Below are 57,671 nucleotides of genomic sequence, written 5' to 3'. Positions count from 1 at the left end.
GGCAATCAGCTCATCCATGCGGCCGATATGGCCCCGCAGCCGCTCGTGCGCGCGCTCGCACGCGTCTTCGCTGTCTTGCGCGGCGGCCTGTGCATCCGCCACGGCTTGCTGTGCGACAGCGATCTCCGCTTCGACACGACGGCGCTGGCGCGTTTTGGCTTCGATCAGCGTGTGCCATACCGCGGAGCGCTTGCGCTTCATGTCTGGCCCACCTCGGTCAGCAGCCGATACGTCTCATCCGGGCTGCACCACTCGTCGGTGCGCTGGCGCAGGAAGTCTTCCATCCAGCCGTTCCATTGCACGGCGGTGTCGGCCACGGCATCGCTGCCTTCCTTGTACTCGCCCATCTGCAGCAGGGTCTCGACCTCGTTGTACTTGGCAAGCAATTGACGCATGCGGCCGGCAGCGGCGCAGTGGTCGGCCGGCGCGACCTGCGTCATCACACGGCTCAGGCTGTTCAGGATGTCGATGGCCGGATAGCGATTGCGCGCGGCAATGTCGCGCGACAGGATCAGGTGGCCATCCAGAATGCCCCGTACTTCTTCGGCTACGGGGTCGTTGCCGGATTCGTCTTCGGCCAGCACGGTGTACAGCGCGGTGATGGAGCCCGTGGCGCTCATGCCGGCCCGCTCGAGCAGGCGCGGCAACTCGGCAAACACCGACGGCGGAAAGCCGCGCCGCGTGGGTGGCTCGCCCGCGGCAAGGCCGATCTCGCGCTGTGCGCGGGCAAAGCGCGTGAGCGAGTCCATCATCAGCAGCACACGCAGGCCCTGGTCACGGAAATACTCGGCGATGGCGGTGCCGACGTGCGCGGCCTTGGCGCGCTCCACGGACGATCGATCGGACGTTGCACACACCAGCACGGAGCGGCGCATGCCTTCCTCGCCCAGGATCTGCTCGATGAATTCGCGCACCTCGCGGCCGCGCTCGCCAATCAGCACGATCACGTTGACGTCGCATTCCGTGCCGCGCGCCAGCATGCCGAGCAGCGTGCTCTTACCCACACCGGCCGGCGCGAAGATGCCCATGCGCTGCCCTTCCGCCAAGGTGGCCAATCCGTCGATCACGCGCACACCAGTGGCCAGCGGCTGCTCCACCAAGCGGCGCGACATCGGGTCAGGCGCCTGCGCGAACACCGGCACGTAGTCATACACATCCAGCGGCGGTCCGCCATCGGCGGGCCTGCCCAGGCCATCGAGCACGCGGCCGAGCAAGCCGGGCCCGATCCCGACCGAAAGCGTGCGCCCGCTCGGCACCACGCGGGTCGAGCGCGATAAGCCCACCACGCCGCCAAATGGCGCCAGCAATGCAAAGTGCTCGCTAAAGCCGACCACCTCGCCTTGCTGAAGCTCCGTTCCATCCGGTGTGGTCAAGGTGCACAGCTCGCCAAGCTTGACGTCCACGCCACCCACACGCAGCAGGGTGCCCGTCACTTCCACGACCTTGCCCAGCCGCTGGACGGGCGCCACGCTACGGATCGCCTCGTCCATGGCGTCGATCAGCGCGGCCTTGGTCATGCCGCATCCTCGTCAAAGCCGCCATCGTCATCTGCAAAGCCTTCGTGCGGATCGGCATGTTCAAGAGGCTTGCGCCTGCGCGCTGAAAGCGCCTGACGCAGCGCCGCCAATTGCACACGCAGGCTCGCGTCTGCCACGCCGTGGTCCCATTCGCATTGGCAATGTCCGGGCTCTGCGCGGTCGTCGGCCAGCACCTCGAAGGCGGCATTGAGCGAGCCCGTCTGCACGGCCTTGGCGAAGGCGGCACGGGCTGGTTCGATCTCGTCTGCGCACACGCGCACCGTCAGGCGCGCCTGACTTTGCAGCACGCGACCGAGCGTGGCGGCCACGCGCGCGAACAACGCCTGGCGATCGGATTCCAGCACCACGTGCTCGACCGCCTGCATGACCGTGGCGATCAGGCGGTCTTCCTCGCGGCGCGTGGCTTCGTCATCGTCGTACGCGCGCGCGGCCATGGACGCGTGAAAGTCCTCCAACGCACGTCGCTGACCAGCGGCATAGCCAAGCTTGGCGCTGCGCTGCGCGCGCTGCTCGGCTTGCCTGAGCAACTCATCTGCATTGGCCTGGGCTTGCGCCACGATGGCTTCAGCCTGGGCGTGAGCCTGCGCCAATGCAGCCTCGCGCGCTTCTTCCACGGCCTGCCATGCGGCATCCAGCTCCACCACGTGCCGGTAATCTTCGGCACGGATCACGTCCGAGCCAATGCCCAGCGGAGCATCGCGCCTCAACCAAATAACCATGACAACTCCGGAAAGAGAACAGGCAACGCAGCCATGAAGGATTCGGCTTGCGTTTCAGCGGTTGGCGTACCTGCGCACGGCGGCACGGCAGCCTGCATGCCGATCGTCAGGCGCATCAGTTGCGCGAGCGACGGATCCGACACCGTACCGTCGGCAATCAGGGCATGCAGGCCGGCCTCGGCAAGCTGCGCCAAGTCGAGTGCGGGCAACGGCCCACCGGGATCTGGCGCCCAGTGCTCGCGTTGCGTCAATGCCGTGAGGGCTGCCTCCCCCAACAGACCGGCAACGCCGGCGAGATAAGCGCCGTCAATGCATCGCGCCAGCGCGGCGCGCCTGCCGATCAGCATGCGGGCGGCCAGCACGCGCTGGAGATCGTCCTTATCGAGCACCGCCAGGCGATGCGCATGCGAAAGCAATGTCGGCAAGCCCACCTGGCCCACACCAAGCGCGATACACACCTGCCGCCAGTCTTTGGCTGCGCCCGCCGGCACATCGGTTGCCTGTGCGGCCAGCCCCGATGCATCGCGCACGTGCGCAAGCCCATGCAGCCGCTCTTGATACGCGTGCAACATGCGCAGGATCATGGCGGCGGCCGGATCAGGGGCGGCGCTGGTGTGGTTCATGCTGTCGCGCGCTTCTTCCAGCGTGCCGGCAACTTGTCTTCCAGGCGCGCGCGCGCTGCGTCAAGCCGGGTCCGTACAGCGGACAGCCGGGTTGCGGCGCGCCACAGCAATACGATCACGCCCAGCGCACCCACCACGGCCGCGAGCGTGGCCCACGACACGCCGGCAGGCGTGCGGCTCGCGGCATCGGCGGTGGGCGCATCTACGCTGCCGGGCACCAGCGTGACGCTGACGTTCTCGTAGGTGAGCCCCTCCACGCTATGCACGACCAGGTTCTTGATGCTGGGGACCAGCGAAGACACGTTGGCGCTCGGGCGGTATTTGATGAACACCGATGCGCTGGATGGCTTGACCACGGTGGCCAGCGGATCGTTGTTGGGCAGCACGATCTGCACATTGGCCACGGCCACGCCATCAATGCGCGAGAGCGTTTGCGAAAGCTGCTGCGATACGCCGTAGATGAAACGCACCCGCTCTTCCGTGGGTGTAGAGATGAGCCCGTCTTTCTTGAAGATGTCGCCCAGGCTCGCGTACTTTTCATGCGGCAGGCCGTGGCTGTGCAGGACTTCCATCGCGCGGGCAAAGGCATCCTGGTCGACCATCACTGTCCAGGTCTTGCCGTCGTCTGGCGAATTCTTCTGCGCGTCGATGCCGGCCTGCAGCAGCACGGTCAGCATGTCGTTGGCGTCAGCCTCGCTCAGCTGCGCAAAGAGCTGCTTGTTGCAGCCCGCCAGCAGCGCGGTCAGCACAAACAGCAGTGCCAGCGCGCCGCGCCGCATGCGGCAGGATGGAAGCGCGGTCCGCATCATTGGTTCCGCATCAAGGTCTGCACGGCGTTCTTGCCGGAATGCGCAATGGTGCTGCCAAGATGGATCTTCGTCATGGTGGCTGCGCACTCCATTTGCACGCGCACGCCTTCGGCCACCACTTCCTGCACCGACATGCCGCGTTCGGCCTCGGTCATGGCCTCCACACGCGCCATCGACGCCTGCACGGCGGCATCTTCCTTCTTGACCAGTTCGCCAACGGCCGAAGGCGCCTTGCTGTGGTGCTGACCGTGCTTGGCGTTCTGCAGCATGGATTCGAAACGAGCGACAAGCTCGGGCGCTGGCGTGGCGGCTTCAGCCGGTGCGATGCCGGTACCCGGCGTGCCGGCGGTCACCGGCGGAATAGCGGTCGGACCTTGGATCATGATGGGCTCCGGGAGGATGGTTAGGCGCGGGTGAAGTAATGCGCGCTGTGGTACGCGCTCAAATCCACACTCTCTGCGGCGGGCGCCGCGGTGGGGGTGCCGAACGTGCCGGCATCCATTTCTTCCTGCACACCGATCAGCGTGCGCACCAGCGCGACGGAATCGGGGTCTTCGTCGCGCGCGAGCACCTCGTTGGCATACACGTGCCATTCCTGATCGCCCAGGGCGTTCAGGCACAGGGCCATCATGGCCGAGGCAAACGGCACCACGCTCTCGGCACGCTCGCCGTTGTGCAGTTCACGCAGGATGCGTGCGGCGTCGGCGTATTGATGCCGGCCTACCAGCAGCCAGCCTTCCACCAGGTCGAGTTCGCGAAAATTCGGGCGCAGCGTGCGCAGTGCAGTCAGCAGCGCTTGCGCGTTGTCGAACTGCCCGCTGCGCGTTGCGTACATCAGGACTTCGAGCAGCCCGCCCAGCAGGCGGTTGCTACATTGAATCGGTTCCATATCGCAGGGTTCTCCGTGTCGGGTCATGTCGATGCCGGCATTGGTGGACCGGCCGACCTCGGGTGGAACCATAGACGCCCGCATGCCGCGCGCCGGCCAGCCGCCCCGAAAAAGAGCGCCCGGCCCCGAAGTCGGCAAGGCCCTGTGCGCCAGTACGCACAAGGCAAAGCCGCCCGCTCTCGCCTCGCCCTCGTCCTTGCCCTTGTCCTTTGTTCCCGCGGTTTCGGAACGGCGCATCCGCCTTCGCCCAGGCGCCAAGCGCGTAGCGTCCGCGTCAGCACAATGCGTCGCATCGCTACGGCACCGCACGCCGCGGCCTCCTCCGTCGACACCCCAGGGCACCGCCATGTCGGACGAAAAAACCGAAGAGCCCACAGACAAGAAACTCAGAGACGCGCACAGAGATGGCGAAACCGCCAAGAGTGCCGACCTGATCGCCGCCGTCGTGCTGCTGGCGGGCTGCCTGCTGCTTGCCATGACGGCATCGCTGCTGGGCGACCGCTGGCGGGCGCTGGTCGACCTTGCGCTGGATGTGAACAACAGCCGGCATCCAGCCATGACGCTCAAGCAGACACTCGGCCACGTCGCGCTTCAGCTGGCGCTGATGACGCTGCCGCTGAGCTTGGTGTTTGCACTCGTCGCATGGATTGCCACGTGGGGCCAGACGGGCATCGTGCTATCGACCAAGCCGCTCGAACTGAAGATGAGCGCCATCAACCCCGCGTCGGGTCTGAAGCGCATCTTCTCCATGCGCTCGATGATTGACCTGCTCAAGATGCTGGTGAAAGCGCTCGCCGTGGGGGCTGCGCTGTGGAAGCTGGTCCTGATGCTGCTGCCGACCATTGTGGGCACGCCGTATCAACCGGTCATGGATATCGCGCAGATCGGCATGTCGATGCTGGTGAAGCTGCTGGGTGCGGGCGGACTGCTGTTCCTGCTGCTCGGCGCCGTGGACTTTGGCATCCAGCGCTGGCTCTTCATCCGCGACCACCGCATGAGCAAGGACGAAGTCAAGCGCGAGCACAAGAACAGCGAAGGCGATCCGCACATCAAGGGCCAGCGCAAGCAGCTCGCGCGCCAGATGGTGGACGAGGCAAAGCCCAAACAGAGCGTAGCCGGCGCGCAGGCCGTGATCGTCAACCCCACGCATTACGCCGTGGCGATTCGCTACGCGCCCGAAGAATGCGGCTTGCCGTGCATCACCGCCAAGGGCGTCGACGACGAAGCCCTGAGGTTGCGCGAAGAAGCGCAGGCGCTGGGCATTCCGATCATCGGCAACCCGCCGCTGGCACGCGCGCTGTACCTCGTGAAGCTGAATGATCCCGTGCCCGAAGCGCTGTTTGAAACCGTGGCCGAAGTCCTCGCCTGGGTGGGCGAGATCGGCGCGAAAGACACCGGCGCCAGACACACCGGCGCAAGCCCTTCCATCTTGAACTGAGGCATCCGATATGGCCAAGAAGACCGCCGTCTCTGAATTCAGCGGCGAAATCGGCATCGCCGCGTTGGTGGTTGCCGTCATCGCGTTGATGGTGCTGCCGCTGCCCACCGTCCTGATCGATTCACTGCTGGGGCTGAACATCACGCTATCGGTCGTGCTGCTGATGGTGACGATGTACATCCCCGCGGCGACATCGCTGTCGGCATTTCCATCGTTGCTTTTATTCACCACACTGCTGCGGCTCTCGCTGAACATCGCGTCGACCAAATCGATCCTGCTGCACGCAGACGCCGGCCACATCATCGAGAGCTTCGGCAAGCTCGTGGTGGGCGGCAACCTGGTGGTGGGTATGGTGGTATTCCTGATCATCACCACTGTGCAATTCATCGTGATTGCCAAGGGCTCCGAGCGTGTGGCCGAGGTCGGTGCACGCTTCACGCTCGATGCCATGCCCGGCAAGCAGATGAGCATTGACGCCGATCTGCGCGCCGGCCACCTGAGCGCAGACGAGGCCCGCAAGCGCCGCGCGCTGCTTGCCATGGAAAGCCAGTTGCACGGCGGCATGGACGGCGCCATGAAGTTCGTCAAGGGCGATGCGATTGCCGGTCTGGTCATCACGCTGGTCAACATCCTGGCCGGCATCGTGATCGGGATCACGTATCACGGCATGACGGCCGGCGAAGCCGCCAACCGCTTCGCCGTGCTGTCGATCGGCGACGCCATGGTGTCGCAGATTCCTTCGCTGCTGATCTCGGTCGCGGCCGGCGTGATGATCACGCGCGTGTCTGACGATGACCACGGCGCCAAGCCAAGCTCGCTCGGCAAGGAGATCGTGCGGCAGCTTTCAACCAGTGCACGGGCCATGTTCACCGCCAGTGCGTTGCTGGCAGGCTTTGCGTTGGTGCCGGGGTTTCCGTCGTTTCTGTTTATCGCGCTGGCAGGTGCGGTCTTCGCCTTTGGCTATACGTTGCGCAAGCGCCTGAACACGGGCAGCACGGCCGACACCGATACCCTGCCCGCGCTGCTGCGCGAAGGGTCCAAAGACAAGGCACCGACCATCGCCGACAAGGCCCCGTCGTTCACGGCACCCCTGGGGGTTCGTCTGGGCACGCGGCTGGCAGAGGGACTCGACATTCCCAAACTCGATGCTGCATTCCAAAGCGGGCGGCACGCATTGGCTGAAGAGCTAGGCCTGCCCTTCCCCGGCATTGCCGTATGGAAGAGCGCCGCGCAACCCGAAGACGCCTATGAAGTGCTGGTGCACGACATCCCGGGCCAGCCGGTGGCGGTGTCCGACGGCAAGGTATCGGTATCCGACCTGCCGGAACCAATGCGCGCACAACTGGAGGCGGCCCCGGATACCGCGCCTCACGCTGAACAGGTGATTGCAGACCACGTCGTGCACGTGCTGCGCAAGCACGCGCATCTGTTCATCGGCCTGCAGGAAACGCAGTGGATCATGGAACGTGTGACCACCGAATACCCCGGTCTGGTCACCGAGGCGCAGAAGGCCGTGCCGGCACAGCGCATGGCCGACGTGCTGCGCCGCCTGCTGGAAGAGCAGGTGCCCATCCGCAACATGCGCGCCATCCTCGAAAGCCTTGTCATCTGGGGTCCGAAAGAAAAAGACACGTTGATGCTGGTGGAGTATGTGCGCGGCGATCTGGGGCGGCAGATCGCACACCAGGCCACGTGCGGCTCACGCAAGATGCCCGCCATTCTGCTGGACCAATCGGTGGAGCAGACGGTGCGCCAGGCGATCAAACCCACGCCGGCAGGCAACTTCCTGACGCTCGATCCACAGCAGGTCGACACCATCGTCACGCGGCTGGAACACATGAGCCGCACCGCACCGCAATCGGGAGCAGCGCCGGCGGGGGCGCTTGCCATTGTCACGTCCATGGACATCCGCCGCTATGTCCGCCGCATGATCGAGCCGCGATTGCAGGCGCTGAACGTGTATTCGTTCCAGGAACTGGGCGCATACGTTGATCTGCAGCCCGTGGGCAAGCTCACGCTGTAAGCCGCCATGACCACACCCGTACGCCTGTGGCGAGCCCCGCCCATCGTCCATCCGACCACACCCGTCCGGCGCCCCGTAGCGCAACGCAGCGCAGACGGGCGAACCGGCATGCAGACCGAGTCCTGCGCGGGTGAAAGTACCGCCTGGATCCCGCTCGATGCGTACAGCGACGCCGCATGCGAAGACACCCCGGAGCACGAACCGCCCACGCACGATCACGCCGACGCCGACACGCAGCCCGATGATGCCCCGCCCGAGGCCCCGCCGCTTCACACCTCGGCCATGGCCAGCCGCCTGGTGCGCACGTGCTCGGAGATCAGCGTGGGGAGCACCGTGACGGAGCATCTCGCGCAGTTGCTTTCCAGGTTCTGCGGCTCCCGCGTTGTAAAGGCTAACAGCGAATGCTGGGAGGTCACGCTGGACCTCGACCCGCGCGTGCTGCCCGACACCCGCCTCACCCTGCGCCTTTCGCCCCACACGCTATGGCTTCGCTTCCTGGCGGCACACCCGCGGGCGCGCGACTTACTCTCCGAGCATGGCGATGCACTGCGCCAACGCATTCACGTTTTGCTGGAGCAGCGCATCGATATCGAACTCGAAGTGTGGTGACCGCTGCCACACCCCACCCGACACCTCCCGCCGACTCGCTATGAACACCGGGCTCACGCCATCCCCGCTCGATGCGCATCTGCGTGCCTTCACGCCGGCCCAGGCCGCGTTGACACGGCTGATCGGCACGCCGTTCCCGGATGACGATGACCGCCACTGGCAACTGCGCGCCGTAGACCACGCCGCGCCCATGCAGGCGCCCGTGCGACTGGGCATCCGTTCATCGCTGTGTGCGGTCGACGTTGTTGTTGAGGGCGCCAACCACCCCGCGCTCCACGCCATCGCGCACGAAGCTGATGCGCAACGCCGCACGGCGCTTGCCGGGCTTTGGTTGACGCCGATGCTCGATACGCTGTCTGCCGCCGGGTTGGGAGATGCCGCCCTGGCAACGTTCGCGCCCGAACGCAACGATGCGCAACGCAGCGGTCAGCAGGAACTGCCGATGCGGCTCGATGGGCCACACGGTGAAACGCCATGCCGCATCGCCGCGCTCGATTGGCTTGCCGCGCCGCCTGCACCGCCCGTAGCCGATCGCAACGCTGTGCTTGCACAACTCGGCGTAGTGGGCCTGCCGGTGGGCGTGCGTATCGCCAGCCGGCGGTGCGCAACAGACACCCTCTCTTCGCTTGCACCCGGCGACGTTCTGCTCGGCTGGGGCCAGCACGCCTATTGCCCCGACACCGATGCAGGCGCCGTACGCCTGACATGCGGCGACAGCCGGCGCGCCCACTTCACTGCCCATGCTCACTACAAGGAAGGCACCGTGACGATCCTCGATGTTCCTACGCTCACTGACGACGACACGATCGCGGCACGCGACACCACACACGACAGCACAGACGGCATCGCAGTGGAAGCACTGGAGGTACCGGTACACCTTGAGGTGGCCGTGATGAGCCTGCCGCTGGCCGAGCTGGCTGCGCTGGCTCCAAGCCATGTCTTGCAGTTGCCCGTCTTGCTGCGCGATGCCACGGTACGTCTGGTCTGCCACGGCCAGACGCTGGGCCACGGCCAGCTCGTAGCCGTGGGCGAGCATCTGGGCTTGCAGATCTCCGCCATGAGCGCGCGCCATGCAGAACATTGAATTTGCCTCGCTCATCATTGCGGCGGTTGCCATTGCGCTGTTGCCGTTTGCCGCCATGGTGGTCACGTCGTACACCAAGATCGTCGTCGTGCTCGGCCTGCTGCGCAACGCGCTGGGCGTGCAACAGGTGCCGCCCAGCATGGTGCTCAACGGCATTGCGATGATCGTGTCGTGCTTCGTGATGGCCCCCGTTGGCATGGAGGCCATGCAGCGCGCACACATGCAGCTCAATGATTCCAGCGCGAACGTCAGTCAGGTCATGCCGCTGCTCGATGCCGCGCGCGAGCCGTTCCGGCAGTTCCTGGACAAGCACACCAACGCACGCGAGAAAGCGTTCTTCATGCGCTCTGCGCAGCAACTCTGGCCGCCGGCCAAAGCCGCACAGCTCAAGGAAGACGAACTCATCATCCTCGCGCCAGCCTTCACGCTGACGGAGCTGACGGCGGCATTCCGCATCGGCTTCCTGCTGTATCTGGTCTTCATCGTGATCGACCTCGTGATCGCCAACCTGCTGATGGCGCTGGGGCTGTCGCAAGTGACGCCCAGCAACGTCGCCATTCCGTTCAAGCTGCTGCTCTTCGTGGTGATGGACGGCTGGTCAGTGCTGATTCACGGCCTGGTCAACACGTATCGTTAAAGGGGCCACCATGGACTACGACAACATCACGCGCCTGACCAGCACGGCGCTCATGCTGTGCCTGCTGGTGTCTTTGCCCGCTGTGGCGGTGTCGGCCATTGCCGGGCTGCTGATCTCATTCGTGCAAGCCGTGACCTCGCTGCAGGACAGCAGCATCTCGCACGGGCTGAAACTCATCATCGTGTCCGTGGTGATTGTGGTGGCTGCACCCTGGGGAGCCGCGTCGATCCTCCAGTTCGGCAACACGATCCTGCAATCGCTCTTCCAGTAGGACGGTGTCATGACACGCATCTCCGCCTCGACGCCCAACGTTCTCTCGTTGCCCGATCCGGTACAGGCACCGCAGAACACGGCTGCGCCGCACCATCGCAAGCATCATCGACATGGCGCGCATGGACACGACCATTGGGCCGAGCAGCTGGTAGAAGATCAACTGCATCATCACAAGCACGTCGCACAGGTTGCAAAACGCGTGCGCCGGCCGCGCACGGGCAAACGCACTGGTGCGGGCTCGCCCGAAGAGCCGATCACCGACAGCACGTTCGAGGAATTGCTCCTCATGCTGGAGGAGCATGCGCGCAAGGTCGAGCCCATGGTGATTGGGTTGCCGTCCCGGCAAGACCAACGCGACGGCGATGACGAACAGTCGCGAGACCACCGCAGCGCCCAGGGCCGCCGTGCCCTGTTGCTGCAGTACTTGCAGGAACAAGCCGCCGAGACCGCCGCCGCCGCACCGCAGAAAGCCGCAGGCGCCGGGACCACCGCGTTGCCGGCCGACACGCTGCTGCCCGAGCTGGAGTCGCCCAGCTACCAGCGGCTTGAACAGGAGTTGCTTGCCGTGCGGCACGCCATGCAGACGGGGCACCCCATGCCGTTGCGCATGGCGTTCGACATCCTGCGCAGCTATCTGAAACAGGCGCCTATTGAAGGCATGCCAGGCACGCTGGCCGCTGTGAAAGACCGGCTGCTGGCAAACACCACGCTACAACACGCTGCCGCCCACGCACTGACCGATCGCGAAAAGACATTCAACCTGCTGTTTCCGCTCTTGCTGCTGAGTCCATCGCGGCCGCGCATTGGCCGCGAGCGCGCCGAAAGCATCGCACGCAGCAGCGCCGTCGCGCGCCGCTGGACAACCGAACTCTGGTCTTACCGGGCGGGGCTGGGTCTGGCCCTGCCTCCGCTTCCTGATCCTTCCCCGCAATCACCATGAATAAGCACATTCGCGTGTTGGCAGGCGCGCATGCCGGCGCATGCCTCGACCTGACTCCAGGCCGCTGGACGGTAGGCCCCGACGCACAAGCCAGCATCCGCATCTCCGATTGGGCGGGCGATCCGCTCGCGCTGCTTGTCGATACAGAACACGGCGTCCTGATCGAATCCGACGACGGCGGCAGCACCTGGGACGACCTGACCCCCCGCCGCTTTGGAGAGATCATTCTGTGCGTCGGCCCGGCCGGGGAGGCATGGCCATCCGACCTTGCACTCCTGGAGCGCGTGCTATCGCCCGCAGCCGCAGAGCCTGGCATCCACAGCGTTGCCGCCGCGCAAGCTCCTGCCGCCGACACCCCCACGCCCACCCGGCCCCGCGCACGCAAAGGCTGGATGGGCGTGACGGCAGTCGCGCTGCTGACACCGTGCGCACTGCTGCTGGCATCGACGCGCGAAACATCCTCCGCCGCGCATTCCGCAGCCACGGCACCGATACCGCTGTTGGAACGTGTGCGCACATGCCTGGCGCTGCACCGTATCGACGGCTTGCAGATCGAGCAGCACGATAACGAGATCGTCGTGCACGGCATCGTGACTTCAGCCGCCGAAGAGCTCGCCACGCTGCGCGATCTGCGCGCGGTGTCAGCGTCCGTCCATACCGATCTTTCAATCGCGCAGGAGGTCATTGAAAACCTGCGTGAATCGCTGCAGGAACCGGGGCTGCGCATCAGCTACCTGGGCAGCAACCGGTTCTCCATCACCGGGCCAGCCATGCACCCGGAACGTGTTCGTGCAACGGCGGACCATGTGCGTAGCGACCTGGGCGGCAACATCAAAGACATTGCCTTGGACATCACGCAAGCACGCGTGCGCGACCCTAAAGCCGATGCCACGTCCGCACTTTCGGTGGACGAACTGAGCTACATCGAAAGCTCAGACGGCACAAAAGATTTTCTCGCAGCGCGGCGTTAAGGCGCCTGTACGTTCTTGCCATTCCCTCTTCTGGAGACCCACATGTTTGACCACTTCTCGCTCGACATCATCGAAACGTTTGACGGCATCCAGGCGTTTGCCAAACAGGAAGGCCCGAAGGACTTCGGCCCGCTGAACAAGGCCATTGAAGCGCTCAAGCACACCGCCATGGACATGGAACAGCGCGCCATTCGTGCGGTGGACGTCAACCAGCGCGAGCAGCTTCGCGTGCTGTCGCATGGTTTTTCCAGCGCGGCACAAGTGTGCTCGGGGTTGATCCCGGCATAACACGCGCAGCGCGCAGACGGGCTTCGCGAGACGACATCACATTTCGCCTCTTCGCCAGTCCAGCGCAGAGAAATCCACGATGATGACTTCACGGCGAACACAACAGCAGCACGTTCGCTAAACCGAATCAGCGACATCCCATACCGGGGTGTTGTTGAAAAACCCGGCTCTCACCCGAGACCATTCATCCACTGCAAAGGAGTTTTCCATGACCATTCAAACCACTGCCGCTGGCCTGGGCGACGCCGCTAGCCGTCTGTCGTTCAACGCTCAAAACGAAGCCGTCACCAAGGAAGGCGAGCAAGACATGCTGAACGCAGCCAAGCTGCAAAACGAACTGAACCGCGTCAACATGTTCGCCAAGCTGATGGAAGCGGGCCCGAAGGCCGCCAAGGACCTGATCTCGTAATGATCGGTTCCGGACGGCACACCGTGTGCCGCCAACGTTCGGGAACGGGGCCGCGCCGTTCCCGAGCGGTTTTTCAACGCACCGCCCGCGCGCTTCTGCTGTTCTCTGCACTCGGCCCATCGCGCCGCCGCCCGATTCACTGAATCCGACCCGCCACCGCGATCCCGACATGACACCGATCCACCGCAACGTTTCCGCAGTTCCGGCACCCCCTGCACCGGGCCAATCCGCGTCGCACCCCACCCACGCCCACGCCCACGCAGGTGCGCGCGCATCCGGCACGCTGCAAGCCGTGGTATCCGCCGGCACGCAAGACATGCTGAACGCAGCCCATCTGGAAGATGAACTGAACCGCACGCAAGCATTCTCCAAGCTGATGGAAGCCGGCCCGAAAGCGGCCAAAGACCTGCTGGTGTAAAGCATGAGCATGGAACGGCGCGACAGCCTCATCCGCGACATGTGCATGCATCTGCAGATTCCGGATGCCGATGCCATCATCGCCGCCGGCAGGCTCACGGTGGAGGGGTTCGAAGTCATCATCGATGCGGTCGAGGAAGACCTCGATGCGTTCTACCTGAACTTCGACTACGGCATCGTCACAGGCGGCCGCACGCTGCGCGTGTTCCGCCTCATGCTCGAAGCCAACGTCACCATCTATGCGCAAGACCATGCCCAGCTCGGGCTGGATGGCGATACAGGCGGCATCATCCTGATCGTGCGCGTGGCGTACGACCCCGACATCGACGGCGAACAGCTAGCCGAACTGCTGGGCCACTATGCCGAGCACGGCCGGTACTGGCGCGACAACATCCTGCAGACAACCGACGACATGTTCGAGAACCTCTCGAACGGTACTTACGTGTGGATTCGCGCGTAACGCGCAATGCGTGAGGCCAACGACAACGCTTCCACCCGAGCGGCTTCGCAGCATCCGTGATGATTTCGTGAACGCGAACGTCCGCTGTCATATAACGCCGTACGCTCGCGGCATTACATGCGAAGGTGCTCGTTGAAGCTGACGTGTCGGCTGCTGGGGCATCGCCAATCCACGTTCATGTCCGCCTCACGCACACCGTATCTTCCGACCCTAGACGTCCCGCTTCTGCGCGCCGATGAGTTCTTCCCGTTCGCGGCGCACCCCATCCACATCGGTACATATCAGCTCTGGTTCACCTGTGATGCCGACGCCGACCCTGAGTCGGTCACGGTTTGTATCGACCTCGGCAAGCCGCTCGAGATCAACGTTGACGAAGCACTGCACGTGATCCTCGGGCTCTGCCTCGGCCTGCCTGCTTCGTCGCGGGGCGTGGTGGCGCAGCAGGCGCACACCGGTACGCTGGTCTATCGCTTTGCTTACATGCTGCACGAAGACCCCACCGGCGCTCTGCTGGTTGACGCAATGTCCGGGCTTGCAGCATCAGCCATATCGGTCTCGAAGTGGTCGGTGCACTGACGGATTGCGCGTGGGCCGGTGGCATGCAACTTCGCCACCGTCACACCCCGTTCGCATTGCACGCGCGTTTGTCATTCGTCCGCATCAAAGTGGTATGCCGATTGACCACGCCAGTGCCTGAGCATTCCGAGCCATGCCACCTTCACGCCTGTTGCCCGTCAACGTGCCGACATCGCCGTCGGAGTACGAGACACTCCACGACTTCGCTGCGCGCACACCATCGCCCCCGCCCGAGGGCAGCGCTGCTCCGCAGCCTCGCAAGAAAGGTGGCTGGCTCGGCAACCTGAAATCGCGCGTGCGCGAAAAGCTGCCCAAGAGCGACGAGACAGAACTGGCCACACTGTTAAGCGACCGCAAGCGCTCCGGCGCGTCGTTCAATACGGTGGACAACTACAAGGCGCCCACGCGCGGCACGTTGACGACCACGCCCGAGACAACCCCGCAGGCCGCCGAAGGCACACCGCATCCTGCCACACCGCAGGTTCAGGAACATCACGAGACGCGCCGCGCGGCACGTTCCCAGCGCAAGACTTCAACCATGATGCAGCGCGCCGAACAGGGTGCGCAGCGCCTGCGCCAACGCGGAAAACCGCCGACGCCCCAAGCGGCAACATCGACCGCTGCGTTGACGGTTCCAGCGACGGCCGAAGCGTTCCGCCAGAGCGTTGCGCAGTTGTTCCGCACGGCGGGCAGCACAAGCGAACGAGAGCTGCTGGCCGATCGGCTCGGCGTCTTGGCGGCTCCAGCGCAGGGCACCTCGTCCGCAGCAGGCAACTACATCGGGCCGATGTTGGCAGCACGCGCGCTGGCGGCCACCAGCGGCGGCAATGCAGCCGATGCGCTGCGGGTGCTGCAGCACGTTTCGCATGCGGTGCACTTCGACGCTGCCGCCTTTGCCACGCCTGTACCGACGCCGAGCCATGACGGCTCAACACATTCCACGGGCAGCTCTTCGATGGGCATGGGCCGCCTGTTTGGTGAGACGGCATCGGCAGCAGTGTCGCATCGCTCCAGCGCGTCTGACCTGGGCTTGTCGCATCTGTTCGGTGCGGACGAAACGTCGTCACATGGTGCCCAAGCCAGCGGTAGCGGGACGGTTGATCAGGAAAGCCCGCGTTCGCTCTCCCGGCAATCCAGCCTGTCGGCCCAGTACGGCTCAAGCGGCTCCGGTGGCTCTTCACGCAGCCTGACGGTCCCGCCAATGCCGCAAGGCATGAGCGATGCGGGCGTGGCAAGCGCGGCGTGGCGCACGGCGCAGTTGCTCTCGCGCAGCCATCACGGCTTTGAAGCGCTGACCCGTCTGATGCAAGCTCCGCCCACCCCGGAGCAGGCGCACACCGCACGCGCCTTCTTGCAAGCGGCCGACCATGTTCATACGGCTGCCACTACGGCGGCCGACCCCACCGCCCTGTTGCACGCCCACCCGGCTGGCAGCGGCACCCAGGCCGAGTCACTCGCCGTCAACGTCATGCATGCCGCTGCGCTCAAGCTGCGCGGGGAGCCCGTCGGCGCGCAACAGACCGGTGTCCTTTTTGCGTGGCACCAAGGCTTTCGTGAAGACGGTCCGGGCTCGGATCTGGCCAGCACCAAGGCACGCCTGGCGAAGTTTGTCGGGCGCACCATTCCGCGGGTGGAAAAGCAAACCACGGGCAGCCATTTCTGGCAGATGATCGGCAAGAAGAAATCGCCGCTGTCATCGGCTGCGCTTGGCATGCACGGCGCACAGCGGCCTGGGCTCGTCAAGGAAATGGACACCTATACGGCGGCGCTGCGGACGATGATCGACACGCTCGCGCAGGCTGGCAATGCGCCTTCGCTGCACACCATCGCCCACCCAGGCGATCTTTGGCGCGGCGCGATCCTCGAGCACTGGGCCCGGCTGGCAGCCGCCAACGCGCCGTTGAGCGACTACGCGCTCACGGCAGAGAAGCTGCGTGCGCTGCAACCCGAAGTCGGCGCAGCAGTCAGCCGCATGCAGCGCGAGAACGCCGAGCCAACCGCTGTCGCCCGCACGCCGGGCAGCTCGCCGGCCCACCAGGAATTCGCGCAATTCGTGGCCCTGACCGGACTGACCGACGATGCAGACAGCCGAGCCTGGGCGCAAACCCGGCTGAATACGCTGACCCTGCCGCAGGTCAACGCCGCGCAGGCCCACGTGGCGCAGCTCATCGACCACGCCGGCCTGGTGGGCGAACCGCCGGAATACCTGGTGGGGCTGCAACCATCGGCCACGCTGTTGCGCTACTGGAGTACCCACGCGGGCGAGGCCGCCGAAGCCCCCGCATTCCGAAGCGCACTTGAGCGTGCCGACAAGCTCGAGCACCCGGAAGACCTCAAGATGCAGGCGCCCACCATTGAAGACGCCCGCAAGACCATCGAGACGCTGCTCACGTCCATGGAATCGGGCAACAAGGTGCGCCTGTCCAACGGCGGCTGGATCGGGGGTAGCACGGCCGGCGTATCGACAGGCTTGTCGCACGTCGGCAAGGCGCTGCCGGTGCCCGTGTCCGTACAACTGGATGCCAATTACGGCAGGGGCCGCCAGGCCGTGGTGGAAATCGGGCGCAGTGCACACGGGCGCGACGTGTTCGTCGGCACCGATCGCACGATGCGCGCCTCGGTCGGCGTGGGTGCCTCTGTTGGCTACGACCTCAAAACGTGGGGCAAGCGCTTGCGCGCCAACCTGCTCGCCGTCAAGGTCACGCCATTCGATCTGGAGACCGGTGAGCCGCGCGGCGTGGTCATCCGTGCCACGCGGCCCACGCAGCGCCCCGTAGAAGGCCACGACGACTGGGAGCCCATCAAGTACGACGACAAAGCCGCGGCGGATGCCATCGTCAAGGCCACCAACCTGCTGTTCGAGCACGCGTCCGCCGCGCCCGAGCACCGGCCCGATGCCGACACGCTGTGGAATACGCTGGCGCAGCACTGCGGCGAAAGCGGTGGCAGCGGCGGCATTTCGATCAGTTGGGTCGACCAGACCAAGAAGCGCTGGCGCGCGTCGATGGACGCGAGCGTTGGCATGAACGTACGCGTGAGCAGCCCGCACACGCCGGTGCGGATCGGCCCATCCGCACGGCTGCGCGGCGAGAAGACGCTCAGCAACACGGCCACCCTGCAGGAGAAGACCGGCACGATGCGCATGGAGCAGTTCAGCGTCGCCACGGGGCACAAGGTGACGGCGCGCGCCGGCCTGGCGTTCTCGGTGGGCCGCACCTTCTACACGGCAGCCCCCGACGACAATGCATCGGCCAAGGCCGGCGAGAGCGGCAAGTTCACACAGTCGTTTACCGGCGGCATGCCGCTGGGGTTCAACTGGAAGCTGTCGGAAGGCGGCCACACGACGAAGGTGAAGATCGCTTATCAGAACGGCAAGATTGCCGATCGCGTCAGCTACTTCGACACCGAATACCGCAGCGTGCGCGAATACCTGGCTGTCGTGCGCAGCGACCGCGATGCGTGGATCAACATGCTTGCCCACAAGCCCGGCGGTACGCCGGAAAAAGCCGCACGCGAGTTCGAAGCCTACTGCGAGACCGTCGAAAAGCACGCCCGTCCCAACCAGCGCTACCTGCACCGGCATCGGCTTCGGCCGTCTGCCGCTCGCGAGATCGAGGGCCACCTGGCCTTGGCGGACCTGCACCGAAGCATCGACCCGAATTCTGCCGACGCACAAGCCTCCGAAGCGCTGGCGCAGGCGCTGCTGGAAGCGCCCACGTCGCGCCTGCCGGAAAAGCTCGCTATCGTCGAACAGGTGTCCACCAGCCGCAGCCGTGGCTTGACCAGCGCGCTACAGCTACGGGCCAGCAAGGAAGCGGAAGGCACGCGCGAACTCGCCGCCATCAAGTTCGGTTGAAGATCAATTCATCAGGTTGTCAGATAAGCCGGCGAATTAACGGTTTCGCCGGTTTTTTTATGTGCATATGCGCATAGTCGTTCACACAGAATGCGGCATTCGCATGCTCAAATGACGATTTCCAACTCAACAAAAAAAACTCAATCAGATCTAAACGCGATTTCACTCTTTATAGGGATGTGTGAGCAAATTGTGAACGTTATGCTTGGCCCCAGTTTGAAGCGTCATCTGCAAAGATTCCTCTGCGCGATGGCTTGAAATGGGGAAGCGCTATGAAGTTCGCCGTACTGACCTCCAACCCGTCCAGCTTTGCCTACGTGGCAAGCTGCCTATCCACGCAAGAGGCGGAGTGCATCCGCTTTGACGACGCCCTGTCGCTGCTGCGTGCGCGCCGCACGGAAACGTTTGATCTGTTGATGATTGACGCTCAGCACTTCCGTACGGCAGGGCAACTCGTGCTGTCGTGGCGGGAGTGCAATGCCGACATGTGCTGGCCCACCTTGGTGTTCGGGCAGTTTGTCGACCGGGGGGACATGGCGTCGGCCTTCGATGCCGGCGTGGACGACGTGCTGACCGGTCACTTCAGCGCTGAAGAACTGCAAGCCCGCGTGCAACGGGCGCTGCGCCGTGCCGAGCCAGTGCGCCAGAATGCCGGTATCCACGTCGTGGTGGGGCCGTACCGGCTTTGCCGCCTGACCCGCACCGCTACGGTCAACAGCGTCCCCATTCGCATGACCGCACGGGAATTTGCGACGGCATGGCTGCTGTTCTCTTCGCCCGGCTCGTTCCTCTCGCGCCAGCAGATTGCATCGGCCGTGTGGGGCGCAGACGCCAGCATCGTCGAGCGCTCGATCGAGCAGCACATCTACAAGCTGCGCAAGAAGCTCCAGTTCGGCCCCGAGACCGGCGTGGAACTCAAGACCGTCTATGCACGCGGCTATCAGCTCGCCGTGCAAGCCGCCAGCAACGAGCCGGCAGGCCCCCAGGCGCGCACCGTCCTGGCCGCTTAGGCCGCTTAAGCGGCCTTTTTTGCGCAAACGATTGCGCGCCGCAGGGCCACTGCGCCCACAGCAAATTGTTTTAGCGTTTCTTAATAAAAACCTTCAAGGCATATAATTTCAGTGCCGGCTTAAAAAACTCAGCGCCGGTTTAAAAAACATTGCCTTGTTAATGGTTATCGCGTTAATGATTCTCGTGCGAGCGGATTTCACCCGCACATTGCTGATATAGCGCTGCCAATTCGGTCCGATTGCGTGCTTGTAAACGCATCAGGATTTGGCGCACGTGCGATTTCACGGTTTCTACGCCGATATGCAGTGTCTGCGCGATTTCCACATTGGATTTTCCCGAGGCCGCCTCACGCAGGATGTCGCGCTGGCGTGGCGTCAGCGCGGAGAGCAAAGCCCCCTTGCTGGACGAACGGGCAGGCGCCTTCCGCCTGGATTCCAACATCCGCCCGAGCATCGCGTGCGCCTGCTCCAGCGTGACCGGCTGGGCCGGCGGGTCTTCGCCGGCGGCCTGGGCCAGTTCGGTCAAGTCGACCAGGATCCCAGTGTTCGGGGCGCGCGAGACCTGCCGAACCGTGATCGTAAGAGGCACCACCGCCTGCGCCCGCCAATCGGCTGCCGCAGGGAGAGGGGAGAAATACCGGCATTCTGCCGTGCTGTCGGCTGCGTGTAGCAGCACGTCGTTCTGGGCCCGGGCGTTCATGTCGTCCTTCGCTCTTGTGGAAGCTATTGCATCTGGATGCAGTGGCGTGCGCGGATGGGTATCGCGGCAGCCTCTTACTCTCTCTGTGCAACGAGGGAGAAAAACCGGAACCCCGATCGGAAAAAAATTTCGCGGCCGACGAACGCTCAGCGTGGGCCGATGCGCACCCACACGCCGGCAAGCTCCTTCACCTGGATGGGCAGCGTTTCGGCCAGCATCTGCAGGGCGCGGCAGCCGCCGAGGGGGAACCGCCCCGTCACGCGCAGGCCGGCCACCTCAGGATGCAGCTCGATCAGGCTACGGTGGTAGGGGCGCAATGCGTCGATCACATCGGCCAGCGGCTGGTGTTCGACCTCGACCATGCCGCGCGTCCAGGCGGCTACGTTGCGCGCCATGAGCGTGAGTTTTTCGATGCCGCCGTCGCCAAGACGCCGTACCTCGCCGGCATGCGCCGTGGACACCGCACCTGCCGGCGTCGACAACGCCGCGCTGCCTTCAAGCACGGCAACCTTCATTGCGCCGCCGGGCTCCAGCGTTGCGCAGATCATGCCGCCCGTGCATTCCACCGCGCCCGCGGCAGACCACAACCGCAACTGACCCGACGGCGACCCAGCGACGGCCAGCACGCTGCCGCTGCGCAGACGCACGTCGTAACCGCGCGCAAGCGCAGAGGCATCCACCGCGCTGCGCGCGTTCAGGCGTAATTGATAGCCGCCGGCCAGCGCGAAATCGCGGCGCTCCGAGGTGACCGTGCGCATGTCGGCAACCAGGTCGGCCAGCGGAATCTCTCTGTCAACGAGGGCGGCAACGCCCAGACCCAGCCCGCTGAAGATGAGCGCGCGGCGCACATGCCGTGTTGGCGAAGAGGGCGCATCAAGAAGCCGCCGCGCAGCGCGCCGATGCGGGTCTGCCACGGGGGGCAGTGCCACCGAACCCAACGCGCCTTGCAAACGCTGCACGGCAGCAGCATGCGCGGGGTCGGCTTCCTGCCAGGCGGCAAAGCGCTGGCGCTCCGTCTCGGAAGCTGTGCCCGAGCGGAGTACGACGAGCCACTGGATCGCCTGCTCGGCGATCCGATCGTCCAGCGCGTGCTTCACGACGATTCAGCCAGATAGCAAAGGCGCATGGCCTGCGTCATGTACTTCTGCACCATGCGAACGGATACCTGCAGGCGCTCGGCAATCTCAGGGTACGTGAGGCCATCGAGCTGGCTATAGAGAAAAGCGGCGCGCGCCTTGGCGGAAAGCCCATCGAGCATACGATCGATGGAGGTGAGGGTCTCGAGGATCAACGCACGGTCTTCGGGGGACGGCAGCGTTGCTTGCGGTTGCGTGGCGGCCCACGCCATGTAGGCCTCTTCCAGATCACGACGACGCCAGATGTCGTAGAGCACGCGCTGCGCAATCGTTGTCAGCAAGGCGCGCGGCTCGCGGGTGTCTTGCCACCCTGGCCTTTGCAGCAATTGCACAAACGCTTCCGCCGCGATGTCTTCGGCGCCAAAGCGGCAGCCCGTCTTGCAGCCCATACGACGGGCGAGCCACGCATAGTGTTGTCGGAACCAGTCAGAGGCCAGTTCGGTAACTGGCTGGCAGGTTTGCGTCACGGTACCCTCCGCGAAAATCTGTGCTGGCCGTTCCCCGGCAAACGACCCGACCCGGTATCGAGAAAACCCCACCCAGGTGTCGAGATTTTAACCACCGCTGATATTTCAGGTGGGCATTTTTTCGGCTTTTATCGCAGTTTTTCGGCACACCCGCCACATCCGGAAGCCCGTGCTGGCATCGTTCTGCGGTGCAACCCGGTTGCTGCAATGCGTTGCAGCGACAACCGCCACGGCGCCCGCCCATGCCCCCCGAAGACTTGCCCCACCCCCCGTTCGACGACGACGCATTGCCCGCGCATGCCCTGCGCATCGGCACCCGCAACGTCTGGTTGGCTTACGACAGCTACGCCGATCCCGACATGCTGACCGCGTACGTCGAACTTGGGCCCCGCGACACGTTGGACGTCGCGCTCACGCTCAATCTGCTGCTCGGCCTCTGCCTGGAAGTGGACGGTGCTGCACGCGGCAGCGTTGTGCAACACCCGCAAACCGGCCAGATGATCTATCGCTTCCGCTACGCGTTGGACGACGACCCGGAAGCGACCGATCTGCTCGATGCCATCGCCGCGCTCACGGCAGAGCTGGACAACGGCGCCGCGCCCGCACGGTACTGAGCCGCCGCGGGCGGTCGCTTCGGATGCCGACGCAGCACTTCGGTGCCAGTGACGTTCGTCGGCAGTGGCTGGCTACGCTTGCAAGGTTCAACTGTGCTCGGGCGAGTCCGCATTGCCCCGGCATGCCAACCTCGGAGCCCTCGCCCATCATGAAGATATTCTCCCGACACTCCAGCGCGACGCCTCCGGCGCAGACGTCGTCCAGCGCACCGGCCTCGCAATCCGCGCAGCCATCGATGCCAAGCGTGCGCAAGACTTCGCAGTTGCCCGGCGGCCTGCGCGATCTTGCCGACATGGTGACGGCGAACCGCCAGAAGAAAAGCGCTGCGTCCCTGACGAACGAGCAGCTCAAGGTTGCGCTGTCGAGCACCACGTTGAGCGGACGCGGAACGCGCGCCGCGCACCGGGAGGCCCAGAAGCGTATTCGCAACGGCAAGCTGCAGTGGCCGCCTCAACAGTCCGCACAGCCGCAAACCGCTGCGCCGCAGGCACAGGGGCACGCAAGCAGCACAACCGCAACGCCGCTTCACACCCCACACGCGCAAGCGAACCCGAACCCGACGCCCACGCCGACGGAGCAGCCCCACGCCGAATCGTCTGGTACTGCCCACACAGAACACACAGAACACGCCGAACACGCCGAACACGCCGAACACACCGAACACACCGAACACACCGAACACACCGAACACACCGAGCACACCGAACACACCGAACACACCGAACACGCCGAGCATGGCACCCAGCAAGACCTTGCCATCGTGCTGCGGCCGCCGTCGCCCTCGTCGTTGTCTCCCTCATCCAGCGCGCACGCGCAGGGCCGCCACACGCCGCCGGATGCGCCCGTGTTCGATCCCGATACCGGCGCGCTGAACAAGCCCCAGTTGCGCCAGATGGCGCTTGCGCTCAAGGATGCGCTACCCACGGTGCCGGTAGCACTCACGCGCTCGCACCCGCACAGTGACGGGCTGCGCGCCAAGCTTCAGCATCAGTTGGGCACTATCCAGACGATTGCCGCAGACAACACCCGCAAGGCTCCGCACGAAGTCGGCATGGCCGTGCGTGATGCCTTTGCGTCGGCGGCCAAGACCGCGCGCCAGCTTGCCAAATCACTGGGTAACCATGATCCGGCCGACGCCTACAAGGGGATCGCGGCGCTGCTCACCGAGCTCAAGCGCACGCACCTGAGCGGCAGCGCGCACGAGGTCATGAGCCACTACGCCGAGAAGGAAACCGCCAACCTTGAAGCCAAAGCCCCCGGTATCAGCACGGCAAAGCCCGGCTCCAACGTGAGCACAGGCACGTCGGGCAGCGTGTCGATCTCGGCCTTCCCAACCAACCGCTATGCCGGTGCCCACTTATCGGTGGAAGCGGGTGGCGGCAAGGGCCGGCTGTACTTTGCCGATGATGACGGCGACGTCGACTACTGGCCCTCGGCACAGGCCTTCGCCAAAGTTGCGCTCGGCGGCAAGCTGGGCGAGTGGGCCGCCAAGCTGGCGGGCCGGCTGGACCTGTCCGGCGGCAATGTCTACCTCGAACACGATGACTTGCGCCAACTCGTCAAGCTCGTTGCCAACCACGATGCCAACCACGCCTGGGTCAAGTCTGCCGGCCCACATGCGCGCCAGGCGATGCAGCAACTGGAATCGTTGGCCAATCTCGTGTCTCACGCCATCGGCCGCAACTACACGGAAGCCGCGGGCAAGCCCTACTTCCTGAACGACGCCAAGATTGCCAAGGGTTTCAACACCTTGAAGATGACGCTGCTGGCCGGCGCGATCGACCAGCAAGTGGGCGGCGACCGCTTCAGCACGCTAATGAAGGCCGCGTACCCGCCAATCGCCGACGTGCTGACGGACCGCATCGGCAGCGGGCAGCCCATGCCGGCGCAACCGCGACGCGACGTGCCCGATTCCGTGGCCTATGGCGACCGCTTCCTGGCCTACCGCCAGGTGACCGGCAGCGTAGATGCCAACGTCGGCAACGAGACCCACGGCGGCACCAACCTGGAAGCCGGCGGGAGCTTTGATGTCAACGTGCGCGGCAACGTGGCGCAGTTCTTCACGGAAAGCGCTGCCGCACCGCACACGCTGCTGGACCCGGGCTATCACAAGGATTACCAGTCCACGTTCAAGCTGCATCAGCAGCTCGATGCCGCCTGTGCCGAGCCACCGCCCGCGCAGCTCCACCTGTACAACGAGACACGCAAGGCACTCACGCACGAACTGCACGCGGGCCCCGCTCAGCCCTTTACCGAAACCGAGCGCCTGCACTACGGCGAGGAAGCCAACATCCCCGCGCAGTTCCACAACGCCATCACGCACGCCAGCCCCGAACAGCTCAATCACGCGACGGACCAGCTGGAGCATCTCATCGGCACCTATCTGCAATTTGCAGATCACGCCGGGGCCGTGCTCGCCAGGAACGATCGCTTCATGCCCGCCAAAGAGCGCGATACGCTGAACCAGCATCGCGAAGCGGCCTTCGCACAGATCAACCAGACCGTGTGGCATGGCCGCTATCCGCAGAAAGATGCGCTGGCCAACCCAGAGGCGTTCGTCGCCAAGAGCCATGCTGCGATCAGCTTGGCGCTGGGCTGTGTGGGCGCGCATATCTCTGTCGTGAAACAGCAGATGGCGCAGCGCGACGAGCACGGCACGGCCGCCGCCGAAGCCATCCTGACGGCGGATTCGATGTACAAGACCGCGCGTGAAATGCTGGACAAGACGTACCTGCCGCTCAAGAACTACGACGTGCAGAAGAACGGCCCGCTGAAAGACAAATCGCTGTGGCAGCGCTGGGATACGGCACTGAAGGCGACGGTTTCCGGCGGCGCGCAAAGCAGTGCGCTCAACGCGATCCTCAACCGCTTCGGCCGGTCCACCGGCAAAGTGCAACTGGGACCGTTCACAGGTTCCATCTCTGTCGGCAACAGCGCGGGGCAAGTCTCGCTCACCGCCGAGGCGCGCCTGATGAACGCCAATCATCAGGTCAACCCCAGCCGTACGGGCAAGTTCTGGCAGTTCACGTTCACCGCGCAGGGCGGTGCGCCCATCACGGGCGCGATACTCAACAAGGCCATTGCAGCGGCTATCGAAAAGTTCGCGCCGAACATGCGGCTGCAGGACGACAAGTTCGATCCGCACGAGTTGATCCGCCAGACGCAGGGGCTGCTGCTCAACGTGACCGACGGCACCAGCCTGGTCGTCAAGTTGCGCCAGGCGCCTGACGTGCAGAACGCCCCGATGGAGCTGCAATACGCGCGCGTCCTGCGCAACAAGAACAGCGGCATGAGCCTGTCGCTAACAGTGCCGACGCCGCATGGCACGTTCACGCCGTCGGTCTCGCATACGGACAGCACGCAGAGCTACGCTGGCGAGGTAATGGGCTCCGACACGAGCTACCTCATCATGCAGCATCCCTTCCTCGCCAAGATCGTCGACGCGGAAGCCCACCGCGAAGATGCCGCGCTACGGCAGGCGTTCGATGCGAACCCGGTGCAACGCGATCGCTACCTCGCCAATCCGAACCTGATGGCCGATGTGGTGGCCAAGTACGCAGCGGCGACCCAGGAGATCAATGCCGCGGCTACAGAGAACCGCCCCGTCCAGATCAAGAACGAGTTCGTGCGCTACCACGCCGCAACACCGTTCGCACGCGCGGCACAGGTGTCGACGCAGGTGGCTGCGCACGCGCCGGGTTCGACCGCCAACGGAGAACAGCTGTTCAAGCTTGCCGAACCGTTGGCCAAGCCGATCGACGTGAGCCACCTCGACGTGGAAGCGATGCGTGCACGCCTGCAAGCCATGACGACCATCGAGGAACGCGCCGACTATCTGTGCGACTCCAGCCAGGGCCGCCCGCTGCTCGACGCGTTCTCGAAGATCATCGGCAACACGCGCGCCATCAACTCGGCCGCGCTGTTCCATACCGAGGAGCGCAACACCGGTATCCAGTCGCTGGTGCGCAACCCCAAGGCGCTGCAACGCGAGAATGACCGCACCCAGGCGGCCCTGCACGGCAAACCGCAACCATCCGGCACCATTGGTCAATTGCGCACACGCCTTGAGCCGGCCAAAGCATCGGTCAAGCAGGCCACCCTGGCGGATCTGCAGCAGCTCGCTGCCATGAACCTGCCGATCAGCCAACAGGCACAGCAGGAGCTGCAGCGCCGCAAAGCGCTGCTCGGCAACGCATTCCCGACTGACGAGGGCCAATCGCCAACGTAAAGCCCACTGACTTCACGCTCTGCCGCCAGCCCTGGATGCGCCCGGGCTGGCGTTTTTTTGCCCCCTCGCAAGCATTCTTGTTTCGTTGCGTAGGCCCAGAAAGACAAAGGCCGGCATCAAGCCGGCCCATGGGAATACACGATTGAACGGCCGTATCAGCCGGCGTGCAGCCAGTCGCGCGCGACGGCAACGTGCCGCTGTGCCACGCCCTCGCCGGCCCTGACGTAGCGTGCAACGTAACTCTGCAGCGGCGTCCAAGCCGCGAGCTTCTGGACAGCCTCGTCAATCGACCCGCCAGCGGCGCCATATTCGAGCAACGCCGCAAAAGCCTCGGCGCGGACCATCCTGGCTGCCGCGTCTTCCAGCAACCCGGGCTCGCGCAGGCGCTCGCTCACCAACAGTGCCATCAGCGCGTCAAGCGGCAGCGCCTCTTCGTCCAGGCAACCCAGCGCATAGCGCTCTTGGGCTCGTTGGAAAACCGCGCTGCGCAGCGCTGCCAGCTCGCACAGGCCATCCACCAGTTGGCCCAGACGGCGGCTGTCGCGGTATGAACGCACGGCGTCGGGCGCGATGGCGTTGATATAGCGCTCCATCCAGATGCACAAGGCGTCGCTGCCATATTCGGCGTCATAGGGCTGCAGGCGTGCGCGCCAGCCCTGGCGCAGCGCGATCCAATCCGGTGCAATGCCAGAACCGGCCGTCGCGATGGCGCCGGCTGCGGGCCGCAATTCGGCCAGCCGTGCAGACAGGTGCGCCGGCACATCGACACGGCAGGCGGGCGGCAGATCGCGCAGCGTATCGGGCAAGCCAGCCAAGGCGTAGCAGCCGCGCAAATCCAGGTGCGTCAGCTGCTTCAGATCGCCAACAGACTCGGGCAAGATGCGCAGCGATCCGCAATCGCGCAGGCGCAGCGTACGGAGTTGCGCGCAATGGCCAATGCCCTCCGGCACAGCCACGAGGTTCGACATGCCAGAGACGTCAAGATGCCGCAGCTTGCGCAGTCGGCCGAGTGACTCGGGCAGTGTCGTCATGGCGCTGTTCTCGCGCAAGTCCAACCGTTCCAGTTCGGCCAGGTTGCCCAAGGTATCGGGCAGCACAGAGAGCAGAGGATTGCCACGCAAGTGAAGCTCGCGCAACTGCGAAAGCTGGCCCAGGCTGATCGGCAGTTGGGCGAGCAGCTTGTTGGATGCCAGCGTCAGCGTTTGCAATGCGGCCAGCGTGCCAAGCTCAACCGGCACGATGCGCAGATCCGTGCCCTGCACAACCAGGCGCTCCAGCTTCGGCAGTTGAGACAACGACGAGGGCAGCGCGCGCAGCGGCGAATCCAGCACGACAATCTCCTGCAGCTGCAACAGCTTGCCGATCCGCCCCGGCAACGCTGTCAACCGCGGGTTGCGCGCGAAATGCAGCGCGCTCAGGTTGACCGGCAAACCACCGGACGCCGGCCACTCGAAAAGATCGCAATCATGGACGGTCAGCCGCTCCAGCTCTTCGGCCAGGCACAGGGCGGCAGGCAGGCGCATCACCGGAATACCGTCGAGCACGAGGTGCCGACTTTTCTGCTGCATGGCCAGCAACATGCGCGTAGCAGCCAGTGCCAGACCCTGCTCGGTGGGTCGTGTGGTGTCGGTCAACAACGGGCCGCTGTAGCGGTGCAGGCGACGCGCCATCTCCTGCTGCCAACCCGCCACCGCCTCGCATACGGCCAGCCAGCGGCTGGCATCGGTGGGCGGAACGATGGCCCGTAGGCCGTGGCCCTGGGGCATGGCTTGCTGGATGCGCAGAGCATCGCGCGCCGCGCCTGCACGTTGTTGATGCTGCGTGCGTGAAGACGTCGGCGCTGCCTGTCGATCGTGATTCGGCATCGGCACGTGAAATCGGTTGGCGGCTGGCGACGGCTGGGTGTGCCCGGTCCGCACACGCTGCAGCACGCGCCGCAACGCACGCGACAGCTTGTTGGTCACCGAGACACCTGCATCCGCCGCACCCCAGTCGGCACGGCTCTGCGCGACGTTATCGGGCAGCACGGAGGCACTACCGTAATGTGATTGCATGATGGGCCCAAGAGAAGATGAAGTGGCAATAAGCGGCGGGCAACGCGCCCTCTCCGCCTGTTTGCTGATCGTATGGACCACCGCGCAACACGACCTGTGGCAGGACGAACCCGTTGCGCCCGCGGCGAACCGTCGTGCCCATGCACGCTGTTGATACGGTTTCGCTGCAAGCCCGGCAAATTCGCACTGTGCGTGCGCATCGCTCGGCGGGCATTTCTATGATGCGCGCATGCTCGTTACCGGAGATCCGCAATGCATGCCCCATCGTCTCGCATCATGGCTGCGCGGGAGCGTCGCGCAACCACCCATGCAGTACCGCCCACGCGTCGCGAAACGCATCACACCTGGCAGCAGCAGCGCCTGCAACAACGCCACCCAATGACGCGCGCCTGCGCCGGCAGGCAAGACCATGTGCGGGCGTAACCGGCTCGCCGTCGCGCTACGGCGGGGAGTGTTTTTCGTCATTGCCCTGCTGGGCTGCCTGCCCGCGGCGGTCCTGGCCGATTGCATCGACGATGCCGCCGCTTACCACGGCGTCAACGCACAAGTCCTGCGTGCCATCGGCTATCAGGAATCGCACCTGAATCCGCAAGCACACAACCGAAACCGCAACGGCAGTGAAGACCTGGGCATGTTCCAGATCAACACCATCCACCTGCCGGAACTGTCACGCTACGGTATCGGCCGCCAGATGCTCTATGACCCGTGCGTCAGCGCCTATGTGGCCGCATGGCATCTGGCCCGTAAGGTGCAACTGCACGGCAACAGCTGGCATGCCATCGGCGCCTATCACTCGGAGTCCCCAGGGGAAAACGGCATCTATGCCCGTGCGGTGGAAGGCATTCTCACCCGCAAGCTGGCAGCACGCGCGCCGTTGCCGGTTGCCGGGCAAACGCGTGCACAGGAGTCGGCGCCGCAACCGATGCAGGATGGCGCCAAACCCATGCACCCCGTCGTTCTTAAACACGCAGCAGATCAGCCCGCCGAACACAGGATGCATGCATCGACCGTGCCGACGGCAGGTGCAGATGAACACTGGCTCGATGCCATGCTGGCCAGCCTGAACCAGAGTGCAAGCTTGCGGGATCGGTTCAGCCGGTAAGCTCGCCCGCCATCGTTGTTTGCGGGGCCGCCCCCCATACCGCGTCGCGTCTTCGAACTCTGAATTTTTCTCAACTGCCCCGTCGTCAATGGCGGTCCGCTGACGAAACGCTCTATCCTTCCCGGCCACCCCCAAACCAATAAATCGGGTGTCAGCAATACAAGGGGAGCAAGCAAAATGAAAAAGCGATTTCGTGGAGGAATTGCACATCGGCCTATCCGCCGGTCACTGGTTGCAGGAGCGGCTGCCGCCCTGTGGGCGTGCATGCCGGCTGGGCACGCCGTCGAACTGGGCGTGCTACATCTGCATTCGAACATTGGCCAGCCGCTTGATGCGGAAATCGACTTGACGGGGTTGCGGCCGCACGACGCACAAGCGCTGGTGCTGCAACCCGGCAACCGCGAAACCTACCTTGCCGCCGGCGTGCCTTACGGCGCGAGCGCGACTTCTCTGCGCACGACATTGGTACAGCGGCAAGACGGCGGCTATGTCGTTCGCGTGTACTCGACCGTCCCGCAGGTGGATTCCATCGCGGATATCGTCGTGCGCCTTGCTGGACCAGGTGGAGACACGCTGGCGGCATATACGTTGCTGCTCAGCCCCCCAGGCACGGCAAGCGCCCCCACCACGTTCCTGCAGACGCAACGCAAACCGGCGCCTGCTTCGGGAGTGTCGGCGCCCAGTGAAGCACCAGCACAACGCGCGCAGACGCAAGCAGCGGCAGGCGCATCCACTCCCGCCGTACACGCGACGGCCAGCACTCAGCCGGGCGGCATGCGTCCATCGGCTGCGGCAACCGTCTCGTCTCTAGGTGAAGACGACGGACGTGCTGAAGCGGCCTATACCGTCAAAGCGGGCGACAGCCTCTCACGGATCGCGCTCAGCGCCGTGCAGGATCGGGCGGACGTTTCTGCCGGGCAGGCCGCGCTGGCGCTTTACCGGAGCAATCCGCACGCCTTCATTGCTGGAAACATCAACGGCCTGCGCGTCGGCGCAACGCTACGCATGCCGCCGGCAGAGGAAATAACCGCGGTGGCAAGAGGTGAGGCCGAACGCCAGATCCGCATGCTGACGCAGGCTGCGGCTACCGAGCGCACACCGCCTGTGCCCGAGGCAAATTCCAACGCCGTCGCCGGCAGTCGGCCGCCTTCGGTGCCAGCCAATGCATCGGACAAGGACACATTGCACCTTTCCGCCACGGGCATGCGCGAGCGGGCAAACGTGGGGCAGCTCAACGAAGAGTTGGTTGCGGCCAGGCAGGCGATCCATGAACTCGAATCGCGCCTTGCGCAAGTTGAGCAGAATCTGGCCGATATGCGGCGGCTCGCAGCCTTGAAGAATGCCTCGGCACAGCCTGCCGCAGCAACGGCGACGGCGCCGTCCGGGGAAGAGGGCGATGCACCAGACAGTGGTCTTGCAAGCCGCAGTCCGATTACCCCCGATGACCCGGCACCCTGGAAGCGTGCCCACATCATCGGCCCAGTCTTTGGAGTCTTGCTGGCTTTGCTGATCGCCGCGTCGATGTTCTACCGAATGCGCATGCGCAAGGTTCAATCTGCGCTGGCCGCGATCTACACCCAACTCCACGATAACGGCGACCCACTGACCGAGCGCGGCCCTCGCGCCCCGCGCAATAGCCAGACTGTGTCACCACGGTAGAGCGATGACGGCGAGGAAGTTCAGCAGCAAGACGAGCGCACCGAGAGCCCGTTACGGCTGCGCCACTTGCCGCATGTCCGAGCCTGCGCGGGCCGGCAAGTGCAGGATCGTATGTATGGCGCGTTTTCTCATTCGACGCCTAAGCAGTGAAAACCCGCACGCAAACGTTTTCTTTTCGAGGCACCGCTACACCTCCACGAGGACGTGCCGATTTAAGGCGAGCCCTTACATTTCCAGCGAAGCGTCAAACCTCGCCCGGTCTGGCGTCATATCAGAGCTGGTCTATACGGCGGCGCAAAAGGCACATGCCACGCCCCCGATCGCTGGAGTCGATGGCCCAATCCAACCTGATCGACGTTTGCCCAGCACCAAGCCATGTCCTCCGCGTGCCCTCCGCTTCTGAAAGCCATCCCGATTTGCCTGATCCTGACCGCATGCGGCGGTGGCGGCGATACGGCCACCACGCCGCCCACCAGTGCAACGCAGCCGCGTGCGCCGATCGGAGCACCGGTCGGCCCGGTGGCCCCAACGGCTCCGGCCACTTACACCATTTCGGGAACGACCACGGGCTTGCTCGATTACGGCAGCCTCACGTTGCTTAACAACGGTGCAGATGCGATCGTCCAAGCCGCCGACGGCGGTTTCAGCTTTTCAGTTTCTGTAGCGGCGGGCAGTGCCTACGCTGTCTCCGTCAACGCCCAACCGCTTTGGCAGTCCTGCTCCGTGGCAAACGGCAGCGGGCTGGCCAACGGTAACGTCAATAACGTGAGCGTGAACTGCGCGGTCGCTCAGTCAATGGTGTCCACCATCGCCGGTTCCACCACTGCGGGGTATGTCAACGGCACTGGATCGGCGGCCTCGTTCCGACAGCCGAGCGGTATTGCGCGAGACGTCTCAGGCAACCTTTATGTGGCGGATTTCGGCAACCACGTCATCCGCAAAATCGCACCGGGCGGCGTCGTCACGACCCTGGCAGGCACAGGAAGCCCGGGCCACGTCGATGGCATGGCGGGCAGTGCCAAGTTCGCGACTCCGGTCGGCATTGCGGTGGCAGCCAGCGGCAACATCTATGTGGCGGAGTTCTACGGCAACGATATTCGCAAGATCACGCCAGGCGGCATCGTGACGACGCTTGCCGGTTCGGCAACTGCGGGCAGCGCCGACGGCATCGGCGCGAGCGCCTCATTCAACAACCCGCTCGGCATTGCAGTGGATGCCAACGAAAACGTCTACGTGGCGGATTACAGCAACAACATGATCCGCAAGATCACGCCAGCCGGCGTGGTGACCACGCTGGCCGGCACAACAACAGCGGGCAGCGATAATGGCGCGGCTGCGCTCGCCACCTTCAACGGCCCTTCGGGAATCGCGCTCTCTCCGTCTGGCACGCTGTATGTGACGGAGTGGTTCAACAGCGATATCCGGCAGATCTCATCGTCAGGTGTTGTCACGACACTGGCGGGCTCCGGCGCGACCGGCAGTGATGATGGAGTGGGTACCGCGGCAACGTTCTCGCTACCGGTGGGAATCGTGATCGGTACCAACGGCGTGCTTTATGTCGCCGACGACGGCAACAACTTGATCCGCATGGTGACCCCGGCGGGCGTGGTTGCCACCTTGGCCGGTTCCCTCAACGCGGGAAGCGCCGACGGCGCCGGTAGCACCGCGATGTTCAATCAACCATCCGGGATCGCGGTCGACACCAACGGCAACCTGTACGTCGCCGACCAAGCAAACAACCTGATCCGCAACGTCGCACCCAACCCATAGAGAAGCTCGGCGTACCGCTGCGCACGCCCGCCGCGACTTGGAAACGCGTCACGCCCGGCGTCGCTTGGCCACGCCGGGCGCTGAACCGCTCTTGAGACAAAGGCTGTCTCTGGCGGGCCCGTCACTTACTGCACGCCAACACCACCGTACGAAAGGTACTGCCCGAACAGGCGTGCGAACTGGCCGCCGTCGGTGTTGATTGACGTGGAATACGTGCCGCCACCGCTAAAGACGATGGCGAATGTGTGCATGGCGCCGTATTCCCACGGGTTGCGCAGCATGTAGTCGACGTGGTTGTCGCGGTAATGCCCTGGGGTGCCGCCCGGGGTGTCGGATGGAACACCCAGCGGTGTCTGCCACCACAGGATCGGCAGACCATTGCCCAGTGCATCGCGGTAGGCAGAGACGGCGTTCTGCTGCTGGTGGAAGTTGGGCGTCTGGACGTTGTTTTCGTCCAGGTAGAACGGGCCAGTGCGGCCGGTGCATTCGCCTACCGCTGCGGCTTCGAGGCAGCCGGCATCGCGGTCGCTGGTCTGGGCGACGATGAAGTCAGCCGTATTCGCGCCGACTGCCTGCATTTCCTTGCCGATCACGTCCGGCCCGGCATTCCAGAAGGCGGGCGGGAAGCCGAGCAAGGCCTTGGGCGCGTGCCACCGCCCCATCGATACGAGGCACATGCCGATGCCGGCGGCCGTATTGGGGAGCCAGCTGCATTCCTGCTGGTTGTTCACGGAGGCGGCAAGCTGCGCCGGATCATGGTTGGGCGCCTGCGCATACACATAGCCCCAGAAGTCGGGCTCCAGATTCACCAGCACCGACGTGTTCAGATCGTTGATGCGTTGATACATCAAGCGCACCTGCGACCAGTAGTTGTTCATGAAATTGGCGTCGTTGATGCCGCTCAAGTTGCCATCGCCGTTGGATGCCATCTGGTAGAGCGTGAACATCGGCGTTGCGCCAAAGCTTTGGACGCGCTGCGCGGTGTAAGTCACGTATGCACCGTCAGTGTTCCAGCTAGGCCAGGCGTTCTGCCCGACGCCAACCAGGTAGGTGTCGATGATGTCCGGGCGAATGCTTTGGGCCTTCATGTCATCGGTCGATTGCCCTGCACCCAGCCCAACCTGCAGGCGCGGCACCCGGCCCATCTTGTTGAGGATGGCGGTTGCGGGGGCGCTGTCGGTGCTCTGCGTGTGCTTGATGCCGTCCTGGCTGGTCTGCGTACCGACGGGCGCACTGGCGGCCGCTTGCGTGCCCGCGCTGCTGCCGGACGTCCCGTCACCTTCGCCACCGCAGCCGAATAGAGCAAGCGAAATCAGCGCAACTGCCGCATACCGCTGAGAAGACCGGCCGACGTTGCCGCGCGAATCTGCTGCAGCGGGCACTTCCCGCACATTGCTTGCACCACGTTCTGTTTTCATTATCCCGACCTCGTCAAATCTATTTAATGTTCAACACGGCGGTGCACATCTACGCCTTCCAAATTTTTACCAAAGACGGGAATAGACTGGTCTACAACGTATTGCACAACCGGTCATCTTCCCGATAAAAACCCTGATGGCGAATGCCAACCGCCAAGGCGAGACTACCATCGCTTTTCGAGCCCGAATGACGGGTGAGGTTAATTGAAGTTTTTTTGAATGAACCAAATCGATTTGGAAGTATTGATTTGTATTTCTTTCAAAAACTCTATTCACCGAAGTTGCAGCGGCAATGTTTGAGAAGGCAGGCGAGCGTTTCTCGCATGATTGACGTGGCGCTGAAGGCCAGAGCGGCGGGGCCATGCCCCATCAAAAAGAAAGCCCCAGGCAGCTTGTAACCGCCCGGGGCTTCTTGACCGCGCTTCACGGAGGCACGTGAATCATGGCTATCGGCAAGTTTATCGGATCAACGCCCTCCAACGAACGTTGATGAGATTAATTGAACAATGCGCGCATCATTGCCATAAGGTATTCATCATTCATTGCGCCAAGCGATTTAATAACGCGATCGCGATATCGAATGACCGTTGATCGAACAGGCATTCGATGTGTTTTTCTCCAGTCAGGTGGACGATGTCTCGGATGCACGTGGCTTGGCGGCGGAGGTTGTCGCTGCGGTCGCTTCGGGCAGCACCGCCGCCTGCTGGTGGCTTGAGCCGGAGCCGGTGCTGACTGGCTGCTGCACACGCGGCCCGACAGATCGCGGCTTGGCCTTGCGCTGCCCAAACAGCTTGCTGGACAGACTGCCGGACTTTTTGGGAGCAGAAGCAATGCCGGCCTTCGCATCCATTTGCTGTTTCAGTCGCTCCAGATGCGCGCGGGTGTCGTCGGGTCGCGAGCGCGGCGGAGACATGGCCAGCATGTCGGCAAGCGACGGAGATCGCTGCTCGCGCGGTGGGACGGAAACCGGTTCGCGGTCAGCCTCTTCGTGCGCCGGCTCGATTTCGGATCGCGCACCTTGCACGCTCTGATACAGCGGCGTGCCCGATGACCCCTGGCGCTGCATCGGGCGAGGCGATGGAGGCACGCCGGTTGGGACATGAGTCGCCGCCGGAGGCTCTGGTGTGCTCTGATCTTCCTTCAACTGCGCTTCATACTCCTTGAGCAGCTTGGCGTCGATCGTATCGAACACGATCTGCCGCTCGACCTTGAGCCCGGTGTTCTGCGTCAAGCGCAGCCCCGCGTTGACGTTGAATCCGTCAGCCTCACTGTATTTTTCATAAGCGCGCAAGCCAATCGGCATCCAGGAGTTGGGGGCGTTGATCGTCTTGGTGTATGACGCGGCGAGCTGCTCGTGCAGCTTTGTCTCGCTTTGCGGCGTCACCAGCGAAAGCTGCTGCAGATGGTTGAGCGTTTTCGCGGCGTCCGCGGTGAGTGCCCGGCGCACAAAGAAGGCGTTGTATGGGGTGTCCAGCAGACGTGCCGTATCGAGATTGTCGTTGACGGCCTTGAGCCCCTTTGCCTGGCCGCCATCCGGATCGTTCCGGTGCGGATAGGCAAAGAACTTGACCCACTCCTGCTTGGTGGCTTCGACATAACGGGCGTAGTCGTGGAAGCTGTCGAATTCGAAATCGGCTACAGACTTTGTCGGCAGCACATTGTCCCGATCGATCGCCAGGCGCAGCTTCACGTTCGTGCCGCGCTCTTTGACCACCGCGCCACCACCGAACAGATCGGCCGAGGTGTTGCCGATCGTGCCCGTCACTGCTGACGTAGTGAGCCCAAGATTGATCTTGTGCCGGCTCAGTTTTTGCTCGCGCAGGTTAGCAATCCGGTATGTGCCGGTGGCGTCGAGCTGCTTGAATGTCGACAGCCATTGCTTCTCGAACGAGTAGCCGAGGCTTGTGCCGAGGGCGCCTGTCTCCTGCCTGCTCGCGCGGTGTTGGCTGGGGTTCAGCAGCTTGCTGACGGATACGCCGATCCCCACCGACATCTCGCTGCGATGCGCGCGCGTCTTCTGGTTGATCCAACTGATCGAAAGATCCTTCTCGGCGTAGAACTCGCTGGCAAAGGCGTGGAAAAGCGCGTCGGCGTCGGGCATGCCCTCTGGCGAGCGGCGCCGCGCATCCGCGGCCGAGAACATGAAGTCGGTAACGCGCGAGAACAGCGCGCGGACCTCCGCATCTTTAGCCGCCGTCCGGCGCGGGATGCGGACCATGATGCCGGTGGCATCCGTGCGCTCGTGCTCGTACGGATTCACATCAACGTTGGCGCCGGTGCGGCAGCATTTAAACAGCTTGGCGCCAAAGAAGCACCCCGCGCCGATGCGCCCACGGTGGCGCTTTTCCGTGCCGATAAACAGCTCGGCGGCGTGGACGGGGTACGACATGGAGACCGCCGCTTCACGCCCCTTCTCATAGCGCAGATCGACACGGGCATTGCCGGCAACCGGAACGCCAAGCAACCGCTTCTTCGCTTTGACAAGCGCCTTGGTAATGCCCTTGGTACTGAACCCTCCGGTGGTGCCGCGGCTGAACCGGACGGTGTTTCCACCGGGAATCGTCTTCAGGTAGTCCACCAGCATGGCACGCACGCTGTGCTGTGATCTGTCAGGCGGGGAAAGCGGCGGCGCCGTGGCAATTTTTCGAGCGGCTTCCATTGCCTTCTGGAATGGCTCGGCCCGCTCGACGTTCAGGAAGTTCGCCAGCGCATGCAGGTCTTCAAAGCCAAGGCGGACATTGCCAAGATGCTGCCGGACGTTTGCAATCGCCTGTTCCAGGGCCTCCGGAGAGCCCGACGTCACCTTGTGTGCGGCGTCTTCAGTGAACTTGCGAATACGCTGCTCGACATCTTGCGGCAACGCTGCGGGCGAGAATTCGCGACCCAGCACCAGTTGATGCCCCTGGCGTGCGGCCTGGTGTTCGGGCATCCAGTCATCAAGCGCGACCCGCAGGGCGATCCACTGGCAATGGGTGTCACTCAACGCATTCGGGCGATGGCCCCCCCCTTCTCCGGCGCCAGTCTCAGCGGGCGGGGTGCTACCGCAAAGGCGTTCCATCTCGACAGCGACGGCCTGCACCACCTCGTTGACCGCCGGTTTCGCGAGCTCGGCCATCAACGCTTTCTGCTCGTTCGCCAAGACAGCGCGATCGCCCTGCGCCATGCCATTGCGCGCGGCGGAGAGCGGCGATTTGTGGTTGCTTGGTAATGTCGCGTGCCGGTCGTCGTCCATGCGGTCGACCCATGCAAGCGACTTGAACAGGCGAGCCTTGAACTGGCTCAATTCGGAACCCGGTGCATCGTCGGTGAAGCCGTTGCGCCATGCGACCAGATCACTCTTGTCGGCGGCGCTCAAGGTTGCCGGACCTACACCGTGGATGAGCTTGGCGCTTGCGTCGCTGACGCGCTGGGCGAAGTTCGCGGCGCTCGACACGGCCTCATGCGGAGCGAGCCGCGCAGCAATCAGCGCCTCCGGGGTCGGCTTGGCATTCAGCGCATCGGCAATCACAGCGCCGGCCTGCAGATGGATTCGCAGGTTGCCTTGATCAGTGGCGCCAAGATTGCGGTTGCCCGTGGCGGCGAGCATGGCCTCGAAATTGCCGGTGGTTGCGGCATGCTGTAAAGCGCCCCACGCAACGGCCCGCCCCGATTCGGCATGCTTGAGCTGCTGGTCGTGTGCGTGCAGGTGGGCCGGCGTCGAAACAACCGAGATCATCGCCTCCTGCGCCTCGCGTATTTTCTCGACGGTGTGGGCGGAGACTTCAACCGCACCCTTTTGCCCGTGCGCAGGCGGTTGCGAGCCGATTTCATCGGCCACCGCTTCGAGCGTGGCCAGGCATGCGGCAGCCGCCTCGGCGTTGCGCGCATCGAACTGCGCGTGGCTGTCGCGCACACCCGGCCAATCGGCGAGGGCCTGCGGCGCATGTCGTGCCGCCCCGCGCATGGCGATGGGGAAATCGCGCACCGTCTGGATGAAAGCCTGCAGCGCCTTGACGTCGATCGCGTGTGACGGCACCGAAGACTCACCACCCGAACCTGCGGCCGTGGTGCACCGGTTTGCCATCAAGGCCTCGCGCGTCTGCTCCAGCGCGCCACGCAGGCCAAGGATATGAGTGTCGCGCGATGTCTCGGAATGCGTTTTCGCGTTACCGATTTCAGCGCCCAGGTCCGCATGCTTCAGGTAAGAAAAGACGTCGCCATTGAGCGTTGTGGCGTTATCCGGGTCGAGGCGTTCCTTGGCCGATACGAGCGCCAGCGATACCGCCATGGCGACGGCGGGCGAGTGCGCCGCAGCCATCTCCTGCACCCCCGCAACGAATGCCGCCGGTTCGCTGCTGACCTTCGCAGCCAGCGCTTGCCCTTGCGCAGATTCCCAGTAGGCAATGACATCATCGACATGTTCCAGCGCCTGAGCCGGTTTCGGCTGGCCACCGTGGAGACTGGCGCTGGCATTGGTGATCGCCGAAATCTGGGTGCGCAGCCCTGACATGGCTTGATTGAGCGCCTGCTCCGTTCGACGTGCCGAACCCGAAGGACTACCGGACTGCGGCGCGTCCTCGCGCGCGGCGGCCATCCGCTCCGCAGATTGCTTGACGTGCGCGAAATCACGCAACGTGGTCGGTCTGCCAGCCCGCGAGTGGGCGCTGAACGGCGTGTTCCAGTCGAGTCGGCTCGCGCCGTCCTTCGTTACGCAACTGAATGTGCTCTTGACTTGCGCACGCAATGCTTTCCCTACCCGCTTCATTACGCCGACGTCAGCCTGCGGTGTGCCCGGCAGCGCAGGCGGGGCAGGCGGGGCCTTCTTCAAACCGGCAAGTTCGCCACGCTGGCGAGACGCCTGTCTGGCAGGTGTGGATGGCGTAGCCGTCTCGCCCGTCACCGCCTGTGACGACGAAGATGTTGAGGCAGGGGCGCGGGACGAGATGCGGGGCAGTTTGAGTGGCATGGGTCAGCAGAGCGCATTGAACCAGGTTGGAACGCGTTCAAGTCTGCTTGCACCAAGGTGAGGCCGGCGTGCACCGTCCGAATATGCGGCATCGAAAGCGAAGTTTGGTGGGCTTACCGGCTGCCTCCAGGCTCGGTGAGCAGGTGCGTAGAACACACAAAAAAGCCGGTCCAAAATGACCGGCTATCGGGATCAGCGGCGGCAGAGCAAACTCCACGACGTCTATGTGGGGCTAACTGCAGACAAAAGAATCTGTACCAGAATCGCTGCTAAGCAATTGATCTTGTTGAGTCACGCAGAAAGTGGCAAGAGAAAAGTCTGTACCAACAAGACGCTTGAACAGACAAATGACGCACACAAAGTCTGGCCACCCGCATGGCGCCTAGTTTGCCAGGCATTCAGGTTCGTCAAAGAGGCTATCGAGCTCCGGCAACGCCCGAATCGGACGTGCGAAGAGATAGCGCGGCAAAAAGCTCAGGATCAAACCAGTTCGAGGACATCACCTGCACGATGCGGCCGCAGTGCGAAGCTGAACTGCGCTTGCAAGGACGGGCGATGCAGAAACCGTACTGGATCTTTGGCCATCTCCAACACTAGGCCCACCCTCGGGGGTCTTCGCTTGCTCGCGAATGCACGAGGTCGATTTCGAATCGCTATGCGGACAAACGTATAGACGTTGCGATGCATAAAAAGAGAGCGCCGATTTGCATCGACGCTCTAATCCAAAGCGCTCTCAGAGATAAAAGCGCCTAGAGACACAGCGGAATCTTCGCGATGGTCATCTGCCTACTCAACACGTACCCAATGCTGGTTGCGGGAAAAAAAAGATCTAGCCGCGCACTTCGAAAACGCTCCCCCGATCGAGAGGTTTGAGCCGAACACCGTAAACCTCGCCATTGATATGATATTTATCATATTTCGATCCAAAAAATATACTCCCGTCCGTGCCGGCGCGCCTTGTTAGACATCGCCGGCAGAAGTGACTTGCTTCAATGCAGCCGCAAGTAGCGCGTCGGAGAGCTTTGGGTCGTCGACAGCACGTGCAAGCGTCAACGTGCCGACCATCAGCGCCACGGTGACCAGTGCATGTTCGTGCGCACTCGGTTGCCCCCAATCTGGCAACTGCCGGGCAACAAGATCGATCATCTCCTTGATGCGACGCGTTGCGGCACGCCGGACCTCTGGTGCCTGACGCGGCATTTCGGAGGCGAGCGCGGCGGTTCCACAGCCGGTTTCCACACCCTCAACATGCTCTTTCGAGAGATAAGCTTGCGCCATCGCCCGCAGCACTTCCTGAGGTGGCGTGGTGGCAGCGATGTGCTCCATGAGCGCCACGCCCTCTGCTCCCGCCTGGTCGGCTGCCTCTGCAAGCATCGCTTCACGGGATTCGAAATGCGCGTAGAAACCTCCGTGCGTCAGCCCAGCATCCTTCATGATGTCGGCCACGCTAGTGCCGTTGTAGCCACTTCGTCTAATCGCGCGCGCGGCGGCCCCGACAATGCGCTGGTGGGTAACTTCTTTGGCAGTTGGGGTAGTTCTTTTCATATGATAAGCAGCATATTCGAATGCTGTGTCCAGTGCAAGCAGGCGTCTCGCTCGGCGCGGGCGACGTGGCCGCACGGAGATCGGCGAGCGAAGCCGAGCACCCCACGCTTTGCTGCAAAGACGTGCATGTAGATGCGACCCGGGCAACGTTGACCACGCAATCGGCGCTTGGGCCCGTGACCAGCACAACGAAGCTCAAGATCAATCCCCTGATCTCTCTGCAGTCCGTCGGTTATGAGTTCTGACTGCTGCCTGGTATCGGGCCGGCGCGATGCCGGCCAAGCGCACTTCACCTCACTACCTGCCGGCTGAGGCACCAGCCGGCGGCAACAGGCATGCCCAGCACACTGCACCACAAACTCACCTTGACAGTCGATTATCCGAAACATATGATGATCATCATATTTACGGTGCCAATCAATGAAGCCCACGTTCAACAGCCGCAAGAAGGACACGCACGAGCGCATCGTGGCTGCGGCTGCACACGTCATCCGCAGCCACGGCTACGCTGGGGTGAGCGTGGCAGAAGTGATGAAGAAGGCGGGATATACGCATGGCGGCTTCTACGCGCATTTCAAATCGCGCGATGCGCTGCTTGTGGAGGCGCTTGACTGCGCTAGCCAAGACATTGCTGCCGAAGCCGCGCGTGTGGCTCGTCTGCGCGCTGGCACGGGCGCTAGCGAATTTCGCTGTCTTGTCGAAGCTTATCTGGCTGATCAATACCTTGGCACGTTGGAGAACGGCTGCCCGATCGCAGCGCTTGCCGCCGAAATGCCACGGCAGTCGCAAGCTGTGCGTGGAGCGTCTATGGCCAGGGTGCACCAACTCATCGCAGCAGTACGTTCAACACTTCCCGAATCGTACCGCGCGATGGCGAGCGTGATTACAGGCTCGCTAGTCGGCACGTTGCAACTTGCCCGTGCCCTGGGTGACACCCCGCAGGGGCGAGAAGTGCTCTCGGCGGCCCGTGAATCGCTCCTCCGACTCTACGACACATCTGTACCTGCTCACTGAAATACTCGACCGTTTTCAGGTCAACATTTTTGCTCGCCCACAAATATGATAATCATCATATTTATGACCAATCCGGCTTACCAAAGGAGCCTCTCTTGAAAATTGAAAACGCTGTTGTTCTGATCACCGGCGCCAACCGCGGCATTGGTCTCGCCTTCGCACGCGCGTTGTTGGCCCGTGGCGCCCGCAAGGTGTACGCCGGCGCGCGCGACCCATCGACGATCACACAAGCGGACGTGGAGCCGCTGCAACTGGATGTCACCAAGCCTGCAGAAGTTGCGGCGGCCGCTGCGCATGCCCGCGACGTGACGCTGGTGATCAACAACGCTGGCATTGCGCAACCGGGAGGCTTTCTCGCGCACGACAGTGAGGAAGTCTCTCGCCGACTGTTCGAGACCAACGTCTTCGGCATGCTGCGGATGAGCAAGGCCTTCGCACCAGTGCTCCAGGTCAATGGTGGAGGTGCACTTCTCAATGTGTTGTCTGTGGCTTCGTGGGTGAATAGGGGCGAGCTGGCCGCCTATTCGGCCAGCAAGTCGGCAGCATGGTCACTCACCAATGCGCTGCGTCATGAGTTGGCAGCGCAGAAAACGCAGGTCCTGGGCTTGCATATGGCCTACGTCGATACCGACCTTACTCGCGGCATCGACAGCCCGAAGAGCAGCCCTGAGGACATCGTCCAGCATGCACTTGACGGCCTCGAAGCCGGCCTTGACGAAGTTCTGGCCGATGCACTGACGCAGCAGGTGAGGCAAAGCCTGGGGGCACCACGTCCCCTCTACCTTCCCCAAGCCTCCTAAGCCCCTGCCCCTCAATCGAAACAAAGGCTCATCATGCTTTTTGAACCGCTCACCGCTCCGTTCCTGAACCTGGGTAACCGGACCGTCATGGCACCGATGACGCGCAATCGGGCCGTCGAAGCCAATACACCCAATGCGCTGATGGCGGAGTACTACGCTCAGCGCGCGTCGGCCGGCCTGATCGTTACGGAAGGTACATCGCCATCGCCCAACGGTCTGGGCTACGCGCGCATTCCGGGACTCTTCAACGAGGCGCAGGTGCGCGGATGGCAGTTAGTCACGGACGCTGTGCATGCACGGGGCGGCAAGATCTTCGTGCAGCTCATGCACACCGGGCGCGTAGGCCATGTCGCCAACCTGCCGGTAGGCGCCGAAGTCCTCGGCCCGATGGGCAGTGCCTGCCCTGGTGAAATACACACCGATGCACAGGGTATGCAGCCGCATAGCACTCCGCAGGCAATGTCTCTCATCGATCTGAGCGCGGTGATCGACGAATACGTGCATTCGGCGCGGCTTGCCGTTGAAGCAGGTTTCGATGGCGTGGAACTGCACGCTGCAAATGGTTACCTGATCGAGCAGTTCCTGAACGGCAACGTGAACCAGCGCACCGATGCATACGGCGGCAGCGCTGGTGGCCGCAACCGCCTCGCACTTGAGATTGCACGCGCTACGGCAGACGCCATTGGCGCAGACCGCATCGGGATTCGACTATCCCCGTATGGTGTCTTCAACAGCACAGGTCCTTTCCCTGACGTCGACGCGCAGTATCTGGCGCTGGTTCGTGAGCTGTCGACACTCGGTCTGCTCTACGTTCATCTGCTGGATCACTCCGCAATGGGCGCACCTGCGGTGCCTGCAGCATTCAAATCTCAACTGCGTAAGGCATTTGACGGCTTGTTCATTCTCGCAGGCGGATTCGATCGGGCCAGCGCCGAGAAGGCGCTCTCAGACAAGCACGCCGACCTCATTGCCTTTGGCCGACCATTCCTGGCCAATCCGGACCTGGTAGCCCGCCTGCAGGCTGCTGGGCCGCTGAATCCCGTCGACACGTCCAGCCTCTACACGCCCGGCGCTGAAGGCTATATCGACTACCCCACACTCGCTGGCTGATTGACCGGCAACGACCATGACCATAGCCAAGCAAACGCTCGCGCAGCATCACCCCGGAAACATGATGAAGGCATTTATCGTCGATCGATATGGGAGCAAGACCGGCCTGCGATTCGGCGAGGTACCGATTCCAGAACCGCGCGAAGACGAAGTTCTGGTCCAAGTTCATGCTGCGGGCGTGAACCTGCTCGACTCTAAGATCGCAAGCGGAGAGTTCAAGCTCATCCTGCCCTACCGCCTACCGTTCGTCATGGGTCACGACGTCGCAGGCGTGGTGGTCAAAGTCGGGGCTCAAGTACGGCAGTTCAAAGTTGGCGACGAGGTCTACTCCCGGCCGGAGGATTTTCGAATTGGCGCCTTCGCCGAGTACATCGCGATTCGAGAAAGTTCGCTGGCGCTCAAGCCCAAGACACTCACCATGGAAGAAGCCGCTTCCGTTCCGCTGGTGGGGCTAACTGCATGGCAGGCGCTGGTCGAGAAAGCAAAGCTGAAGAAAGGGCAAAGGGTCTTCATTCAAGCGGGCTCGGGAGGCGTCGGAACATTCGCTATCCAGTTGGCCAAGCATCTTGGTGCAACGGTGGCGACAACAACAAGCACGGCCAATGTTGGGTTGGTGAAGAGCCTTCATGCAGATGTCGTCATCGACTACAAAAAGCAGGACTTCGAGAACATCTTGCGCGACTACGACGTGGTCCTGAACAGTCAAGACGGCAAGACACTCAACAAATCCCTCCACCTGCTCAAGGGCGGCGGAAAACTCATCTCCATCTCCGGGCCACCTGACCCGGAATTCGCCAAAGAAATTGGGGCGCCCTGGTTCGTCAAGTTGTTCGCGCGAATGCTCAGCGCCGGTATCAGACGAAAAGCGAAACGCCGCGGAATCAACTTTTCGTTCCTGTTCATGAAGGCAGCTGGAGACCAGTTGCGCGAGATCACGCGTCTGATTGATGCGGGGAATATCCACCCCGTGGTGGATCGAGTCTTTCCATTCGAGTCGACCAACGAGGCCATGGCCTACGTCGAAACCGGGCGAGCGAAGGGAAAGGTCGTCGTGAAGATCAAATAGCCGCCACTGCCCCGTTTCGAATGCCCGGATCCTGGAGATCAATGCAATGCGTCATCTACTGAAAACAAGCCTGCTCGGACTCGCTCTGGCAGCAACACTCATTTCATCCACGGCGAGAGCCGCTGATTCCCCGTCGGCCGGGGCGCAGATGACCCCGCCGCTGGCAATGCAGGCACAAGAGGTCAGTTGGAAGACGGTGCCAACGCAAACCATCACTGCAGGCGGAGTGGATTTTGCATACCGGGAGCTCGGCAGGCAGCACGGTGGCACGCCGGTGGTGTTTCTTGCCCACTTGGCGGCTGTGCTCGACAACTGGGATCCTCGCGTCGTAGACGGCTTTGCGGCTGCGCATCACGTTGTCACTTTCGACAATCGCGGGGTGGGGGCTTCCAGTGGCACGCCGTCGAAGTCGATTGAGGAAATGGCTGACGACGCCATCGCCTTCATCAAGGCGATGGGGTTCAAGCAAGTGGATCTCTTCGGCTTCTCGATGGGCGGGATGATCGCCCAGGAAATCGCGCTGAAGGAGCCCCAGCTCGTTCGTAAAATGATACTCGCGGGCACAGGGCCCGCTGGCGGCGAAGGCATCAGCACGGTTTCCGGCGTGACGTTCTACGACATGGCGCGAGGCTTCTTCACCGGCCAGGATCCGAAGCAGTACCTCTTCTTCACCCGCACACCAAACGGCATCGAGGCAGGAAAGGCATTCCTGGAGCGGCTGAAGGAGCGCTCGGAGAACCGCGACAAGGAGATCAGCGTCACCGCGTTCCTGGCTCAGTTGGAGGCACTGCGCGTCTGGGGGCTGAAAGAGCCAGCGGATCTGTCAGTCGTGAAGATTCCCGTGTTCGTTGTCAACGGCGAAAGTGACCGGATGGTACCGAGCAAGAACTCGCAAGACCTTGCACGGCGCCTACCGAACAGCAGCCTCCTCATCTATCCCGATTCCGGCCATGGCGCGGTGTTCCAGTATTACGCCGACTTTGTGCCCAAGGCACTCGAGTTTCTTGACAGCCACTGAAACCAACTCGCATTCCGGCTCGCAATCGCAGTGGTCGACCATGCCGAACACGCGGTCTTCCGATTCAACGCGGAGATACCAATATGACTGACACCCACCTCACCGCTCCTACGCGCTTCGTTGAGGTCGAAGGCGCTCGCTTCGCCTACCGCCGTTGGGGTAACCCGACGAGTGGCCAGCCGCCGCTATTCTTTCTCCAGCACTTCCGGGGCGGCATGGATCACTGGGACCCGCTCATGACCGATGGTCTGGCAGCAGGGCGCGAAGTCATCCTCTACAACGGTCGTGGCATCGCATCGTCTTCGGGCACGCCACGCACGCGAATTGAGCATATGGCCGACGATGCCGCCGCGGCCATACGCGCACTCGGCCTCGGTAAGGTCGATGTTCTGGGCTTTTCACTCGGTGGTTTTCAGGCTCAGGACCTGACGCGTCGGCATCCCGATCTGGTGCGCAAGCTCATGCTGCTCGGCACTGGGCCCCGCGGAGGAAATCCGGATTCAGATCCCCGTGTGCTGGAGGTTGCACCGCGACCGGTACCCACGGTGGAAGACTTCCTGTTCTTGTTCTTCGGCCGGTCAGAAACGGCACAACAGGCCGGGCGCGATTTCTGGGAGCGCCGTCACCAGCGTGTGGACCAAGACCCACCCAGTTCCCCGGCAGTCACGCAGGCCCAAGTCGAGGCAAATATGTACTTCCTGCCAAAACTCGATCTCAACGCGCCCTTTGCTCACTTGCATGAGATCAAGCAGCCGACGTTCATCCTAAACGGCGCGAATGACGTGATGATCCCGACAATCAACTCGTGGCACATGGCTCAGAACATTCCGAACGCACAGTTGTTTATTTATCCGGACGCTGGTCATGCAGCCCAGTTCCAGTACCCCCACAGATTTCTGAAGCATGCCATCCAGTTCTTGGACGAATAATGCACGAAACGCGACATGGAACCCGCTTGACCATGCTTGGTTTCGCAAAAATAAGCAAACCATATCACCATGATTAAATTTAAATTCCTTCTGTGGGCACTATCGAGGCTGCTAAAGAGGGCCGTGAATAAAGACCCCGCGTGTGCCGACTACGTCAGCGCGAAAGATCTAACATTTCAGATCAGAACACTGGATGGGATCGGGCGTTATTTCATCATTAGGAATGGAAAAATCAATTCCAATTCAGGCTTAACCAACAGCCCGAAGTTCACGATGACATTCAGAGACGCCGCCAAAGGCTTTGCAATTCTCTCCGCAAAGGATTCTAAAGATGCATTTCTGACGGCGCTACACCGGCAAGATCTCGATATCAGTGGAGATTTTCTCGAGGTGATGTGGTTTCAGGGACTCACTGAATACCTGAAGCCCGCAAAACAGCCATAACGGCAATTGAAGCCCGGCCACACAGAGATGGCGCAAGCTATATCTTTTGCAAAGACTGATGAGAGGAGAGAACCTTGTCCAACCTGGTAGAAAAAGATTGCGATGCAACGTATTCTGAGGAGCAAGCGGACCTGTTCAAAAGCTGGGTCAAGCATTTCGGAGCGGTTGACGCAAAGGAACTCGACCTTGGGGTGCTAACCGCAATCCACGAGCTGGTCGTGAACCACTTGCCTCCGAGCACCCCTCCGGGCCAAGAGCTATCGTCTGCGTCTGTGGACTAGATCGAATCTTCCAACGCGAACTTCGCGAGAGTTCGTCGCACATAGTCACGAGGTGAGCAACGTTATGAACCGCGCCATGGCCGATCACATCAAAATCCTCGCTTTTGACGTGTTTGGGACAGTCGTTGACTGGCACCAAGGCGTTATGCGCGAAGTCCGCTCGATGAACCTCGGCGTGGACCCGGACAAGTTTGCGCTAGCCTGGCGCGCCGGATACATGCCGGCTATGCAGAAGGTAATGTCTGGCCAGCTCGACTGGACGTCGATCGACGATCTTCACAGAATGATTCTCGATGACCTTCTGGATACGTTTCATGTGACGCATCTGAACGAAGGTCAGAAGCGCTATTTGAACAAGGCTTGGCATCGTTTGGATGCGTGGCCGGATGCGGTGGCAGGTCTGACGAGACTGAAGTCGCGGTACACCATCTGCACGTTATCGAACGGCAATATTGGATTGCTTACCAATATGGCTAAACGCGCTGCACTGCCTTGGGATTGCATCCTATCGGCGGAAGTTTTTCGCAAGTACAAGCCCGATCCAGCGACATACCTAGGTGTCGCTCAAGTCTTCGATGTGACTCCAGACGAAGTCATGCTCGTGGCAGCCCACCAAGATGACCTGGCTCATGCCAGAGCGGCAGGGCTAAGGACCGCCTATATCGAAAGGCCGATGGAATATGGACCATCTCGGCAAAAGGATGTCTCCGCGCACCCGGATAACACCTTTCATGCCAAGGATCTGATCGAGCTGGCAAGCCTTCTCAACTGTTGAGCGGCGCCCTCAGCTGGCTCACAGATAAGATCGGCTCACGGCCGAGTGCGGACTTTTTTGTGTGCCGTCAGTGGTGCCAAAAACGACTAATCCGGCACCACCGCCGTCACCTCAATCTCTACCTTGGCCCGATCCTCCACCAGCGCCACCACCTCCACCGCCGTCATCGCAATGCTGAAGCTGCCGATCAGTTCTCGGAACGCCTTGCCGATCTCGGGGTAGGCCGCCACGTACGCCTTCTTGTCGGTCACGTACCACGTCATGCGCACGATGTGCTCGGGCTTGGCATCACCGGCGGCAAGTACCTCGACGATGTTCTGCAATGCCTGGCGGACCTGCCCGGCCAGGTCGTCCGTATGGAACACGCCCTGCGCGTCCCAGCCGATCATGCCGGCCACGAACACCATGCGCCCGCGCGCGGACACACCATTGGCATAGCCCTTGGGGCGCGGCCAGTTAGGGGGGAGGAGTACTTCCATGATGCGATTCCTTCTAGTTCGATTGCGACTGTTGAACGCTCGCCTCGATCGCCTGCCGCACATCGGGCGGCATCGGCATCGCGCGATGCGTATTGAGATCGGTAAACACCAGCACCTGCTGTGAGCGCACGCGCTGTTCGTCACCCGCCCAGCAATCCAGGCCTAACGTGAGCGACGCATTGCCCAGCCGCTCCAGCTTCAACTTGAACTGCACGTCGTCGCCCATGCGGCTGATGGCGCTGAACTCGCAATGCAGCTTGACGATGGGCAGGCCGATGCGGCGCGGCCCCAGCATCTGCGCATACGAGATGCCCAGTCCGTCGGTAAACCAGTCTTCGACCAGCCCGTTGAACAGCACGAGGTACTGCGGAAAATAGACGATGCCGGCTGGGTCGCAATGCGCAAAGCGGATACGCGCGGCACGTTCGAAGTGGTAGCCGCTCATGATTTGTCGTGCTCCCGCAGGCGGTAGCGCAGCAGCTTGCCGACTTCACTGCGCGGCAGGCTCGTACGAAACTCGATGGCGCGCGGGTACTTGTACGGCGCCACGGTCTGCTTCACGAAATCCTGCAGCGTCTTGACCATCTCCGGCCCCGCCGTGTGGCCTGGGTGCAATACAACGAAGGCCTTGACGATCTGCCCGCGCTCGTCATCGGGCTCGCCGATCACGCCGCACTCGGCCACCGCGGGGTGCTGCATCAGCGCGTCTTCCACCTCGGGCGCGGCAATGTTGTAGCCCGACGAGATGATCATGTCGTCGGTGCGCGAGTGGTAGTGGAAGTAGCCTTCCTCGTCCATCACGTAGGCATCCCCCGTGAGGTTCCAGCCGTTGCGCACGTAGGCGCGCTGGCGGTCATCGGCCAGGTAGCGGCAACCGGTCGGGCCCTGGACTGCCAGGCGGCCCACCGTGCCCGGGGGCACGGGGTTACCGGCGTCGTCCACAACCTGCGCGACATAGCCGAGGACGGCCTTGCCGGTAGCGCCGGGGCGCACGTCGGCGTCAGCGGCGGAGATGAAGATATGCAGCATCTCGGTCGCGCCAATGCCGTCGATCAGCTCGATGCCGGTGGCGTTCTTCCACAGCGTGCGTGTGGCAACCGGCAGCGCCTCGCCCGCTGATACACAGCGGCGCAGCGGCGTGGCACGCAGCTCGTCTCCGCGCGCCGCGATGTTGCGGTACGTGGTCGGGGCCGTGAACAGCACCGTCGCGCCAAACGCGCGGATGCCATCGACCAGATCGTTCGGCGATGCCTTCTCCAGCAGCACCGTCGATGCACCCACGCTCATCGGAAACAGCAGCAGGCCGCCGAGCCCGAACGTAAACGCCATCGGCGGGCTGCCGATGAAGATGTCGTCCGCGCGCGGCTGCAGCACATGCGGCGGCCAGCACGCGCAAATGGCGAGGATGTCGCGATGAAAATGCATTGTCGCTTTCGGCACGCCCGTCGTGCCCGACGTGAAGGCGAGCAGGCATGTGTCATCTGCAGCCGTGTCGACGTTGGTGAAGGTGGCTGGCTGGCGCGCCATGGCGGCCTCCAGCCCTTCCGGCGTGTCATCGTGAAAACACAGCGTCTGCACGGGCTTGGCGGCTTGCGCTACGGCATCGCGTAGCTCGTCGACGAGCCGCGCATCGCACAGTGCGAAGCCGATCTCAGCCTTGCCCAGAATCTGCCCCAGCTCTTTGGCGCGCAGCAGCGGCATGGTCGTCACGGCAATGGCGCCCACTTTCATCACGGCAAACCAGCAGGCGGCCAGCATCGGGCTGTTGGGCGAGCGCAGCAGCACGCGGTTGCCCGGCACCACGCCCATCTCGTTGACCAGCACGTTGGCGATGCGGTTGGCGTGCGCCTGCAGGTCGGCATACGTCCAGCGGATGCCGGGCGCCTGGATGCAGAGGCGGCCGCCCTCGCCTGCAGCAACACGGCGGTCGAGCAGTTCGGTTGCACAGTTAAGCTGCGGCGGAAACTGCAGCGCCGGCAGGTCGAAGCGGTACACCGGTTGCAGCTCCGCCGGCGGCAGCCGGTCGCGGGCGAAGGTGTCGATATGGGCGCTGGGCATGGAGAACTCTCCGTCTCTGTCGTGGACGTGGGCGTGTTCAGGGCTTGGGGGGCGCCGCCGCGCGCAGCAATTCGCGCGCGATGATGAGTTGCTGCACCTCGGTCGCCCCTTCATAGATGCGCAGCGAGCGGATCTCGCGATACAGGCGCTCCACCGGCTGCTCGCTCACCACACCCAGGCCACCCCACATCTGCACGGCGGCGTCGATCACCTGCTGCGCGTTCTCGGTGGCGGTCAACTTGGCCATGGCGGCCTCGCGCGTCACGTTGCGGCCCTGGTCGCGCTGCCATGCGGCGCGGTACGTCAGCAGCGCAGCGCTGTCGATGGCGGTCGCCATCTGCGCGAGCTTGGCCTGCGTCAGTTGGAAATCGGCCAGCACGCCGCTGAACATCTTGCGGGTGGTGGCGCGCGCGAGCGCTTCGTCCAACGCACGGCGCGCAAAGCCCAGCGCGGCCGCTGCCACCGACGTGCGGAACACATCCAGCGTGCGCATCGCCACCTTGAAGCCCTCGCCTGCCGCGCCCACGCGCTGGCTGGCCGGAACGCGGCAATTGGTAAAGCGCAGGCGCGCGAGCGGGTGCGGTGCAATCACGTTGATGCGCTCTGCAATCTCAAAGCCTGGCGTACCAGCCTCGACGATGAACGCACTGATGCCGCGCGAGCCCGGCGCCTCGCCGGTGCGGGCAAACACGACGTAGAAGTCGGCGATGCCGCCATTGGAAATCCACGTCTTCTCGCCGTCGAGCACGTAATCCGTGCCGTCTTCACGCGCGGCGCAAGCCATGGCCGCAACATCGGAGCCGGCATCAGGTTCGGACAGCGCAAATGCAGAGATCGCCTCACCACGCGCCACCTTCGTCAGATAGCGCTCGCGCTGCTCGGGCGTGCCGTGCAACGAGATGGCGCCCGAGCCCAGCCCCTGCATCGCAAAAGCAAAGTCGGCCAGGCCGGAATGGCGCGCCAGCGTCTCGCGGATCAGGCAAATGGCGCGCGTGTCGATAGTCTCACCCGCACCGCCGTGCGCCGTGCCGCCCACGGCGTGGCGCAGCCAGCCGGCTTGCCCGAGCGATTTGACCAGCGCGCGGCATTCGGCATCCACATCGGCGCCGTGGTCATGCGGGATGTGCTTCGTGGCCCAGGCGTCCAGCTCGGCTTCAAGCTGGCAGTGCTTGTCGTCAAAGAAGGGCCATAGCAAATAGTCCTTGTCGCTCATCTCAGTTGCCCTCGAATACCGGTTTCTGCTTGGCGACGAACGCGTGGTAGGCGCGCGAGAAGTCTTCGGTCAACATGCAGATGGCCTGTGCCTGGGCTTCGGCCTCGATCGCCTGCTCGATCGTCATCGTCCATTCCTGATGCAGCATCGTCTTGGTGATGCCGTTGGCAAAGGTCGGGCCGGCGGCCAGGTCGGCGGCCAAGGCTTGCGCTTGGCTCCGCACCTCGGCCGGTTCGCACAGACGGTTGAAGAAGCCCCAGCGCTCGCCCTCTTCGCCGCTCATCGAGCGGCCGGTATAGAGCAACTCGCTCGCGCGGCCCTGGCCGATGATGCGCGGCAGGATCGCGCAGGCGCCCATGTCGCAGCCGGCCAGGCCGACGCGGTTGAAGAGGAACGCCGTCTTGCTGCGCGCGGTGCCCAGGCGCAGGTCGGAAGACATCGCCAGGATGGCGCCTGCGCCGGCGCATACGCCGTCCACAGCGGCGACGATGGGCTGCGGGCACGCACGCATCGCCTTCACCAGCTCGCCCGTCATGCGCGTGAACATCAGCAGCTCGGGCGCCTTCAGTTGCACCAGCGGGCCGATGATCTCGTGCACGTCGCCGCCGGAGCAGAAGTTGTCGCCCGCGCCTGCCAGCACGATGGCCTTGACGTCATCCGCCCACTTGAGCTGATGGAACAGGTCGCGCAGCTCGGCATACGAATCGAACGTGAGCGGGTTCTTGCGTTCGGGCCGGTTGAGCGTGATGGTGGCAACGCCGCCTTCCACGCTCCACAGGAAATGCTTGGCTTGATAACCCGCCAGCGGGCGGCGGTTGCCGGCCAGCAGGGCCGGGTCAATGCGGTCGGTCATGGTTTGGTCGGGTTCGTTTGGGGTTGATCGTCGCGGGCGTCCAGCTCGGCCTCACGCTGTGCAAGGTGCACGCGCAGGTGGCCGAGCTGCGCATACAGCGCGTCTTTGTTGGCAACGCCAAGGCCATCGAACATCTCGATCAGCCAGCGTTCATGCTCGGCAGCCATTTCGGCAAAGTGGCGGCGGCCGGCGTCGGTCAGCAGCACGCGAAAGGACCGGCGATCATCCGGATCCGCCTCGCGTTTGACAAGCCCTTCCTTCTCCAACTGGTCGGTCAGGCCGGTGACGTTGCCGCCCGTCACCATCAGGTAGCGCGACAGCACGTTCATGCGCAGGCCGTCCGGATGCCGGTCGAGTTGCGCCAGATAGTCGAAGCGCGGCAGCGTGGTGTTGAAGCGCGTGCGCAGACGCTGGCGGATCTGCTGCTCGATCTGCGTGCTGCAGGCCAGCAGGCGCAGCCAGATCTTCACGTCCATGTGGTCGTCGACATGCGCGCGGGCCTCCAGGCCGATGCGTTCATCGCCCAGCGCTTGCGCCACGGCGTGGTAGCCGGAGGTACTGGATGGACGTACTGCGGCCAAAGCGGTCTTGCGCGGCTTGCTCACATCACCTCCCCGCCAGACACCGAGATCGCCTGCCCCGTGATGGAAGACGCGCCATCGGAGCACAGCCACGCCACGGCGTTCGCCACTTCGTCGGGCGTGATCAGCCGGCCTTGCGGGTTGCCCTTCACCAGCTCGGCCAGCGCTTGGTCTGCGCTGCGTCCGGTGCGGGCGACGATGCGGTCGATGCTCTCGCGCACGATGTCGGTTTCCGTATAGCCGGGGCACACTGCGTTGACGGTGACACCGCGCGCCGCCAGTTCCAGCGCGAGCGAGCGCGTGAGGCCGATCACGCCATGCTTGGCAGCCACATACGCCGAGACATACGCATAACCGCGTTGCCCCGCCGTGCTGGCAATGTTGACGATGCGACCACGGCCCGACGCCTGCACATCTGCCAGCGCCGCCTGCGTGCACAGGAACGTGCCCGTCAGGTTGACGGCCAGCATGCGTTGCCATTGAGCAAGCGTGGTCTTCGCAAACGGTGCGCTCTCCGCCTGCCCCGCGTTGTTGACGAGGATGGAAATGGCACCAAGCCCTGCGCGCGCGGATTCGAATGCCGCTGACACACTCGCTTCATCGCTCACGTCGCACGTCACCACCTGTGCGCGGGCGCTGTCAGGCAACGTCCTGGCGGTGGCTTCCAGCACGTCGGGGTTACGGCCCATCAGCGTGAGCGTGGCGCCGTGCGCTGCGAGTTGCTTGGCAATCGCAGCGCCAATCCCGCGCCCTGCGCCGGTAACGACGGCGTGGTGTCCAGCGAGCATCGCAGGCATCGTCATCTCAGACCCCCTGCATGCGGTTGGCCTGCTCCAGCGGCGACAGCCCTGCCGCCTGCGCCGCCATTGCACGCTCGCGCTCCAGGTTGCGCTCCAACTGCAGCTTGCCCGCGCGGTACTGCTTGGGCCACGGCATGTCGAGATAGCCAATGCGGGCGGCTTCGTTCAGCGTCCAGGCCGGGTTGGCCAGGTGCGGACGCGCCACAGCGCACAGGTCGGCACGGCCGGCAGCGATGATGCTGTTGACGTGGTCCGCCTCGGAGATGGCGCCCACGGCAATGGTGGCGATGCCCGCCTCATTGCGCACGCGGTCGGCAAAGGGCGTCTGGAACATGCGGCCGTACACCGGCTGTTCTTTCTTGCTGACCTGGCCCGACGAGCAATCGATCATGTCCGCGCCTGCGGCCTTGAAGATGCGCGCGATCTCCACCGCATCGTCCGGCGTGATACCGCCTTCCACCCAGTCGTGCGCGGAAATGCGCACCGACATCGGCTTGTTGCTCGGCCACACCTCACGCACCGCGTGAAACACTTCCAGCGGAAAACGCAGCCGGTTTTCCAGCGAGCCGCCATATTCGTCGTTGCGCTGGTTCGTTAGCGGCGAGATGAACGACGACAGCAGATAGCCGTGCGCGCAGTGCAGCTCCAGCCAGTCGAACCCGGCGTCTGCCGCCAGCCGCGCCGAATGGATAAAGTCGTCACGCACGCGGTCCATGTCGTCACGCGTCATGGCGTGCGACCACTGGCTCACGCCATCCAGATACTGCTGTGGCGATGCGGAGATCAGCGGCCAGTTCTGCCCGTTTTCCAGCGGCAGATCGATGCCCTCCCACGCCACGCGCGTCGAGCCCTTGGCACCCGCGTGGCCGAGCTGGATGCCGAGCTTCGCATCGCTGTTGGCATGCACGAACTGCACGATGCGCGCCCAGCCATCGCGGTGTTCGGTGTTCCACAAACCCGGGCAGCCCGGGGTGATGCGCGCATCGGGCGATACGCAGGTCATTTCGGCCATCACCAAGCCCGCACCGCCCATGGCGCGGGCGCCCAGGTGCACAAGGTGGTAGTCCGCCGGTTGGCCGTCTTCGCACGAGTACTGCGCCATGGGCGACACCACCACGCGGTTCTTGAGCGTGACGCCACGCACCGTGAACGGCGTGAACATCGGCGGCACCGGGCCGTGCTGCGGGCCGCGCGGTGCGCCGGCCTGCTCGGCAATCCAATCTTCAAACGATTCGAGATAGCGCTTGTCGCGCTGGCGCAGGTTTTCGTGGCTGATGCGCTGGCTGCGCGTGAGCAACGAATACGCAAATTGCTCGGTCGGCAGGTTGGCGTAGCGGTCTACGTTTTCAAACCACTCGGTCGAGTTGCGCGCCGCGTTCTGGATGCGCAGCACTTCCACGCTGCGCACCGCCTCGTAGTGCTCAAGCGCGGCACGCAAATCGCCAGGGTGCTGGCCGATGCTACGCGCCAGTTCAATCGAGTCTTCCAGCGCCAGCTTGGTCCCGGAGCCGATCGAGAAATGCGCCGTGTGGGCGGCGTCACCCATCAGCACCACCGGCGTGTTGTGCGCATTGGTATGCACCCAGTGCCGGCAAACCACACGCGGAAACCGAATCCACTGCGCCGAGCCCCGCAGGTGCGTGGCGTTGGAAATCAGCTTGTTGCCGTCGAGATACTTGGCGAAGAGGCGCTCGCAATAGGCGATGGCGTCTTCCTTCTCCATGGTCTCCAGCCCGGCGGCGCGCCATACCTCTTCGGGCGCCTCGACAATGAAGGTGGAAGTCTCGTCGTCAAAGCGGTACGCATGCGCCTGGAACCAGCCGTGCTCGGTTTCTTCAAACGCAAAGGTGAAGGCGTCGAACAGCTTGTGCGTGCCCAGCCAGACAAAGCGGCAGCGGCGCGTGTCGATATCGGGTTGATACGTCGCTGCGTACTTGGTGCGAATGCGGCTGTTCAGGCCGTCGCTGGCAATGATGAGATCCGCATCGGCATAGGTGCCATCGTTTTCCAAATCCTTGTCCTGCACGTCGGTTTCGAAGACGAGCTTGACGCCCTCTTCCTCGCAGCGCGCCTGCAGGATGTTCAGCAGGCGCTTGCGCCCGATGCCGCAGAAGCCGTGGCCGCCCGAGCGCACCACCTGGCCGCGGATGTGGACTTCAATGTCGTCCCAGTGGTTGAAGGCGTCGAGGATCTGCGCGGCGCTCTTGGCGTCGGCGCGCTGCAGGTTGCCCAGCGTCTGGTCGGAGAACACCACGCCCCAGCCGAAGGTGTCATACGGGCGGTTGCGCTCCACCACGGTGATGTCGTGCGACGGGTCCTGCAACTTCATCAGCAGGGCAAAGTACAGGCCAGCCGGCCCACCACCAATACAGACAATCTTCATGACAACGGCTCCGCGTTCGATGCGGTATTACATTAGTCATGAATAGTTTAGTTGTAAAGCAATTTACTCAGCCGGCGCCCCGGGGTTTACACCGAACCGGGCGGCGCCAAGTTCACACCCGCATGTGAGTCCCCACTCAGCTCAGGCGGTGGCGGAAGAACGCGAGGATCTCGTCGCGGGCGGCGAGCGTGGGCTCCCCGGCTGCGTCGATCAGGTGGGCGGTCACCACGCTATGCGGACAAGGCACATGCTGGGCGAAGAACGACGGCGGGCTCGGGTGCGCGGCGCTGTCGGGCAGCACGCGCGCCACAAAGCGGCTGCCCAGCGCATCCGCGTACGCGGCAAAACGCTGGGCGCGGCAAAAGCGGTCGCCCTCGAACCGGTAGGCCAACACGGTCAGGTCTTCCCGCTCCAGCCGTTGGCGTACGGCAGCGACGTCCTCCTGCGCAATCTCGATCCCGCCCGGCTCGTTCAACGGCAAAGATGGCTGGCACAGCACAGGCGCCAGCATGGCCGGCTCCAACATCATCGTCAGCGCAAAATTGCCCGTGAAGCACATGCCGATGGCGCCCACGCCCGGGCCGCCGCACTCCGCATGGGCCAGCCGCGCCAGCGCGCGCAGCCATTGCGTGACCGGGCTCGACTGGTTGGCCGCAAAC

At 63.5% G+C, this 57,671-nt stretch carries 51 protein-coding genes (2 of these 51 only partly in view); 28 read left to right on the top strand and 23 right to left on the bottom strand.

Going from position 1 to position 57,671, the window contains the following annotated elements; all coding sequences use genetic code 11:
- The 7 genes in view from BG83_RS0118885 to BG83_RS0118855 are tightly spaced (at most 20 nt apart) and all read right to left on the bottom strand, a layout consistent with a single transcriptional unit that may run on beyond the window.
- Positions 1-201: the beginning of a type III secretion protein gene (locus BG83_RS0118885; RefSeq protein WP_024978159.1), read on the bottom strand. It extends 297 nt beyond the left edge of the window; only the first 201 of its 498 coding nucleotides appear in the window; the start codon lies at positions 199-201; its stop codon lies off the left edge, out of view.
- Positions 198-1,517: a type III secretion system ATPase SctN gene (gene sctN / locus BG83_RS0118880; RefSeq protein ID WP_024978158.1), complete on the bottom strand. Its 1,320-nt coding sequence runs from the start codon at positions 1,515-1,517 to the stop codon at positions 198-200. Before sctN ends, BG83_RS0118885 begins: the two co-directional genes overlap by 4 nt.
- Positions 1,514-2,257, bottom strand: coding sequence for a type III secretion system stator protein SctL (sctL, locus tag BG83_RS0118875; RefSeq protein WP_024978157.1), 744 nt, complete (start codon positions 2,255-2,257; stop codon positions 1,514-1,516). Before sctL ends, sctN begins: the two co-directional genes overlap by 4 nt.
- Positions 2,242-2,880 carry a type III secretion protein HrpB4 gene (locus BG83_RS0118870; RefSeq protein WP_024978156.1) on the bottom strand — a complete coding sequence of 213 codons (639 nt, stop codon included), beginning with the start codon at positions 2,878-2,880 and terminating at the stop codon, positions 2,242-2,244. Before BG83_RS0118870 ends, sctL begins: the two co-directional genes overlap by 16 nt.
- A complete protein-coding gene (gene sctJ / locus BG83_RS0118865) occupies positions 2,877-3,689 on the bottom strand; it encodes a type III secretion system inner membrane ring lipoprotein SctJ (protein WP_051541511.1) in 813 nt (270 codons plus the stop codon). Before sctJ ends, BG83_RS0118870 begins: the two co-directional genes overlap by 4 nt.
- Positions 3,686-4,072, bottom strand: a complete 387-nt coding sequence (locus BG83_RS0118860; RefSeq protein WP_024978154.1) for a type III secretion protein HrpB2 — start codon at positions 4,070-4,072, stop codon at positions 3,686-3,688. The genes sctJ and BG83_RS0118860 overlap by 4 nt, the downstream gene beginning before the upstream one ends.
- Before the next feature lie 20 nt (positions 4,073-4,092).
- On the bottom strand, positions 4,093-4,578 hold the full coding sequence (locus BG83_RS0118855) for an HrpB1 family type III secretion system apparatus protein (RefSeq protein WP_024978153.1): 486 nt from the start codon (positions 4,576-4,578) through the stop codon (positions 4,093-4,095).
- A gap of 346 nt (positions 4,579-4,924) precedes the next feature.
- Here BG83_RS0118855 and sctU point away from each other — a divergent pair, with 346 nt between their 5' ends.
- The 15 genes from sctU to BG83_RS0118780 all read left to right on the top strand — a co-directional run bounded on the left by sctU (position 4,925) and on the right by BG83_RS0118780 (position 19,569).
- Positions 4,925-6,016: a type III secretion system export apparatus subunit SctU gene (sctU, locus tag BG83_RS0118850; protein WP_024978152.1), complete on the top strand. Its 1,092-nt coding sequence runs from the start codon at positions 4,925-4,927 to the stop codon at positions 6,014-6,016.
- A gap of 10 nt (positions 6,017-6,026) precedes the next feature.
- A complete protein-coding gene (locus tag BG83_RS0118845; protein ID WP_037032104.1) occupies positions 6,027-8,039 on the top strand; it encodes an FHIPEP family type III secretion protein in 2,013 nt (670 codons plus the stop codon).
- A gap of 6 nt (positions 8,040-8,045) precedes the next feature.
- Positions 8,046-8,648, top strand: coding sequence for a type III secretion system protein SctP (sctP, locus tag BG83_RS0118840; protein WP_024978150.1), 603 nt, complete (start codon positions 8,046-8,048; stop codon positions 8,646-8,648).
- A gap of 40 nt (positions 8,649-8,688) precedes the next feature.
- Complete coding sequence (gene sctQ / locus BG83_RS0118835; RefSeq protein WP_024978149.1) at positions 8,689-9,732, top strand: type III secretion system cytoplasmic ring protein SctQ; 1,044 nt, start codon at positions 8,689-8,691, stop codon at positions 9,730-9,732.
- Positions 9,719-10,369: a type III secretion system export apparatus subunit SctR gene (sctR, locus tag BG83_RS0118830; RefSeq protein WP_024978148.1), complete on the top strand. Its 651-nt coding sequence runs from the start codon at positions 9,719-9,721 to the stop codon at positions 10,367-10,369. The genes sctQ and sctR overlap by 14 nt, the downstream gene beginning before the upstream one ends.
- A gap of 10 nt (positions 10,370-10,379) precedes the next feature.
- Positions 10,380-10,640, top strand: coding sequence for a type III secretion system export apparatus subunit SctS (gene sctS, locus BG83_RS0118825; protein WP_024978147.1), 261 nt, complete (start codon positions 10,380-10,382; stop codon positions 10,638-10,640).
- Between the two features lie 9 nt (positions 10,641-10,649).
- Positions 10,650-11,582: a hypothetical protein gene (locus tag BG83_RS0118820; protein WP_024978146.1), complete on the top strand. Its 933-nt coding sequence runs from the start codon at positions 10,650-10,652 to the stop codon at positions 11,580-11,582.
- Entirely contained in the window at positions 11,579-12,553 is a 975-nt protein-coding gene (gene hrpD5 / locus BG83_RS0118815) for an HrpD5 family protein (RefSeq protein ID WP_024978145.1), read from the top strand. The genes BG83_RS0118820 and hrpD5 overlap by 4 nt, the downstream gene beginning before the upstream one ends.
- A gap of 42 nt (positions 12,554-12,595) precedes the next feature.
- Positions 12,596-12,841, top strand: a complete 246-nt coding sequence (locus tag BG83_RS0118810) for a hypothetical protein (protein WP_024978144.1) — start codon at positions 12,596-12,598, stop codon at positions 12,839-12,841.
- Between the two features lie 208 nt (positions 12,842-13,049).
- A complete protein-coding gene (locus BG83_RS0118805; protein WP_024978143.1) occupies positions 13,050-13,250 on the top strand; it encodes a hypothetical protein in 201 nt (66 codons plus the stop codon).
- A gap of 169 nt (positions 13,251-13,419) precedes the next feature.
- A complete protein-coding gene (locus BG83_RS0118800; RefSeq protein WP_024978142.1) occupies positions 13,420-13,668 on the top strand; it encodes a hypothetical protein in 249 nt (82 codons plus the stop codon).
- A gap of 3 nt (positions 13,669-13,671) precedes the next feature.
- Complete coding sequence (locus BG83_RS0118795; RefSeq protein ID WP_024978141.1) at positions 13,672-14,127, top strand: hypothetical protein; 456 nt, start codon at positions 13,672-13,674, stop codon at positions 14,125-14,127.
- A 177-nt stretch (positions 14,128-14,304) separates the two neighbouring features.
- Positions 14,305-14,703: a hypothetical protein gene (locus BG83_RS0118790; protein WP_152543726.1), complete on the top strand. Its 399-nt coding sequence runs from the start codon at positions 14,305-14,307 to the stop codon at positions 14,701-14,703.
- Positions 14,704-14,836: 133 nt separating this feature from the next.
- Positions 14,837-18,559, top strand: coding sequence for a hypothetical protein (locus tag BG83_RS0118785; protein ID WP_024978139.1), 3,723 nt, complete (start codon positions 14,837-14,839; stop codon positions 18,557-18,559).
- 272 nt (positions 18,560-18,831) lie between these two features.
- Positions 18,832-19,569 carry a response regulator transcription factor gene (locus BG83_RS0118780; RefSeq protein ID WP_024978138.1) on the top strand — a complete coding sequence of 246 codons (738 nt, stop codon included), beginning with the start codon at positions 18,832-18,834 and terminating at the stop codon, positions 19,567-19,569.
- A gap of 172 nt (positions 19,570-19,741) precedes the next feature.
- Here BG83_RS0118780 and BG83_RS29715 read toward each other — a convergent pair whose 3' ends face one another.
- From BG83_RS29715 to BG83_RS0118765, 3 genes are all read right to left on the bottom strand, one after another.
- Complete coding sequence (locus tag BG83_RS29715; RefSeq protein WP_419177612.1) at positions 19,742-20,095, bottom strand: response regulator transcription factor; 354 nt, start codon at positions 20,093-20,095, stop codon at positions 19,742-19,744.
- A 320-nt stretch (positions 20,096-20,415) separates the two neighbouring features.
- Positions 20,416-21,366, bottom strand: coding sequence for a DUF4880 domain-containing protein (locus BG83_RS0118770; protein WP_024978136.1), 951 nt, complete (start codon positions 21,364-21,366; stop codon positions 20,416-20,418).
- Positions 21,363-21,872, bottom strand: a complete 510-nt coding sequence (locus BG83_RS0118765) for a sigma-70 family RNA polymerase sigma factor (RefSeq protein ID WP_024978135.1) — start codon at positions 21,870-21,872, stop codon at positions 21,363-21,365. Before BG83_RS0118765 ends, BG83_RS0118770 begins: the two co-directional genes overlap by 4 nt.
- A gap of 242 nt (positions 21,873-22,114) precedes the next feature.
- Here BG83_RS0118765 and BG83_RS0118760 point away from each other — a divergent pair, with 242 nt between their 5' ends.
- Both BG83_RS0118760 and BG83_RS0118755 read left to right on the top strand, forming a co-directional pair.
- Positions 22,115-22,486, top strand: coding sequence for a hypothetical protein (locus BG83_RS0118760; protein ID WP_024978134.1), 372 nt, complete (start codon positions 22,115-22,117; stop codon positions 22,484-22,486).
- Positions 22,487-22,635: 149 nt separating this feature from the next.
- Positions 22,636-26,715 carry a hypothetical protein gene (locus tag BG83_RS0118755; RefSeq protein WP_051541510.1) on the top strand — a complete coding sequence of 1,360 codons (4,080 nt, stop codon included), beginning with the start codon at positions 22,636-22,638 and terminating at the stop codon, positions 26,713-26,715.
- A gap of 155 nt (positions 26,716-26,870) precedes the next feature.
- Here the strand turns inward: BG83_RS0118755 and BG83_RS0118750 are convergent, their stop codons facing one another.
- Positions 26,871-28,769 (bottom strand): leucine-rich repeat domain-containing protein, encoded by a 1,899-nt coding sequence (locus tag BG83_RS0118750; protein ID WP_024978132.1) that lies wholly within the window; start codon positions 28,767-28,769, stop codon positions 26,871-26,873.
- Positions 28,770-29,178: 409 nt separating this feature from the next.
- On the opposite strand from BG83_RS0118750, the gene BG83_RS0118745 reads away from it, so the two are divergent.
- The 3 genes from BG83_RS0118745 to BG83_RS27895 all read left to right on the top strand — a co-directional run bounded on the left by BG83_RS0118745 (position 29,179) and on the right by BG83_RS27895 (position 33,300).
- Complete coding sequence (locus BG83_RS0118745; RefSeq protein ID WP_024978131.1) at positions 29,179-29,871, top strand: lytic transglycosylase domain-containing protein; 693 nt, start codon at positions 29,179-29,181, stop codon at positions 29,869-29,871.
- Positions 29,872-30,135: 264 nt separating this feature from the next.
- Positions 30,136-31,530: a FimV family protein gene (locus tag BG83_RS27900; RefSeq protein ID WP_024978130.1), complete on the top strand. Its 1,395-nt coding sequence runs from the start codon at positions 30,136-30,138 to the stop codon at positions 31,528-31,530.
- 570 nt (positions 31,531-32,100) lie between these two features.
- Positions 32,101-33,300, top strand: coding sequence for an NHL repeat-containing protein (locus BG83_RS27895; protein ID WP_160169395.1), 1,200 nt, complete (start codon positions 32,101-32,103; stop codon positions 33,298-33,300).
- A gap of 125 nt (positions 33,301-33,425) precedes the next feature.
- On the opposite strand, the gene BG83_RS0118730 is transcribed toward BG83_RS27895, so the two are convergent.
- From BG83_RS0118730 to BG83_RS0118720, 3 genes are all read right to left on the bottom strand, one after another.
- Positions 33,426-34,718 carry a hypothetical protein gene (locus BG83_RS0118730; RefSeq protein WP_024978128.1) on the bottom strand — a complete coding sequence of 431 codons (1,293 nt, stop codon included), beginning with the start codon at positions 34,716-34,718 and terminating at the stop codon, positions 33,426-33,428.
- Positions 34,719-35,340: 622 nt separating this feature from the next.
- Positions 35,341-39,663 carry a hypothetical protein gene (locus tag BG83_RS0118725; protein WP_152543725.1) on the bottom strand — a complete coding sequence of 1,441 codons (4,323 nt, stop codon included), beginning with the start codon at positions 39,661-39,663 and terminating at the stop codon, positions 35,341-35,343.
- A gap of 960 nt (positions 39,664-40,623) precedes the next feature.
- Positions 40,624-41,208, bottom strand: coding sequence for a TetR/AcrR family transcriptional regulator (locus BG83_RS0118720; protein WP_024978126.1), 585 nt, complete (start codon positions 41,206-41,208; stop codon positions 40,624-40,626).
- Between the two features lie 420 nt (positions 41,209-41,628).
- On the opposite strand from BG83_RS0118720, the gene BG83_RS0118710 reads away from it, so the two are divergent.
- The 8 genes from BG83_RS0118710 (at position 41,629) to BG83_RS0118670 (ending at position 48,645) form a co-directional block, all read left to right on the top strand.
- Positions 41,629-42,222 carry a TetR/AcrR family transcriptional regulator gene (locus BG83_RS0118710; protein WP_024978124.1) on the top strand — a complete coding sequence of 198 codons (594 nt, stop codon included), beginning with the start codon at positions 41,629-41,631 and terminating at the stop codon, positions 42,220-42,222.
- A gap of 95 nt (positions 42,223-42,317) precedes the next feature.
- Positions 42,318-43,022, top strand: a complete 705-nt coding sequence (locus BG83_RS0118705) for an SDR family oxidoreductase (protein ID WP_024978123.1) — start codon at positions 42,318-42,320, stop codon at positions 43,020-43,022.
- A gap of 33 nt (positions 43,023-43,055) precedes the next feature.
- Positions 43,056-44,132 (top strand): alkene reductase, encoded by a 1,077-nt coding sequence (locus BG83_RS0118700; RefSeq protein ID WP_024978122.1) that lies wholly within the window; start codon positions 43,056-43,058, stop codon positions 44,130-44,132.
- A gap of 64 nt (positions 44,133-44,196) precedes the next feature.
- The gene (locus tag BG83_RS0118695; protein ID WP_024978121.1) at positions 44,197-45,198 is read left to right on the top strand and encodes an NADP-dependent oxidoreductase; all 1,002 of its coding nucleotides are present in this window, start codon (positions 44,197-44,199) and stop codon (positions 45,196-45,198) included.
- Positions 45,199-45,244: 46 nt separating this feature from the next.
- A complete protein-coding gene (locus BG83_RS0118690; protein ID WP_024978120.1) occupies positions 45,245-46,216 on the top strand; it encodes an alpha/beta fold hydrolase in 972 nt (323 codons plus the stop codon).
- Between the two features lie 83 nt (positions 46,217-46,299).
- Complete coding sequence (locus tag BG83_RS0118685) at positions 46,300-47,145, top strand: alpha/beta fold hydrolase (protein WP_024978119.1); 846 nt, start codon at positions 46,300-46,302, stop codon at positions 47,143-47,145.
- Between the two features lie 123 nt (positions 47,146-47,268).
- Positions 47,269-47,589 carry a helicase gene (locus BG83_RS0118680; RefSeq protein WP_235193222.1) on the top strand — a complete coding sequence of 107 codons (321 nt, stop codon included), beginning with the start codon at positions 47,269-47,271 and terminating at the stop codon, positions 47,587-47,589.
- Between the two features lie 345 nt (positions 47,590-47,934).
- A complete protein-coding gene (locus BG83_RS0118670; RefSeq protein WP_024978116.1) occupies positions 47,935-48,645 on the top strand; it encodes a haloacid dehalogenase type II in 711 nt (236 codons plus the stop codon).
- A gap of 86 nt (positions 48,646-48,731) precedes the next feature.
- Here the strand turns inward: BG83_RS0118670 and BG83_RS0118665 are convergent, their stop codons facing one another.
- The 9 genes from BG83_RS0118665 to BG83_RS0118625 all read right to left on the bottom strand — a co-directional run.
- Positions 48,732-49,124, bottom strand: a complete 393-nt coding sequence (locus BG83_RS0118665; protein ID WP_024978115.1) for a RidA family protein — start codon at positions 49,122-49,124, stop codon at positions 48,732-48,734.
- A 13-nt stretch (positions 49,125-49,137) separates the two neighbouring features.
- Positions 49,138-49,569 (bottom strand): acyl-CoA thioesterase, encoded by a 432-nt coding sequence (locus BG83_RS0118660; RefSeq protein WP_024978114.1) that lies wholly within the window; start codon positions 49,567-49,569, stop codon positions 49,138-49,140.
- On the bottom strand, positions 49,566-51,182 hold the full coding sequence (locus tag BG83_RS0118655) for an AMP-binding protein (protein ID WP_024978113.1): 1,617 nt from the start codon (positions 51,180-51,182) through the stop codon (positions 49,566-49,568). The genes BG83_RS0118660 and BG83_RS0118655 overlap by 4 nt, the downstream gene beginning before the upstream one ends.
- 37 nt (positions 51,183-51,219) lie before the next feature.
- Positions 51,220-52,395, bottom strand: coding sequence for an acyl-CoA dehydrogenase family protein (locus BG83_RS0118650; protein ID WP_024978112.1), 1,176 nt, complete (start codon positions 52,393-52,395; stop codon positions 51,220-51,222).
- Between the two features lies 1 nt (position 52,396).
- Positions 52,397-53,248 carry an enoyl-CoA hydratase family protein gene (locus tag BG83_RS0118645; protein WP_024978111.1) on the bottom strand — a complete coding sequence of 284 codons (852 nt, stop codon included), beginning with the start codon at positions 53,246-53,248 and terminating at the stop codon, positions 52,397-52,399.
- Entirely contained in the window at positions 53,245-53,853 is a 609-nt protein-coding gene (locus BG83_RS0118640) for a MarR family winged helix-turn-helix transcriptional regulator (RefSeq protein ID WP_024978110.1), read from the bottom strand. The genes BG83_RS0118645 and BG83_RS0118640 overlap by 4 nt, the downstream gene beginning before the upstream one ends.
- Positions 53,850-54,632, bottom strand: a complete 783-nt coding sequence (locus BG83_RS0118635; RefSeq protein ID WP_037032100.1) for an SDR family NAD(P)-dependent oxidoreductase — start codon at positions 54,630-54,632, stop codon at positions 53,850-53,852. Before BG83_RS0118635 ends, BG83_RS0118640 begins: the two co-directional genes overlap by 4 nt.
- Before the next feature lies 1 nt (position 54,633).
- Positions 54,634-57,012: a bifunctional salicylyl-CoA 5-hydroxylase/oxidoreductase gene (locus tag BG83_RS0118630; RefSeq protein ID WP_024978108.1), complete on the bottom strand. Its 2,379-nt coding sequence runs from the start codon at positions 57,010-57,012 to the stop codon at positions 54,634-54,636.
- Positions 57,013-57,148: 136 nt separating this feature from the next.
- A protein-coding gene (locus tag BG83_RS0118625) for a dienelactone hydrolase family protein (protein ID WP_024978107.1) crosses the window boundary here: on the bottom strand, positions 57,149-57,671 show its 3' portion. Its footprint extends 293 nt past the window's final position; the window shows 523 of its 816 coding nt (coding positions 294-816); the start codon falls outside the window, past its right edge — the gene reads right to left on this strand; its stop codon occupies positions 57,149-57,151.

The organism is Ralstonia pickettii (assembly GCF_000607165.1).
In the GTDB taxonomy this organism is placed as follows: Bacteria; Pseudomonadota; Gammaproteobacteria; order Burkholderiales; family Burkholderiaceae; genus Ralstonia; species Ralstonia holmesii.
The sequence above is the reverse complement of the archived record's forward strand: the minus strand, read 5'-3'. Positions and strand labels throughout refer to the sequence as shown.

Excerpts from the sequence above, each read along its gene's own strand:
- BG83_RS0118660 (WP_024978114.1), bottom strand. The coding sequence starts at position 49,569 with ATGAGCGGCTACCACTTCGAACGTGCCGCGCGTATCCGCTTTGCGCAT.
- hrpD5 (WP_024978145.1), top strand. The coding sequence starts at position 11,579 with ATGAATAAGCACATTCGCGTGTTGGCAGGCGCGCATGCCGGCGCATGC.
- BG83_RS0118755 (WP_051541510.1), top strand. The coding sequence starts at position 22,636 with ATGAAGATATTCTCCCGACACTCCAGCGCGACGCCTCCGGCGCAGACG.
- BG83_RS0118665 (WP_024978115.1), bottom strand. The coding sequence starts at position 49,124 with ATGGAAGTACTCCTCCCCCCTAACTGGCCGCGCCCCAAGGGCTATGCC.
- BG83_RS0118655 (WP_024978113.1), bottom strand. The coding sequence starts at position 51,182 with ATGCCCAGCGCCCATATCGACACCTTCGCCCGCGACCGGCTGCCGCCG.
- BG83_RS0118630 (WP_024978108.1), bottom strand. The coding sequence starts at position 57,012 with ATGAAGATTGTCTGTATTGGTGGTGGGCCGGCTGGCCTGTACTTTGCC.
- BG83_RS0118805 (WP_024978143.1), top strand. The coding sequence starts at position 13,050 with ATGACCATTCAAACCACTGCCGCTGGCCTGGGCGACGCCGCTAGCCGT.
- BG83_RS0118785 (WP_024978139.1), top strand. The coding sequence starts at position 14,837 with ATGCCACCTTCACGCCTGTTGCCCGTCAACGTGCCGACATCGCCGTCG.
- BG83_RS0118730 (WP_024978128.1), bottom strand. The coding sequence starts at position 34,718 with ATGAAAACAGAACGTGGTGCAAGCAATGTGCGGGAAGTGCCCGCTGCA.
- BG83_RS0118750 (WP_024978132.1), bottom strand. The coding sequence starts at position 28,769 with ATGCAATCACATTACGGTAGTGCCTCCGTGCTGCCCGATAACGTCGCG.
- BG83_RS0118845 (WP_037032104.1), top strand. The coding sequence starts at position 6,027 with ATGGCCAAGAAGACCGCCGTCTCTGAATTCAGCGGCGAAATCGGCATC.
- sctL (WP_024978157.1), bottom strand. The coding sequence starts at position 2,257 with ATGGTTATTTGGTTGAGGCGCGATGCTCCGCTGGGCATTGGCTCGGAC.
- sctQ (WP_024978149.1), top strand. The coding sequence starts at position 8,689 with ATGAACACCGGGCTCACGCCATCCCCGCTCGATGCGCATCTGCGTGCC.
- BG83_RS0118810 (WP_024978144.1), top strand. The coding sequence starts at position 12,596 with ATGTTTGACCACTTCTCGCTCGACATCATCGAAACGTTTGACGGCATC.
- sctU (WP_024978152.1), top strand. The coding sequence starts at position 4,925 with ATGTCGGACGAAAAAACCGAAGAGCCCACAGACAAGAAACTCAGAGAC.
- BG83_RS0118725 (WP_152543725.1), bottom strand. The coding sequence starts at position 39,663 with ATGCCACTCAAACTGCCCCGCATCTCGTCCCGCGCCCCTGCCTCAACA.
- BG83_RS27900 (WP_024978130.1), top strand. The coding sequence starts at position 30,136 with ATGCCGGCTGGGCACGCCGTCGAACTGGGCGTGCTACATCTGCATTCG.
- sctR (WP_024978148.1), top strand. The coding sequence starts at position 9,719 with ATGCAGAACATTGAATTTGCCTCGCTCATCATTGCGGCGGTTGCCATT.
- BG83_RS0118635 (WP_037032100.1), bottom strand. The coding sequence starts at position 54,632 with ATGACGATGCCTGCGATGCTCGCTGGACACCACGCCGTCGTTACCGGC.
- BG83_RS0118650 (WP_024978112.1), bottom strand. The coding sequence starts at position 52,395 with ATGAGCGACAAGGACTATTTGCTATGGCCCTTCTTTGACGACAAGCAC.
- BG83_RS0118685 (WP_024978119.1), top strand. The coding sequence starts at position 46,300 with ATGACTGACACCCACCTCACCGCTCCTACGCGCTTCGTTGAGGTCGAA.
- sctS (WP_024978147.1), top strand. The coding sequence starts at position 10,380 with ATGGACTACGACAACATCACGCGCCTGACCAGCACGGCGCTCATGCTG.
- BG83_RS0118745 (WP_024978131.1), top strand. The coding sequence starts at position 29,179 with ATGTGCGGGCGTAACCGGCTCGCCGTCGCGCTACGGCGGGGAGTGTTT.
- BG83_RS0118695 (WP_024978121.1), top strand. The coding sequence starts at position 44,197 with ATGAAGGCATTTATCGTCGATCGATATGGGAGCAAGACCGGCCTGCGA.
- BG83_RS0118795 (WP_024978141.1), top strand. The coding sequence starts at position 13,672 with ATGAGCATGGAACGGCGCGACAGCCTCATCCGCGACATGTGCATGCAT.
- BG83_RS0118820 (WP_024978146.1), top strand. The coding sequence starts at position 10,650 with ATGACACGCATCTCCGCCTCGACGCCCAACGTTCTCTCGTTGCCCGAT.
- BG83_RS0118780 (WP_024978138.1), top strand. The coding sequence starts at position 18,832 with ATGAAGTTCGCCGTACTGACCTCCAACCCGTCCAGCTTTGCCTACGTG.
- BG83_RS0118800 (WP_024978142.1), top strand. The coding sequence starts at position 13,420 with ATGACACCGATCCACCGCAACGTTTCCGCAGTTCCGGCACCCCCTGCA.
- sctP (WP_024978150.1), top strand. The coding sequence starts at position 8,046 with ATGACCACACCCGTACGCCTGTGGCGAGCCCCGCCCATCGTCCATCCG.
- BG83_RS0118710 (WP_024978124.1), top strand. The coding sequence starts at position 41,629 with ATGAAGCCCACGTTCAACAGCCGCAAGAAGGACACGCACGAGCGCATC.
- BG83_RS0118860 (WP_024978154.1), bottom strand. The coding sequence starts at position 4,072 with ATGATCCAAGGTCCGACCGCTATTCCGCCGGTGACCGCCGGCACGCCG.
- BG83_RS0118720 (WP_024978126.1), bottom strand. The coding sequence starts at position 41,208 with ATGAAAAGAACTACCCCAACTGCCAAAGAAGTTACCCACCAGCGCATT.
- sctJ (WP_051541511.1), bottom strand. The coding sequence starts at position 3,689 with ATGATGCGGACCGCGCTTCCATCCTGCCGCATGCGGCGCGGCGCGCTG.
- BG83_RS0118700 (WP_024978122.1), top strand. The coding sequence starts at position 43,056 with ATGCTTTTTGAACCGCTCACCGCTCCGTTCCTGAACCTGGGTAACCGG.
- BG83_RS0118690 (WP_024978120.1), top strand. The coding sequence starts at position 45,245 with ATGCGTCATCTACTGAAAACAAGCCTGCTCGGACTCGCTCTGGCAGCA.
- BG83_RS0118855 (WP_024978153.1), bottom strand. The coding sequence starts at position 4,578 with ATGGAACCGATTCAATGTAGCAACCGCCTGCTGGGCGGGCTGCTCGAA.
- BG83_RS0118670 (WP_024978116.1), top strand. The coding sequence starts at position 47,935 with ATGAACCGCGCCATGGCCGATCACATCAAAATCCTCGCTTTTGACGTG.
- BG83_RS0118870 (WP_024978156.1), bottom strand. The coding sequence starts at position 2,880 with ATGAACCACACCAGCGCCGCCCCTGATCCGGCCGCCGCCATGATCCTG.
- BG83_RS0118645 (WP_024978111.1), bottom strand. The coding sequence starts at position 53,248 with ATGACCGACCGCATTGACCCGGCCCTGCTGGCCGGCAACCGCCGCCCG.
- BG83_RS0118790 (WP_152543726.1), top strand. The coding sequence starts at position 14,305 with ATGTCCGCCTCACGCACACCGTATCTTCCGACCCTAGACGTCCCGCTT.
- BG83_RS0118760 (WP_024978134.1), top strand. The coding sequence starts at position 22,115 with ATGCCCCCCGAAGACTTGCCCCACCCCCCGTTCGACGACGACGCATTG.
- sctN (WP_024978158.1), bottom strand. The coding sequence starts at position 1,517 with ATGACCAAGGCCGCGCTGATCGACGCCATGGACGAGGCGATCCGTAGC.